Origin of the sequence: Pseudomonas sp. TH04, from assembly GCF_016651355.1 — a bacterium.
In the GTDB taxonomy this organism is placed as follows: Bacteria; Pseudomonadota; Gammaproteobacteria; order Pseudomonadales; family Pseudomonadaceae; genus Aquipseudomonas; species Aquipseudomonas fluorescens.
Genome location: NZ_JAEKEA010000001.1, coordinates 3,271,690 through 3,328,879 on the forward strand (window position 1 = coordinate 3,271,690; position 57,190 = coordinate 3,328,879).

At 60.4% G+C, this 57,190-nt stretch carries 50 protein-coding genes and 1 tRNA gene (2 of these 51 running past the window's edge); 18 read left to right on the top strand and 33 right to left on the bottom strand.

The genetic code is table 11. From position 1 onward, the window contains the following. The 3 genes in view from JFT85_RS14730 to JFT85_RS14740 are tightly spaced (at most 39 nt apart) and all read left to right on the top strand, a layout consistent with a single transcriptional unit that may run on beyond the window. On the top strand, window positions 1–916 hold the 3' portion of the coding sequence (locus JFT85_RS14730; RefSeq protein WP_201230057.1) for a methionine ABC transporter ATP-binding protein. 200 nt of this gene lie to the left of the window's left edge; the window shows 916 of its 1,116 coding nt (coding positions 201–1,116); its start codon lies off the left edge, out of view; it ends in the stop codon at window positions 914–916. Beyond that, window positions 906–1,550 carry a methionine ABC transporter permease gene (locus JFT85_RS14735; protein ID WP_016974994.1) on the top strand — a complete coding sequence of 215 codons (645 nt, stop codon included), beginning with the start codon at window positions 906–908 and terminating at the stop codon, window positions 1,548–1,550. The genes JFT85_RS14730 and JFT85_RS14735 overlap by 11 nt, the downstream gene beginning before the upstream one ends. A 39-nt stretch (window positions 1,551–1,589) precedes the next feature. Next, window positions 1,590–2,216 (top strand): class I SAM-dependent methyltransferase, encoded by a 627-nt coding sequence (locus JFT85_RS14740; protein ID WP_053255722.1) that lies wholly within the window; start codon window positions 1,590–1,592, stop codon window positions 2,214–2,216. Between the two features lie 109 nt (window positions 2,217–2,325). Here JFT85_RS14740 and JFT85_RS14745 read toward each other — a convergent pair whose 3' ends face one another. The 4 genes from JFT85_RS14745 to JFT85_RS14760 form a co-directional block, all read right to left on the bottom strand. Continuing rightward, entirely contained in the window at window positions 2,326–4,521 is a 2,196-nt protein-coding gene (locus JFT85_RS14745) for a glycoside hydrolase (RefSeq protein WP_201230058.1), read from the bottom strand. 115 nt (window positions 4,522–4,636) lie between these two features. Continuing rightward, complete coding sequence (locus JFT85_RS14750; protein WP_201230059.1) at window positions 4,637–7,690, bottom strand: efflux RND transporter permease subunit; 3,054 nt, start codon at window positions 7,688–7,690, stop codon at window positions 4,637–4,639. Next, window positions 7,687–8,757 (bottom strand): efflux RND transporter periplasmic adaptor subunit, encoded by a 1,071-nt coding sequence (locus tag JFT85_RS14755; protein WP_073637932.1) that lies wholly within the window; start codon window positions 8,755–8,757, stop codon window positions 7,687–7,689. Before JFT85_RS14755 ends, JFT85_RS14750 begins: the two co-directional genes overlap by 4 nt. After that, a complete protein-coding gene (locus tag JFT85_RS14760; protein WP_053255718.1) occupies window positions 8,754–9,836 on the bottom strand; it encodes an efflux RND transporter periplasmic adaptor subunit in 1,083 nt (360 codons plus the stop codon). Before JFT85_RS14760 ends, JFT85_RS14755 begins: the two co-directional genes overlap by 4 nt. A 120-nt stretch (window positions 9,837–9,956) precedes the next feature. Between JFT85_RS14760 and JFT85_RS14765 the strand changes: the two genes are divergently transcribed. Beyond that, on the top strand, window positions 9,957–11,117 hold the full coding sequence (locus JFT85_RS14765; protein WP_053255768.1) for an AAA family ATPase: 1,161 nt from the start codon (window positions 9,957–9,959) through the stop codon (window positions 11,115–11,117). A gap of 1,354 nt (window positions 11,118–12,471) precedes the next feature. Here JFT85_RS14765 and JFT85_RS14770 read toward each other — a convergent pair. The 11 genes from JFT85_RS14770 to JFT85_RS14820 form a co-directional block, all read right to left on the bottom strand. After that, window positions 12,472–13,329: a transporter substrate-binding domain-containing protein gene (locus JFT85_RS14770; protein ID WP_053253793.1), complete on the bottom strand. Its 858-nt coding sequence runs from the start codon at window positions 13,327–13,329 to the stop codon at window positions 12,472–12,474. Beyond that, on the bottom strand, window positions 13,326–14,102 hold the full coding sequence (locus JFT85_RS14775; protein ID WP_053253792.1) for an amino acid ABC transporter ATP-binding protein: 777 nt from the start codon (window positions 14,100–14,102) through the stop codon (window positions 13,326–13,328). Before JFT85_RS14775 ends, JFT85_RS14770 begins: the two co-directional genes overlap by 4 nt. Then, the gene (locus JFT85_RS14780) at window positions 14,099–14,758 is read right to left on the bottom strand and encodes an amino acid ABC transporter permease (protein ID WP_053253791.1); all 660 of its coding nucleotides are present in this window, start codon (window positions 14,756–14,758) and stop codon (window positions 14,099–14,101) included. Before JFT85_RS14780 ends, JFT85_RS14775 begins: the two co-directional genes overlap by 4 nt. Continuing rightward, window positions 14,739–15,404 (bottom strand): amino acid ABC transporter permease, encoded by a 666-nt coding sequence (locus JFT85_RS14785; protein ID WP_053253790.1) that lies wholly within the window; start codon window positions 15,402–15,404, stop codon window positions 14,739–14,741. Before JFT85_RS14785 ends, JFT85_RS14780 begins: the two co-directional genes overlap by 20 nt. Before the next feature lie 501 nt (window positions 15,405–15,905). Beyond that, entirely contained in the window at window positions 15,906–16,688 is a 783-nt protein-coding gene (locus JFT85_RS14790; protein WP_053253789.1) for a MetQ/NlpA family ABC transporter substrate-binding protein, read from the bottom strand. Between the two features lie 126 nt (window positions 16,689–16,814). Continuing rightward, entirely contained in the window at window positions 16,815–17,738 is a 924-nt protein-coding gene (locus JFT85_RS14795) for a sigma 54-interacting transcriptional regulator (RefSeq protein WP_053253788.1), read from the bottom strand. A gap of 48 nt (window positions 17,739–17,786) precedes the next feature. After that, window positions 17,787–18,368: an alpha/beta hydrolase gene (locus tag JFT85_RS14800; protein WP_201230060.1), complete on the bottom strand. Its 582-nt coding sequence runs from the start codon at window positions 18,366–18,368 to the stop codon at window positions 17,787–17,789. A 248-nt stretch (window positions 18,369–18,616) separates the two neighbouring features. Continuing rightward, the gene (locus JFT85_RS14805) at window positions 18,617–19,018 is read right to left on the bottom strand and encodes an ExbD/TolR family protein (RefSeq protein ID WP_053253786.1); all 402 of its coding nucleotides are present in this window, start codon (window positions 19,016–19,018) and stop codon (window positions 18,617–18,619) included. 1 nt (window position 19,019) lies between these two features. Further along, complete coding sequence (locus JFT85_RS14810) at window positions 19,020–19,742, bottom strand: MotA/TolQ/ExbB proton channel family protein (RefSeq protein ID WP_201230904.1); 723 nt, start codon at window positions 19,740–19,742, stop codon at window positions 19,020–19,022. A gap of 51 nt (window positions 19,743–19,793) precedes the next feature. Further along, entirely contained in the window at window positions 19,794–20,600 is an 807-nt protein-coding gene (locus JFT85_RS14815) for an energy transducer TonB (protein ID WP_201230061.1), read from the bottom strand. 281 nt (window positions 20,601–20,881) lie between these two features. Further along, window positions 20,882–21,733, bottom strand: a complete 852-nt coding sequence (locus tag JFT85_RS14820; RefSeq protein WP_053253783.1) for a LysR family transcriptional regulator — start codon at window positions 21,731–21,733, stop codon at window positions 20,882–20,884. Between the two features lie 107 nt (window positions 21,734–21,840). Between JFT85_RS14820 and JFT85_RS14825 the strand changes: the two genes are divergently transcribed. The 3 genes from JFT85_RS14825 to JFT85_RS14835 all read left to right on the top strand — a co-directional run bounded on the left by JFT85_RS14825 (window position 21,841) and on the right by JFT85_RS14835 (window position 24,490). Continuing rightward, window positions 21,841–22,302, top strand: a complete 462-nt coding sequence (locus JFT85_RS14825; protein ID WP_053253782.1) for a nucleoside deaminase — start codon at window positions 21,841–21,843, stop codon at window positions 22,300–22,302. Beyond that, on the top strand, window positions 22,289–23,458 hold the full coding sequence (locus JFT85_RS14830; protein ID WP_053253781.1) for a CynX/NimT family MFS transporter: 1,170 nt from the start codon (window positions 22,289–22,291) through the stop codon (window positions 23,456–23,458). Before JFT85_RS14825 ends, JFT85_RS14830 begins: the two co-directional genes overlap by 14 nt. 96 nt (window positions 23,459–23,554) lie before the next feature. Further along, complete coding sequence (locus JFT85_RS14835; RefSeq protein ID WP_078827600.1) at window positions 23,555–24,490, top strand: LysR family transcriptional regulator; 936 nt, start codon at window positions 23,555–23,557, stop codon at window positions 24,488–24,490. Here the strand turns inward: JFT85_RS14835 and JFT85_RS14840 are convergent. Next, window positions 24,381–25,475: a fatty acid desaturase gene (locus JFT85_RS14840; RefSeq protein ID WP_201230062.1), complete on the bottom strand. Its 1,095-nt coding sequence runs from the start codon at window positions 25,473–25,475 to the stop codon at window positions 24,381–24,383. The genes JFT85_RS14835 and JFT85_RS14840 overlap by 110 nt on opposite strands. Window positions 25,476–25,576: 101 nt before the next feature. Here JFT85_RS14840 and JFT85_RS14845 point away from each other — a divergent pair, with 101 nt between their 5' ends. Further along, a complete protein-coding gene (locus tag JFT85_RS14845) occupies window positions 25,577–26,581 on the top strand; it encodes an AraC family transcriptional regulator (RefSeq protein ID WP_078827599.1) in 1,005 nt (334 codons plus the stop codon). A 660-nt stretch (window positions 26,582–27,241) separates the two neighbouring features. On the opposite strand, the gene JFT85_RS14850 is transcribed toward JFT85_RS14845, so the two are convergent. Both JFT85_RS14850 and JFT85_RS14855 read right to left on the bottom strand, forming a co-directional pair. Next, window positions 27,242–27,607, bottom strand: coding sequence for a response regulator (locus JFT85_RS14850; protein WP_053253777.1), 366 nt, complete (start codon window positions 27,605–27,607; stop codon window positions 27,242–27,244). 29 nt (window positions 27,608–27,636) lie between these two features. Continuing rightward, a complete protein-coding gene (locus JFT85_RS14855) occupies window positions 27,637–28,332 on the bottom strand; it encodes a Crp/Fnr family transcriptional regulator (RefSeq protein ID WP_073637941.1) in 696 nt (231 codons plus the stop codon). 83 nt (window positions 28,333–28,415) lie between these two features. On the opposite strand from JFT85_RS14855, the gene JFT85_RS14860 reads away from it, so the two are divergent. After that, on the top strand, window positions 28,416–28,943 hold the full coding sequence (locus JFT85_RS14860; RefSeq protein ID WP_169876176.1) for an Mpo1 family 2-hydroxy fatty acid dioxygenase: 528 nt from the start codon (window positions 28,416–28,418) through the stop codon (window positions 28,941–28,943). Window positions 28,944–29,051: 108 nt separating this feature from the next. On the opposite strand, the gene JFT85_RS14865 is transcribed toward JFT85_RS14860, so the two are convergent. From JFT85_RS14865 to dibA, 6 genes are all read right to left on the bottom strand, one after another. After that, window positions 29,052–30,032: a sulfate/molybdate ABC transporter ATP-binding protein gene (locus JFT85_RS14865; protein WP_053253774.1), complete on the bottom strand. Its 981-nt coding sequence runs from the start codon at window positions 30,030–30,032 to the stop codon at window positions 29,052–29,054. A gap of 3 nt (window positions 30,033–30,035) precedes the next feature. Continuing rightward, on the bottom strand, window positions 30,036–30,908 hold the full coding sequence (cysW, locus tag JFT85_RS14870) for a sulfate ABC transporter permease subunit CysW (protein ID WP_053253773.1): 873 nt from the start codon (window positions 30,906–30,908) through the stop codon (window positions 30,036–30,038). Between the two features lie 13 nt (window positions 30,909–30,921). Then, on the bottom strand, window positions 30,922–31,740 hold the full coding sequence (gene cysT, locus JFT85_RS14875; protein WP_053253772.1) for a sulfate ABC transporter permease subunit CysT: 819 nt from the start codon (window positions 31,738–31,740) through the stop codon (window positions 30,922–30,924). A gap of 198 nt (window positions 31,741–31,938) precedes the next feature. Next, window positions 31,939–32,949 carry a sulfate ABC transporter substrate-binding protein gene (locus JFT85_RS14880; RefSeq protein WP_053253771.1) on the bottom strand — a complete coding sequence of 337 codons (1,011 nt, stop codon included), beginning with the start codon at window positions 32,947–32,949 and terminating at the stop codon, window positions 31,939–31,941. A 65-nt stretch (window positions 32,950–33,014) separates the two neighbouring features. Then, complete coding sequence (gene oscA / locus JFT85_RS14885) at window positions 33,015–33,197, bottom strand: sulfur starvation response protein OscA (RefSeq protein WP_003170956.1); 183 nt, start codon at window positions 33,195–33,197, stop codon at window positions 33,015–33,017. 301 nt (window positions 33,198–33,498) lie between these two features. Then, window positions 33,499–35,412 (bottom strand): phosphodiesterase DibA, encoded by a 1,914-nt coding sequence (gene dibA, locus JFT85_RS14890; protein ID WP_201230063.1) that lies wholly within the window; start codon window positions 35,410–35,412, stop codon window positions 33,499–33,501. A gap of 166 nt (window positions 35,413–35,578) precedes the next feature. Between dibA and desA the strand changes: the two genes are divergently transcribed. Then, the gene (gene desA / locus JFT85_RS14895) at window positions 35,579–36,763 is read left to right on the top strand and encodes a delta-9 fatty acid desaturase DesA (protein ID WP_053253769.1); all 1,185 of its coding nucleotides are present in this window, start codon (window positions 35,579–35,581) and stop codon (window positions 36,761–36,763) included. Window positions 36,764–36,950: 187 nt separating this feature from the next. Then, window positions 36,951–37,952: a sensor domain-containing diguanylate cyclase gene (locus JFT85_RS14900; protein ID WP_169876182.1), complete on the top strand. Its 1,002-nt coding sequence runs from the start codon at window positions 36,951–36,953 to the stop codon at window positions 37,950–37,952. Between the two features lie 35 nt (window positions 37,953–37,987). Here JFT85_RS14900 and JFT85_RS14905 read toward each other — a convergent pair whose 3' ends face one another. From JFT85_RS14905 to gabD, 3 genes are all read right to left on the bottom strand, one after another. Further along, entirely contained in the window at window positions 37,988–39,196 is a 1,209-nt protein-coding gene (locus JFT85_RS14905; RefSeq protein ID WP_069552917.1) for an HDOD domain-containing protein, read from the bottom strand. Between the two features lie 139 nt (window positions 39,197–39,335). Beyond that, entirely contained in the window at window positions 39,336–40,613 is a 1,278-nt protein-coding gene (gene gabT / locus JFT85_RS14910; protein ID WP_069552916.1) for a 4-aminobutyrate--2-oxoglutarate transaminase, read from the bottom strand. A gap of 181 nt (window positions 40,614–40,794) precedes the next feature. Beyond that, complete coding sequence (gene gabD / locus JFT85_RS14915; RefSeq protein ID WP_017136690.1) at window positions 40,795–42,237, bottom strand: NADP-dependent succinate-semialdehyde dehydrogenase; 1,443 nt, start codon at window positions 42,235–42,237, stop codon at window positions 40,795–40,797. Between the two features lie 371 nt (window positions 42,238–42,608). Here gabD and JFT85_RS14920 point away from each other — a divergent pair. The 3 genes from JFT85_RS14920 to JFT85_RS14930 all read left to right on the top strand — a co-directional run bounded on the left by JFT85_RS14920 (window position 42,609) and on the right by JFT85_RS14930 (window position 43,748). Continuing rightward, a tRNA-Arg gene (locus JFT85_RS14920) sits at window positions 42,609–42,685 on the top strand. A gap of 422 nt (window positions 42,686–43,107) precedes the next feature. Next, entirely contained in the window at window positions 43,108–43,359 is a 252-nt protein-coding gene (locus JFT85_RS14925; RefSeq protein ID WP_053253765.1) for a hypothetical protein, read from the top strand. Window positions 43,360–43,394: 35 nt separating this feature from the next. Beyond that, on the top strand, window positions 43,395–43,748 hold the full coding sequence (locus JFT85_RS14930) for a hypothetical protein (protein ID WP_053253798.1): 354 nt from the start codon (window positions 43,395–43,397) through the stop codon (window positions 43,746–43,748). 331 nt (window positions 43,749–44,079) lie between these two features. On the opposite strand, the gene JFT85_RS14935 is transcribed toward JFT85_RS14930, so the two are convergent. The 3 genes from JFT85_RS14935 to JFT85_RS14945 all read right to left on the bottom strand — a co-directional run bounded on the left by JFT85_RS14935 (window position 44,080) and on the right by JFT85_RS14945 (window position 46,971). After that, window positions 44,080–44,679 carry a hypothetical protein gene (locus tag JFT85_RS14935; RefSeq protein ID WP_201230064.1) on the bottom strand — a complete coding sequence of 200 codons (600 nt, stop codon included), beginning with the start codon at window positions 44,677–44,679 and terminating at the stop codon, window positions 44,080–44,082. After that, window positions 44,676–45,248, bottom strand: coding sequence for an RNA polymerase sigma factor (locus JFT85_RS14940; protein WP_053253763.1), 573 nt, complete (start codon window positions 45,246–45,248; stop codon window positions 44,676–44,678). Before JFT85_RS14940 ends, JFT85_RS14935 begins: the two co-directional genes overlap by 4 nt. 88 nt (window positions 45,249–45,336) lie before the next feature. Next, a complete protein-coding gene (locus JFT85_RS14945) occupies window positions 45,337–46,971 on the bottom strand; it encodes a vWA domain-containing protein (RefSeq protein WP_201230066.1) in 1,635 nt (544 codons plus the stop codon). 538 nt (window positions 46,972–47,509) lie between these two features. On the opposite strand from JFT85_RS14945, the gene JFT85_RS14950 reads away from it, so the two are divergent. From JFT85_RS14950 to JFT85_RS14965, 4 genes are all read left to right on the top strand, one after another. Further along, window positions 47,510–49,453 carry a M10 family metallopeptidase C-terminal domain-containing protein gene (locus tag JFT85_RS14950; RefSeq protein WP_242486538.1) on the top strand — a complete coding sequence of 648 codons (1,944 nt, stop codon included), beginning with the start codon at window positions 47,510–47,512 and terminating at the stop codon, window positions 49,451–49,453. Window positions 49,454–49,633: 180 nt separating this feature from the next. Beyond that, window positions 49,634–50,920, top strand: coding sequence for a M10 family metallopeptidase C-terminal domain-containing protein (locus JFT85_RS14955; protein WP_201230068.1), 1,287 nt, complete (start codon window positions 49,634–49,636; stop codon window positions 50,918–50,920). Between the two features lie 92 nt (window positions 50,921–51,012). After that, the gene (locus tag JFT85_RS14960; RefSeq protein WP_201230070.1) at window positions 51,013–53,220 is read left to right on the top strand and encodes a M10 family metallopeptidase C-terminal domain-containing protein; all 2,208 of its coding nucleotides are present in this window, start codon (window positions 51,013–51,015) and stop codon (window positions 53,218–53,220) included. A 420-nt stretch (window positions 53,221–53,640) separates the two neighbouring features. Beyond that, window positions 53,641–55,506, top strand: a complete 1,866-nt coding sequence (locus JFT85_RS14965; protein ID WP_242486539.1) for a M10 family metallopeptidase C-terminal domain-containing protein — start codon at window positions 53,641–53,643, stop codon at window positions 55,504–55,506. An 81-nt stretch (window positions 55,507–55,587) separates the two neighbouring features. Here the strand turns inward: JFT85_RS14965 and JFT85_RS14970 are convergent, their stop codons facing one another. The 3 genes in view from JFT85_RS14970 to JFT85_RS14980 are tightly spaced (at most 29 nt apart) and all read right to left on the bottom strand, a layout consistent with a single transcriptional unit that may run on beyond the window. Continuing rightward, on the bottom strand, window positions 55,588–56,238 hold the full coding sequence (locus tag JFT85_RS14970) for a DUF799 domain-containing protein (protein WP_069552901.1): 651 nt from the start codon (window positions 56,236–56,238) through the stop codon (window positions 55,588–55,590). Further along, window positions 56,235–56,597: a DUF4810 domain-containing protein gene (locus JFT85_RS14975; protein ID WP_053253757.1), complete on the bottom strand. Its 363-nt coding sequence runs from the start codon at window positions 56,595–56,597 to the stop codon at window positions 56,235–56,237. Before JFT85_RS14975 ends, JFT85_RS14970 begins: the two co-directional genes overlap by 4 nt. Before the next feature lie 29 nt (window positions 56,598–56,626). Continuing rightward, a protein-coding gene (locus JFT85_RS14980; protein WP_053253756.1) for a CsgG/HfaB family protein crosses the window boundary here: on the bottom strand, window positions 56,627–57,190 show its 3' portion. Its footprint extends 117 nt past the window's final position; only the last 564 of its 681 coding nucleotides appear in the window; its start codon lies beyond the right edge, outside the window; the stop codon is at window positions 56,627–56,629.

Here is a 57,190-nt window from a genome sequence, read left to right on the forward strand (position 1 = left end):
CGGCGCCGGCAAGTCGTCGCTGATCCGCACCATCAATCGCCTGGAGCAACCCAGTAGCGGCAGGGTATTGATTGATCAGGTGGACATCGGCGAGTACGACGAAGACCGACTGGTGGCGTTGCGTCGGCGTATCGGCATGATCTTCCAGCACTTCAACCTGATGTCGGCCAAGACCGTGTGGCAGAACGTCGAGTTGCCGCTGAAAGTGGCCGGTGTGCCCAAGCCGCAACGCGAGCAAAAGGTCCGCGAGCTGCTCGAGCTGGTGGGCCTCAAGGACAAGCACAAGGCCTACCCGGCGCAGCTCTCCGGCGGGCAGAAACAGCGCGTGGGCATCGCCCGCTCGCTGGTGCACGACCCGCAGATTCTGCTGTGCGACGAAGCCACCTCGGCGCTCGACCCGGAAACTACGCAATCGATCCTCGGCCTGCTGCGCGAGATCAACCGGCGCCTGGGGCTGACCATTGTGTTGATCACCCATGAAATGGCGGTGATTCGCGAAATCTGCGACCGCGTGGTGGTGCTGGAACACGGCCGCATCGTGGAGCAAGGCCCGGTGTGGCAAGTGTTCGGCAACCCGCAGCACGAGGTCAGCAAAACCCTGTTGGCGCCGCTGCAACACGGGTTGCCGGCCGAACTGCAAAGCCGCTTGCAACTGACCCGGCCATCTGCCGACGCGGCACTGGTGCTGCGCTTGCAGTTCACCGGCAGCGCCAGCGACGAACCCGACCTGGCCGCGCTGTTCAACGCCCTCGGCGGGCGTGTGCGCTTGCTGCAAGGCGGTGTGGAACGCATTCAGGGTCATGCCCTCGGGCAGTTGCTGCTGGCGGTGAATGGCTCGCCCCACAACGCCGAAGAACTGCGCAATCGCGCCGGGCGTTGGGCGCAATACGTGGAGGTGCTCGGTTATGTGGTTTGATCGTTTAGTGCAGGGCGCCATCGATACCTTGTTGATGGTCGGCGTGTCGTCACTGATTGCATTGCTGGTGGGCATTCCGCTGGCGGTGTTTCTGGTCACCAGCGACAAGGGCGGGATCTACCAGGCACCCGCGTTGAACCGCGTGCTGGGGGCGTTCGTCAATCTGTTCCGCTCCATTCCGTTTTTGATCCTGATGGTGGCGCTGATCCCGTTTACCCGGCTGATCGTCGGCACCACCTATGGCGTATGGGCGGCCGTGGTGCCGCTGACCATCGCCGCCACGCCATTCTTTGCCCGGATCGCCGAGGTCAGTTTGCGTGAAGTCGACCACGGTTTGATCGAAGCCGCACAAGCCATGGGCTGCCGACGCTGGCATATCATCTGGCACGTGCTGTTGCCGGAAGCGCTGCCAGGAATCGTCGGCGGGTTTACGATTACGCTGGTGACGATGATCAACTCGTCGGCCATGGCTGGCGCGATCGGCGCGGGCGGCCTGGGTGATATTGCCTACCGCTATGGCTATCAGCGGTTTGATACACAGATCATGCTGACGGTGATCGTGCTGCTGGTGATTCTGGTGGCCGTGATTCAGCTGGGGGGCGATCGCCTGGCGCGAGTGCTCAACAAGCGGTGAGGTATAGTCGGGCTATCTCAGTACCCGGTATTCCCCGTCATGACCCTTAAGCCCGACGACCTCGACCAGATCACGTCCACCACGCTCGGCCACTACAACCAGGTGGCCGAGGACTTCCGTGAAGGCACCCGCGATCACGATGTGAGCCAGAACATCGACGCCTTGCTGCGGCATATCCACGGCACGCCACCGTTTACCCTGCTGGACTTCGGCTGCGGGCCGGGGCGCGATCTGCAGACGTTTACCCGCATGGGGCACATTGCAGTGGGGCTGGATGGCTCCGAGCGCTTTGCGCAGATGGCCCGCGATGACAGTGGTTGTGAGGTGTTGCAGCAGGATTTCCTGAAGCTGGATTTGCCTGCCGGGCGATTTGATGGCGTGTTTGCCAACGCGGTGTTGTTTCATATCCCCAAGCAGGAATTACCGCGCATCCTCAAGCAACTGCATGGCGCCTTGAAACAGGGCGGCGTGCTGTTCAGCTCCAACCCTCGCGGTGAAAACCAGGAAGGTTGGAATGGGCCTCGGTACGGGTCTTACCACGACCTGGCGGCGTGGCAGGGTTTACTCACGGCGGCCGGGTTTGTGGAGCTGGAGCATTATTACCGGCCCGCCGGGTTGCCACGGGAACAGCAGCCTTGGTTGGCGAGCGTGTGGCGCACGTTATAGATGTTTGTTGCCAGGGCTGACGCCTTCGCGAGCAAGCCCGCTCCCACTGGTTGAAATGCATTCGCCTGTGGGAGCTGGCGTGCCTGCGATAGCAGTTTGACCGGCAGCGCTACTGCACCTGATACACCAGCGGTTTTTCCCCCACTACCAACGCGGTCACACTGCGGGCGGCATAGCCCTGGTGCTCCTCGGCAGCAAAATTCACCACTAACCGCGTGCCATCGGCAAACGTGGTCTGCTGCACCTGCTTGTCCGCCGTCAACCAACGGAAATCGGTCATCGCCTGAGTCGCCAAGCGCTGATGCAATGGCCGGAAAAACCGGTCCTGCCGCTGGATCACCGGCAGCCGCTGCTTAAGCGTCGCCGCGCTGAGGTGGTACAGCGGCGGCACGTTGTACAGCAGTTGAGTCAGCTCGTTTGCAGCCTGCACATTGCTCAGCTTGAGGCTATCGAACAGCCAGTGGTGGGTGGTGATGACCGACCCGTGGAACACCGCCTGGTACAACGGCAAACGCATCGTCGGCTCGAAGTACACCGTACGAAACGGCTCTTTCAACGGCACGGACTTGAAGAACACCGCGGGTTGCTCCGGCGGGTACCAGTTGCCCACGTAATAGGGCGACTGCTTGTCCTGAGTCATCGCGTGGTCACCCCAGCCGATCACGGGCGTCTGCATCCCGTGGGCGAACAGGATGCCCTGGGCCGTGATGGCGTTGCCGTCTTCGGAGCCGGCGGGCAGCTTGAGCGCGGTGTTGATCCAGCGCGACGCGTCGATATTGCCCTCGGCGTTTTGCGCCTGGGTCATTGGGGCGCCGTTACGATAGCTGTCGAAGACCATGCTGGTGGCGTAGGCATCGAGGAACCAGGCGTTGAACCCTGCCTTGGCCTGCACGGCCTTCACCCGGGCTTCCAGCAATGGCCGAACGCAGCGTGGATCGGTGTAGTGGCCCGATTGCTGGAAGCCGGTCTTGAGCGTGCCGTCCTTCAACACGATGGCACACTCGCGGTAAGCCTTGCTGCCCAGGTGGGCGGTGGTCCAGTCCGGGTTTTCGGTGGTGGATAACGCCGTTTCATAGGAATCGTAGGGGGCCATGAGGTAACCGGCGTTGACGCCCGCCTGAATCGCTTCGGGGTGCCACAAGCCACCTTCCCAACCGTCGCCCAGAGCCAGCAGCAGGCGCGCAAGCCCAGCGTCTTGCAGCGACTTCAGGGTCTTGGTCGAAAGGCTGCTGCCCCAGGTTTCAGGGCCGTCACGCAGCGCGCCGCTGAACGCCGTCGCCAGCTCACGGCGCAGTGCGCCGTAGCCATCCGCGAGCTTGAGCATGTCCGGCTCTTCGCTAGCCTGCCAGGTTTGCCGGGCCTTTGTATTGATTGCCGCATTGAGGCCACGCAACAGCACGGTCTTTTGATAGCGGTCCAACGCAGCGGACTGCGCCAGCACTTGCGTGGTCTCTTTATCCAGCAAGCCCTTGAGTTCGTGGGTACGCAGCACTTTCACCAGCAGCGGCCAGTCACGCACATCCTCCGCCCCCAACAGCTCATTCCCCCACAGGTAGACATGGCTGGCCCCCAACAACTTTTGCGCTTCAGGCGTTTGCCGCAGCTTGTCCGTCAACGGTTCATAACGGCCCTGCTCCACCAGCCACTGGCGATAGCGCTTGGCACCGGCCAACGGGTCGGCGTCGCCCAGGTGCAGGCGCAGGGTCATCGGCGCGCTGGGCTCCAGTGCGGTGAACGTATGGGATGCCAGCAGCGCCAGGCCTTTTCCGTCGGCTTGCCACACCAGGTGATTGTTATAGGGGTTGGTCAGCAACCAACTCAGCGTAAAGCGCCCGTGATCCACGCCCCATAACGGCAGGCTCAAGTCCTGCGTGGTGTTGAGCTCGCCCTGTTCGAGCAAAAACGCGTTCCATACGGGGTTACCTGCGGGCACGTAGTGCCCTTCGGCCAAGGGCCAGATCAACCCTTGGCCCATGGCCTCGGCGGGTTGGCGCAGCAGCGGCAATGTACCCGGCTCGCGGGCGCTGATGGTCACGGCAAGGTCGCGCTGCTCAAGGCGAGCCGTCAGACGATAGGCGCCGCTGTCCCATTGCCAGGCCGCCTGTTCAGTGCCCGCCTGCATATCGCTGACAACCTGCGCCGCCACGCCGCTGGAGGCTTGCACGGGCGCCTCGCCTGCCGGCGTGACGCGCAGCGCCAACGTGGCGGGGTCGAGTTCGACGCGCCACAAGGCGTTTTCCAGCACCGTCCCCGCGTACGTCAGCGGAGACAGCAACAGGCAACAAACCAACACAAAAGGGCGCATGGCACAGGTCTTCCAAACGGGATCAGGCCCGGAGGGTAAAACACTTGGCGCCCGGCAACTGTAGGGAAAGTGTTTCCAGGAGCCTTCCTACACCCTCGCAGGAAGGCCTCGCGGGTCAGGCCTGATGGTCTTCGGGCTCACGAATTTTGTACCAGGCCACATAAAGCGCCGGCAGGAACAGCAGCGTCAGCAACGTGGCGATAATGATGCCGCCAATCATTGCGTACGCCATCGGCCCCCAGAACACTTCCCGCGCAATCGGGATCATGCCCAGACTCGCCGCCGCCGCCGTCAGCAGGATCGGTCGGCGTCGGTGCTCGGTGGCTTCCACCACGGCATCCCACGGCGTGTAGCCGTCGCGCTCGTAGGCGTCGATCTGCGTCACCAGAATCACCGAGTTGCGGATGATGATGCCGATCAGCGCGAGAATGCCGAGGATCGCCACAAACCCCATGGGCGTGCCGGTGGGAATCAGTGCCAGCACCACACCAATCAGGCCGAGCGGCGCAACACTCGCCACCAGGAACATCTTCTGCACGCTGTGCAACTGGATCATCAGGAAGGTGGCCATCAAAAACAGCATCAACGGCACCACTTTGGCGATCGGGCCCTGGGCCTTGCCGCTTTCTTCCACGGTGCCGCCGGTGGCGACCGTGTAACCCACCGGCAATCCGGCGCTGAATTTTTCGATCGTCGGCGCCAACTGCTTGACCAGGTCGGTCGGCTGCATCTCATCGCGCACCGATGCCTTGATCGTGATCGTCGGCTTGCGGTCGCGGCGCCATACCAACGGTTGCTCAAGCTCATAGCGCACGGTGGCAAAAGCCAGCAATGGAATCGAGGTGCCGTTGGGCGTGACGATCTGCAGGTTCTGCAAGGTTTCCGGCGTGCCGCGTTCGGCATCCTCGGCGCGGCCGACCACGTTGATCAGGTAGATATCGTCGTGCACCTGGGTGACCGAGGCGCCGCTGACCACGCTGTTCATCAACTGCGCCACGTCTTCCGACGACAGCCCGAGTTGCCGCGCCTTGTCCTGGGCGATGTCCACGCGCAGCACTTTGCCGGGCTCGTTCCAGTCGTAGATGATCTCGCCCAAGTGGGTGTTCTGATCCAGCAAGGTTGCCAGTTCAATCGCGTGTTTACGCACCTGGTCAATGTCTTTACCGGAGACCCGATACTGAATAGGCCGGCCTACCGGTGGGCCCATTTCCAATGGCTGCACATAGCTGGAGATACCGACAAAGTCATCACGCAGGCGTTTTTGCAGGCGCGCAATCAAGGCGCCGCGTGCTTCCAGGCCTTTGCTGACGATGACCAACTGGGCGTAGTACGGGTTTTCCAATTGCTGGTCGAGGGGCAGGTAGAAACGAATCGCGCCCTGACCGATATAGGTGCTCCAGCGGGCAATGTCCGGGTCATCCTTGATGATGGCTTCCAGGCGGTCGACCGCTTTGCGCGTTTCGTTGATCGAGGCGTTTTGCGGCAGGTTGAGGTCGACGAGGATTTCCGGGCGGTCCGACGACGGGAAGAACTGGTTCTGCACAAACTGCATGGAGAACACCGACGCCACGAACAGGCCCACGGTGATGCCGATGGCCCACCAGCGGTTGCGCATCGCCCACAGCATGCCGCCATTGAACGCGCGGCCGATGCGCCCTGGCTCGGCGTTATGCGGTTTCACATTGGCACTGAGGATATGCACCCCAATCACCGGTGCAAACAGCACCGCCACCACCCACGACACCAGCATCGCCACGGCAATCACCGCGAACAGGGTAAAGGTGTATTCGCCCGCCGAACTGGCATTGAGGCCGATTGGCACGAAACCGGCCACCGTCACCAACGTGCCGGTGAGCATCGGGAAGGCGGTCGAGGTGTAGGCGTACGTCGCTGCCTGCTCCTTGGTTTCGCCTTTTTCCAGGCGCGTGATCATCATCTCCACGGTAATCATCGCATCGTCCACCAACAGGCCGAGGGCGATGATCAAGGCGCCCAGCGACACCCGCTGCATAGTGATGCCGCTGTACTCCATGAACACGAACACCAGCGCCAGCACCAACGGAATCGAACACGCCACCACCAACCCGGCACGCATACCGAGGCTGATAAAGCTCACCACCAGGACGATGATGACCGCTTCAAACAAGGCGCTGGTAAAGCCGCCAACCGCCTCCTCGACCACTTCCGCTTGGTCGGACACTTTGTGCACGCCGACGCCTACCGGCAGGTCGGCGGTCAGCTCATCCATGCGCGTGTGCAGGGCCTTGCCGAACGACTGGATATTGCCGCCCTTCTGCATGGCGATGGCCAAGCCGATCGCCGGCTGGCCGTTAAAACGGAACAGCGGCCGCGCCGGGTCGACATAGCCACGGCTGATGTCGGCGATATCCGCCAAACGGTAGAAACGGTCATTGAGCCGCAGGTTAACGTCCGCCAAGTCCTTCTCCGAGGCGAACTGGCCCGAGGTGCGCACCGAGATCCGCTCCGGCCCGGCCTCGATGACCCCGGCGGGGGTCACCGCGTTCTGTGATTGCAGGCTTTGCACGACCTGGCGCTGATCAATCCCCAGTGCCGCGAGTTTGCGCGTGGAGAAATTCAGGTAAATCACTTCGTCCTGCTGGCCGATCATCTCGACCTTGCCCAACCCCGGCACCGAACGGATCTCGGCACGTACCTGTTCCACGTAGTCGCGCAACTGGCGCATCGACAGGCCATCGCCAGTAAAGGCGTACACCGAACCGAACACGTCACCGAACTCATCGTTGAACGACGGCCCCTGCAAACCCTGGGGGAATGTGCCGCGAATATCGTCGATCTTCTTGCGCACCTGGTACCAGATCTCCGGGATGGCCTTGGCGCTGGTGGTGTCCTTGAGAAACACGAATACCGTGGATTCGCCCGGCCGCGTGTAGCTTTTCACGTAGTCGAGGGCATCGAGTTCTTCGAGTTTTTTCTCGATGCGATCGGTGACCTGCTTGAGGGTTTCTTCCTGGGTCGCACCGGGCCAGCGGGTCTGGATCACCATGGTCTTGATGGTGAACGAGGGGTCTTCCTCACGGCCAAGGTTCATGTAGGAGAACACGCCCATCAGCAGCGCGACGAACATCAGGTACCAGACGAAGGACTGATGCTTGAGGGCCCAGTCGGATAAGTTGAAGCTCCCTTTCATCGCGGGCTGTCCTCGTCGATTTTGACTTTTTGCCCGGCTTTCAGGCTGTTCACACCGGCGGTGACGATGCGTTCGCCGGGTTTGACGCCGCCATTGAGCAAGGCGCTGTCGGCGTCCCGGCTGATCACGGTGACGTCACGCGGTTGCACGGTCTGGCTTTGGGTGTCGAGCAGCCAGATGCGGGTTTTGCCGCCAACGTCCTGCAACGCGCTGACAGGCAGTTCGATACGTGGCGCAATCGCGCTGCTCAAGGTCACGCTGATCGCGGTTCCCAGGCGAAACGCCGGCGGCGTCTCGGCCAGGGTCAGCCGTGCGCGACGGGTGCGCGTGGCACTTTGGGCCTGAGGCTCAATTTCGCGCACGATGGCGGTGGTGTTGACGCTTGGGTCGAGTTGCCCGGCGACCAGAAACACCACATCGGCGGGCAAGCGCTCGGCGAGGCCGGCGGGCAGGTCGATCACCGCTTCCTTGATATCCGGGCGGGCCAGGGTCACCACCTGCTGGCCGGCGCTGACCACTTGACCGGCCTCGGCATTCCACGCGGTGACAACACCGGCGTGGTCAGTGCGCAGTTCGGCGTAAGTGAGCTGGTCTTTGGCCTGGTTGACCGAGGCCTTGGCCTGGTCGAGCGTGGCCTGGGTGGTTTTAAGGTCGGTCTGGGCCACGTCCAACTGGGCCTGGGCGCCGACGCCACGGTCGAACAACGCTTGTTGGCGGCGGGCGTTGGCCTGGGCATTGATAAATTGCGCCTGCACACGGGCGAGGTCGCCTTGGGCGGCGCGCAACTGGTTCTGCTGGTCGGTGGGGTCGAGAACGGCAAGCAAGGCGCCCTTCTCCACCTCGGCACCGACGTCCACGGCGCGACGGGCAATACGGCCGGGCACGCGGAAACCCAGATTGCTTTCATAACGCGCCTGGATCGTACCGGCGAAGCGCCCGAGGTTTTCCTGGTCTTCGGCTTTGACTTCCATCGATAACACCGGGCGCACCGGTTCGGGCGGCGGTTCTTGCTTGGAGCAGGCGACCAGCAACAGGCTGGTGGCGAGTAGAGCCGTCAGGTGCTTCATGGCTGGGCTCCTGGCTGGGCGATCTCGACGAGCATGCCGGGGTGCAACAATTGCCCGCCGGCCACCACGACTTTTTCGCCGCCTTTAAGGCCCTCGCCGATGATCACTTTGCCGGTCAGGTAACGCGCCACCGTGACCTTGTGCAGTTGCGCCTTGCCGTCGCCATCGACCAGCCACACAGCGGGCTCATTGAGGTCTTTGGTCAACGCAGACCAGGGCAGCTCGATACTGGCCTTGGCCGGGCCATTCGCAGTGGCGCTCACCACCGAACCCAGCTGCATGCCTTTGGGCAGCGCCTGCAACGCAATCTTGACTTGCACGGTGCCGGTATTGGCCGCGACGGCTGGGGTGACTTCACGGACCTTGCCTTGGACCTTGATGCTCGGGTTATCCAACAGGCTGACCGTGATCGGTGCGTCAGGCGGCGGCTCCACTAACAGCGATTCGTACACGTTGAACACCGCATCGCGCTCACCGTCACGGGCCAGGCTGAAAATCGGCACAGTGGCCTGCACCACCTGGCCGACCTCGGCCTGGCGAGCGGTAATCACGCCGGGCGCATCGGCGATCAACGCGCTATAGCCGAGTTGCTCACGGGCGTTGGCCAGTTGGGCTTGCGCCGCCGCCAGGGCACTTTGACTGCTGCGCAGCGCGGCCTGGGCAGCGTCGTATTCGCTGCGGCTGGTGTAGCCCTTGGGCAGGAGCTTTTCCTGGCGCACGAAGGCGGCGGCGGTCTGCTTGACCCGCGCCTGTTCGGCCACGACCTGGGCCTGGGCGGAATCGACGTTGGTCTGCAAATCCTTGGGGTCGAGCTTGGCCAACACTTGCTTGGCGGTCACGCGGTCGCCCACGTCGACCATGCGCTGGATGATCTTGCCGCCCACCCGAAAGGACAAATCGGTTTGTACGCGGGCCTGGATGTCACCGGTCAGCGTGACCGCTGCGGCAAAATCCGCCGACTGTACGGTCTGCACAAATACCCGTGAATGCGCCTTGGGTTCGGTGTTTTCCTGACCACAGCCACTCAGCAGCGCCAACAGGCCAAGGCTGAGTACAACTCTTGAAGTGCGACCGCCCATGCAGGCTCCTTTTGCGTGACGCGATGTGCCAGTTTGTATGCGACTGTGAGCTTAGATCAGGGTTCCTTATCTGCCGGCAGGAACCCATACTCCAAGGGTTCCCCTGCAGACTGAATGCACATGCTGAAAACCCTCGCAGTAGCCAATTATCGCTCGATCAATAAGTTGGTGGTGCCCCTGGACCGGCTGAACCTGGTCACCGGCCCCAATGGCAGCGGTAAGTCCAACCTGTATCGCGCCCTGCGGCTGCTGGCGGAAACCGCCCAAGGCGGGGTGATCAATGCGCTGGCCCGTGAGGGCGGGTTGGACTCGACCTTCTGGGCCGGGCCGGAAACCATCAGCCGGCGCATGCGCAATGGCGAGGTGCCGGTGGAGCCCATGGTACGCCAAGGCGTCAAACGCCTGCGCCTGGGGTTTGCCGGGGAGGACTTCAGCTATGCGATCTCCCTGGGCCTGCCGGAAAAAACCCAGTCGTATTTTTCCCTGGACCCGGAAGTGAAGAAGGAATGCATCTGGGCTGGCCACCTCTACCGCCCGGCCAGCCTGCTGGTGCAGCGTTCCGGGCCGATGGTGCGAGCACGTGAAGGACGTGCCTGGGACGTGTTGGCTCAGCACACACCGAATTACCACAGCCTGTTCGACCAGGTCGGCAACCTGCGCGGCTCGCCGGAGGTGTTGCTGCTGCGCGAAAGCATCCGGGGCTGGCGGTTTTATGATCACTTTCGCAGCGACGTCGATGCGCCCGTGCGCCAGCCACAACTGGGCACGCGCACGCCGGTGTTGCATCACGACGGGCGCGACCTGGCAGCCGCGTTGCAGACCATTCGAGAGATTGGCGACCCCGAGGCCTTGCAGCGCGCGGTGAGCGATGCGTTCCCCGGAGCGCGCTTGAATATCCAACCGCTGCAAGGCGGGCGTTTCGCGCTTGAATTTTATCAGGAAGGTTTGCTGCGGCCGCTGTCGGCCGCGGAGTTGTCGGACGGCACCTTGCGTTATCTGCTGCTGGTTGCCGCGCTGCTGACGCCCCGGCCGCCCACGATGATGGTGCTGAACGAACCGGAGACCAGCCTGCACCCGGATTTGCTGCCGGCGCTGGCGCGCTTGATTATCCAGGCGTCACAGCAGTGCCAGGTGTGGGTGGTATCCCATGCCAGTCGGTTGATTGCCGCGCTGCAGCAGGATGAAGGGTGTCATTCGATTGTGCTGGAGAAGGTGCTGGGCGAGACGCGGATTGTGGGGCAAGGGGTTTTGGATGCGCCGGCGTGGCATTGGCCGGAATAGAGGGTGACTGTGGGGGGCGCTGAGTACATATCCGTTGTTTGGATCACGGCCGCAATGGGTTCCGCCCTTACGGCGGGTCACTTTGGAAAAGCCCCAAAGTAACCAAAGGGCTCTTGCCCCACCACTCGGCACCTAAGATCAAAGTCAAAAGCAAAGCACGGCGGCCTGACAGCCGACCTGAGTGGTTAGATCAAAAGCACAAGCGAAGTGGTGTGTCAGTTGATGGAGTGGGTGACTGACCCACCGCATTCGCGAGCAAGCCCGCTCCCACATTTGGAACTGGGTACATCAGGCAGAGGGTGGGCTGCTCTTCAGACTGTATTGGGTCAATCTGGGAGCTGGCATGGGGTCTGCGACTGGGTTTGCCTGATGTACCGAGGTGTCTGCATCGCAGGCAAGCCAGCTCCCACAGAAAAGCAGAGCACTGCGGTGCAGGCAACTGAACTCGGTCAACATTGTGGGAGCGGGCTTGCTCGCGAAGGCGGTGGGTCAGTTACAAATAAGCCGACTGGCACACCGCTTTCGCGAGCAAGCCCGCTCCCACATTTGGAACTGGGTACATCAGGCAGAGGGTGGGCTGCTTTTCAGACTGTATTGGGTCAATCTGGGAGCTGGTATGGGGTCTGCGACTGGGTTTGCCTGATGTACCGAGGTGTCTGCATCGCAGGCAAGCCAGCTCCCACAGAAAAGCAGAGCACTGCGGTGCTGGCAGAAACTCGGTCAACATTGTGGGAGCGGGCTTGCTCGCGAAGGCGGCGCATCAGTGACAGATGAGCTAACTGACCCACCGCATTCGCGAGCAAGCCCGCTCCCACATTTGGAACTCATTTCATCCGGTAAAAGTGGTGTTGCTGTGCTTTTGCTTCAACCACTCAGGCCGGCTGTCAGGCCGCCGTGCTCTGCTTTTGACTTTGATCTGCTGTTGATCTTGATCTGACAGGCCCCGTTAACCACGCTGGCCGAACGCAGGCTTGAATCCGTGGGTAACCCGGCAGGACGCCGGGTTAGCCGCACTGGGCCAGGGATGGCCCATTGCGGCGGCCCACGGATTCAAGCCTGCGTGAGGGCATGCCGAGCCTAAGCGAGGCACCGAGTGGTGGGGCAAAGACCTTTTGGTTACTTTTGGGGCGTTTGCCAAAAGTGACCCGCTGTAAGAGCGGAACCCATAGCCGCCGTTACCGCAGCAACGGATATGTACCCAATCCACCGAAACGCCCCCCAACCCCAAAGCAACCCAAAGCTTTGCGCAAAGACCGATGCTCACCGCGACCAAGCCCGCGCCCCCAAGCGATGTAAAGCGGCCAACTGTGAGCGCGAGCTTGCCCGCAACAGCGGCTGAACAGTCAGCGCAGAATCAACCCTGCCACTTCCCGCCTTCAACAATCACACTCTCAGGCCGGGTGTCATCGCTCAGCTCTTTACGCACATATTGGTCATACAACTTGAGCAAAAACTTCTCCTCACCCAACTTCGCCAACTCGCTATTCACCCAGTCACGCAATTCGACGTTGCCCTTCTTCACCGCTGGCGCAATCGGCGCTTCATCACCGAGTTTCTGCTCCAGCACACGGTAGCCCGGGTTCTGCTTGGCCCAGCTGAACAACACCAGGTTGTCCTGTGCATACGCGTCACCACGACCGGCCGACAACGCTTGCAGTGACTCGGAGTTTTTCTCGAACTTGAGCAGTTTCCAGTCCGGGTGGTGCTTGGTCAGCCAGATATCGGCAGTGGTACCCGTGGTGACGATGGTGGTGCGGGAGGCCAAGTCATCCAGGCTTTTTACCGCGCTGCCCTGAGGCACCAACGCCTGTACCGCGACTTTCAGGTTGGGGTTGGTAAAGTCCACCGCTTCCTTGCGCTCCGGGGTCACGGTCATGTTGGCGAGGATCAGGTCGACTTTGTCACTTTGCAGAAACGGTATACGGCTGGCCGGCTCGACGGCGACGAATTCGACTTTGTTTTCATCGCCCAGCAGGTCCTTGGCGAATTGGCGGCCGATGTCGGTATCGAAGCCGACGTAGCGACCGGCTTCGTTCACAAAGCCGAACGGCGGCTTGTCGGTGAATACGCCGACGATCAACTTGTCGCGCGCCTTGATCTTGTCGATGTAGCTCACCGCGGCGGCAGGTTTCGCGGGCGCTTCAGCCTTCTTATCGCAGCCGGCCAACAATGCGACGGCGAGCAGTGGCAGTAATAACTTGGCAGTTTTCATATCAGCTCCAGTTCCTTGGTCTTTTTGGGCAGTGTTGAAACAAAGGAGAACTTCTCCAGAAACTGCTGCGCGCGTGCGGTTTGCGGGTTCGTAAAGAATTCTTCAGGGGTGTGTTGTTCGAGGATGCGACCGGCCTCCATAAACACCACGCGGTCGGCGACGGCGCGGGCGAAGGCCATTTCGTGGGTCACGATCAGCAGGGTCATGCCATCGCGGGCCAGGCCCTGGATCACCTCCAGCACTTCCTTGACCATCTCCGGGTCGAGGGCGGCGGTGACTTCGTCAAACAGCATGACCTGGGGGTTCATGCACAACGAGCGGACGATGGCGATGCGTTGCTGCTGGCCACCGGAAAGCTGACGCGGGTAGGCATCGCGCTTGTCGGCCAGGCCCACGCGTGCCAGCAGTTTTTCTGCCTGCTCGCGGGCTTCGCGCGGCGCGCGTTTTTGCACTTTCAACGGGCCGAGCAGGATGTTGTCGAGCACGCTCATGTGCGGAAACAAATGGTAGCTTTGGAACACCATGCCCACGTCCTGGCGCACCTGGCGCCAGTCGGTGTGTGGGTCCAACAGCTCCTTGCCGGCAAAGCGCAGGCTGCCGCTGTGCGCCACTTCAAGGCCGTTAAGGCAGCGCAACAACGTGCTTTTGCCGCAGCCGCTGGGGCCGAGGATCACCACCACTTCGCCGCTTTGGACCCGCAAGTCGATGCCCTTGAGCACCTGCTGTTCGCCGAAGAATTTGTTGAAACCCTGGAACTCGATCAATGCGCTCATGCTTGGGCCCAGCGCCGTTCCAGCCGCTTGGAGGCAGCCGACAACGGGTAGCAGATAAAGAAGAAAAACAGGAACAGCACGCCGTAGATCAGTACCGACTCATAGGTGCGCTCGATGATTTGCTGACCGACCTTGATCACATCGACCACACCGATCAGCACGGCCAGGGAGCTGGTCTTGATGATCCGCGTGTAGACGTTGATGGTCGGCGGCGTCATACGCTTGAGGGCTTGGGGCAGCAACACGTAGCCGTAGAGCTGCGGGTCGGACAACCCAATCGACAAGCCGGCTTCACGCTGGCCACGCGGCAGCGAATGCAACGCGCCGCGGACCACTTCGCCCACCTCGCTGGCGCCCCATAGCGACAGCACCAGCACCGCGCACCAAAAGCTCGGGATGCTCAGGCCAAAGAAAATCGGCAGGCCGAAAAACAACAGGTACAACCACACCAGCACCGGAATCGCCCGGAACAGCTCCAGATAAACACGCAGCACAAGGTTGATCAGCCGGTTGTTCAGCGTGCGCAACACGCCATACAGCACGCCGCCGACGGTGCTGAAGGCAATGCTCAAAAACGAAATCGACAGGGTTTGCGCAGCGCCCTTGCCCAGTTGCGGCAACGACACCCACAGCAACTCAAGACCCGAACTGGCCATGCTGGAGCCTCCTTTCCAGGCGGCTGAGCAGCAGCGACAGCGGCAAGAACAACAGAACGCAAATCAGCGTCAGCACGGCGAGCATCTCGTAGGTTTTGTAGTAGAGCGCGATGTAACTCTTGGTGGTGTAGAGAATTTCCGGCACGGCCACAGCCGAGACCACGGTGGTCTCCTTGAGCAGGAAGATGAAATTGGCGAACAGCGCCGGCAGGCTGAGAATGCCGGCCTGGGGCAGGATCACATGGCGCAGCAACTGCCAGTCGGACAGGCCGATGGATTTGCCCGACTCGATCTGCGCCAGCGGCACCGCTTCGACACCGGCGCGCAGCACTTCGGTGAGGTACGCGCCGCCCAGGAACGTCATGGTGATGATGGCCGCCCAGAACCCGGAAATATTGAAACCCAGGGCCGGCAAGGCGAAGTACACGAAGAACAGTTGGATCAGCAGCGGCGTGTTACGCGCCAACTCCACATACAGCGCCACCAGGCGCGACAGGTAGGGCGTGCGAAACACCAGCAGCGCCGCATTGATCAGCGCCACCAGCAAGGAGCTGGCAATGGCAATCAATCCCACTTGCAGCGTCACCCCCACGGCACTGAGAAACGCCGGCAGGGTGCTGAGGATAAAAGCGAAATCGAAGGTCATCGTGAGTCCATGACGCCGCAAGGGTAATGCAGCGAGCGCAGTCCGTTCCGGCGTGGGTAACGTCGGGTAGCGCGAACTTTAAAGGTATAAAAAGCAAAATTTAAATACCTAAATAGCATATTGATATCACCCAAAAAGATAACCGCCGGATTCGCGGGTTTGGCCGGTGACGGCTATGGTCTTGGGGTCGCAGGACAGCTGTTTTTTTCGAGGGAATGAGCAATGAACCAAGCGAAACCGCTGGATCCGCAGGAACTGGTGAAGTGGTTGGTGGCGCTGCGCAGGGCGATCAATAGCCAACCTGGCTGACACACCATCACTCAATGTGGGCGCGGGCTTGCTCGCGAATGCGGTGTATCAGACAGCGCATCTGTAACTGACAGACCGCTATCGCAGGCAAGCCCGCTCCCACCGTGTTTGATCGTATTTCCAGGTCAATAAAAAAACGCCGACGCTGTAGAAGCCGTCGGCGTTCAAACCTTGAAGGAGGTTTTGTTTACATCAGAACGCAGGCACTACCGCGCCGTTGTACTTCTTCTCGATGAAGGCTTTGACTTCCGGGCTGGTCAGCGCCTTGGCCAGTTTCTGCACAGCGTCGCTGTCCTTGTTGTCCGGGCGAGCGACCAGGAAGTTCACATAAGGCGACTTGGCATCTTCGATGATCAGCGCGTCTTTCGCCGGGTTCAAGCCCGCTTCCAGGGCGTAGTTGGTGTTGATCACGTCCAGGTCAACCTGGTCCAGCACGCGAGGCAGCAAGGCCGATTCCAGCTCTTTGAACTTCAGGTGTTTTGGGTTGGAAGCGATGTCTTTCGGCGTGGACAGCGCATTGCTCGGGTCTTTCAGCGTAATCAAACCGTTCTTTTGCAGCAGCAGCAGGGCGCGGCCACTGTTGGAGCCTTCGTTCGGGATGGCCACGGTAGCGCCGTCTTTAAGCTCGGAAATATTCTTGATCTTCTTCGAGTAGCCGCCGATCGGTTCAACGTGCACACCGATCACAGTGACCAGGTTGGTGCCCTTGCCCTTGTTGAAGTTTTCCAGGTACGGCAGGGTCTGGAAGTAGTTGGCGTCCAGGCGCTTCTCGGCAACCTGTGTGTTGGGCTGCACATAGTCGGTGAACACCTTGATTTCCAGGTCCACGCCTTCTTTGGCCAGGGTCGGCTTGACCAGCTCAAGGATCTCGGCGTGCGGGATCGGGGTGGCCGCAACGACCAGTTTCTCGTTGGCCTGGGCGAAGCTTGCAGTCAGGGCAGCCGCCAGTGCGGTAAACAACAGAACCTTTTTCATGCAGTGTCCTTATCGAAATTCCGGGGCGTCTCTGACGACCGTTTTTTTGTGGTGTGCCAGCGAAGTGCTATCGCGGCGTGGGGTGGACAATACCTAGATTTTTTATTCCCGAACAATATCTTTTATTCACGTTGATATTCCATTTTGTTCATGTAGGAATTTGAGCAAGGTTTGCTGCTCGGCGGGGCTGGCGTTGGCGAAAATCCGTTGCAGTTGCTCAAGGGGTGAGCCCGCCGCCGGCAGGTTTAAATGCTCGGGCAAAATTTCATCACCACTGCTCACCAATAGCGCGAAGTGAATGACGTTTTCCAGCTCGCGGGTATTGCCCGGCCAACTGTGGTGTTCCAGCACGCGCTGGGCGGCGTCACTGATCAGCGGCACCGGCAGGTCCAGGCGCTGGCTGTAGATGCCGAGGAAGTATTCGGCCAGGGACAGGATGTCGCCGACCCGTTCACGCAAAGCCGGCAGGTCCAACTGGCCTTCGCTCAAGTAATGGAACAGGCGTTCATGAAACTTGCCCGCCGCCACAGCTTGGGCCAGGTCGATGCTGGTGGCTGCGACCAGCCGCACATCCACCGGGCTGGGCTGATGCGCGCCAACGCGAGTGACTTCGTGATTTTCCAAGGCCGCGAGCAATTTCACCTGGATCGGCAGCGGCAAGTCACCAATTTCGTCCAGGTACAAGGTGCCGCCGTTGGCCGAGCCGAACCACCCGGCCCGACTGCTGGCCGCGCCGCTGTGGCTGCCTGCGGCGTAGCCAAACAATTCGGCGTCGGCGTAGGTGGGGCTGATCGCGCCGCAGTTGACCGACACAAACAGCCCGGCGCGGTCGCTGCCACGGTGGATATGCCGCGCCAGCAGCTCTTTACCGCTACCGGTCTCGCCGCGAATCAACACGGGCAAGGCACGCGGCGCGAGGCTTTCGAGCGCTTCACGCAGTTGCCGTGAACGCGGGTCGACAAACACCAGCGCCTTGGCGCGAATGCTCAGCGGGCTCTTTTCGGCGTCGGGGAAGGTCAGCAGTGGCTGGCCGAAGGTTTCATGACTCATGGCAGGCTCCCGCCCCAAATCCACTCAGGGACGGGGCGTTGAAAATGTTCAGGCAGTGCGCCGGGCGTGATGCTCGAGGCGGCTCTGGAGACGATATAGATAGGCGAACCCCTGCTCCCAACGCTGGTGGCCGGACTTCACATTGATATGCCCGGCACCCGACAAAATGCCGGCTTCGGCGCCCCAGTGACGGGCCAGCTCCAACGCCCTTGGGGCACTGACGGCGCTGTCGTTATCGGAACTGACCACCTGGCTGGGAAATGGCAGCAGGTCGGTCGGGATCGGCGCGAAGTTGCGTAGCGCCGGCGAACAGGCCGGACGTTCGACATCGGCCGGGGCCACCAGCAAGGCACCGCGTACCTGCCGCAGGAAATGCACCGGCGCAGTGGCCGCCCAGTGGGCGACGGTGATGCAACCCAAGCTGTGGGCGATGAGAATCACCGGCGTGCTGTCGGCAGCGATCGCTTCAGCCAGCGCGGCCACCCAGTCTTCGCGACGCGGCGTCAACCAATCGGCCTGCTCCACGCGCGCACTGTTGGGCAGGCTGTTTTGCCAATGGCTTTGCCAATGTTCTTCTGGCGATCCTTGCCAGCCCGGCACGATCAGATAACGAATCGACTCGCTCTGCATGGGTGTGCCCTCCTGCAGCGTTTAACGTTGCTGGTCAGTATAGGGACGCGGGTTATATTCGTTAAGGAATAAGAAGCTATTTATTAATAACCAAAATATCAATCACACGGATACTTAAAAATGTGGGTGCAGGCAAGCCAGCTCCCACATGGATCGGGTTGCACAGGGGAAATCAGGTAAATACCAGGCAAAAAAAAGGCCGCACCCTGCCAAGGAAACGGCCCAAAAAATTGTCGAGGCTTTTAACACTAACGAGCGGTAATCACCGACAGCTTGGTAATGCCCGCGCGTTCGATAGACGCCATGGCTCGCGCCACTTCGCCGTAGTTCACGCCATCGTCCGCCTGCAGTTGCACCCGCACATCGGGGTCCTTGGCCTTGGCCGCCTGCAGGTTGAATTCGAGCAGGTCCGGCTGGATTGCGTCCTTGTTGATAAACAGTTTGCCGGCGCCGTCGATGCTCACCACCAGCGGGTCTTTCTGCTCCACCGGGGCCACGGCCTGGGTCTTGGGCAGGTTGATCGGAATCGCATTGGTCAGCAGCGGCGCGGTGACGATAAACACCACCAGCAGCACGAGCATCACGTCCACCAGCGGCGTGACGTTGATCTCGCTCAGCACCTCATCACTGTCTTGGGTTGAGAAGGCCATCTCAGGACGCCTCCTTCACTTTTTGCGGGTTACCCGCCGCGCTTTTCGTCAGCGCAGGGTGCAACAGCACGCGGAAAGAATGCTTCTGCGCCAGGCTGTAAAAATCGTGGGCAAAGTCATCGAGGTCGGCCGCTGTCAGCTTCAAGCGGCGCAGGAAGTAGTTGTAGACCAACACGGCCGGCACGGCGACGGCGATACCGACACCGGTGGCAACCAACGCCGCACCAATCGGGCCGGCCACGGTTTCCAGGCTGGCGGAACCGGCGGCGCTGATCCCCTTCAGCGCCTCCATGATCCCCCACACGGTGCCGAACAGGCCGATAAACGGCGAGGTGCTGCCGATACTGGCGACCACGGCCAGGCCGGTTTCGAGCGAGCGACGCTCACGCACGATCTGCTGGCGCAGCGCTCGTTCGAGACGGTCCTGATGGTTGATGGCCTGGCTCAAGTCAGCCGCGTGCGGCGCATCGCCGACCTGGATCGCGGCATAACCGGCCTGGGCCACACGGGCCGCAGCGCCGGGTTGGGTTTCGGCCAGCTCGGCAGCCGAGTCGAGGCTCGACGCCGCCCAGAACTGATTGTGGAATTTTCGATCTTGGGCCTTGAGGCGCCCGAACTGCACGCCCTTCAATAACGCCAGGCCCCAGGTGGCAACCGAAAAGGCCACCAGCAGCCAGATCACCGCGCTTTCAATGGATTCAAGTGGAGATGCTAATGCCATGATGTTTTCCCTCTGTGCAGGTCGCGGCGTGTCCAACACACCGCTGCCGAATAGTTAGTGAATCTTGAAATCGATCGGCACACTGACCCAGCCGTCCTGGGCCACATCGCCCTGCTTGGCCGGCACGAAACTCCAACGTTTCACGGCGGCCAGTGCAGCGTCGTCAAGTTGCTGGCGACCGCTGCTTTTCTGGACCTGGACCTCACCCGGCTTGCCGCTGGCCAACACATGCACGCGCAGCAGCACGGTGCCTTCCCAACCACGGCGCTGGGCCAGCGACGGGTACTCCGGCGCCGGGTTCTTCAAGTACGCGGCGTTGGCCGAAGCAGGTGTCACCGGCGCAGGTGAAGGTGCCGGTGGCGCTGCTGGCGCTGGAGGCGCAGGCGGTTGCTCGACCGCTTTTGGCACAGGTTTGGGTTCAGGTTTCGGCACCGGCTTCGGCTTCGGCTTGGGTTTTGGAACAGGTTTCGGCGGCGCTGGTTTGGCGGCCAACTCATCGACTACCGGCGGCGGAGGCTCGACTACAGGCGGCGGCGGTGGCGGCACAGGCGGTGGCGGTTCAACCAGCGGCGGCGCCTGCTGGGAAAATTCGATGGTCATCGGTGGGATTTCCGGCGGCACGATTGGCAGCACCGGAGTGGGCTTCTGGCTCAGCCAATAGATCAGCGCACCGTGCAGGGCCACCACCAGCAACCCGAGCAGAACCCCTTCGCGACGACTCGCAAAACGCTTCGGGGTTTTCTGCAAACGCAGCTGCCCCAAGGGCGCGCGGTGCGGCCGGCCAAGGTCGACCAACTCACCACCCGGTGCCTGGCGCCACTGCGCCTCGGGGACACTGGCGGCGGTCTGGACATTGCCCATTGATTCACTCCCTACGGTTTTCACACCCAAAAACCGACAGGCCTGCCAAAGCGGCCGTCGAGGGCTGAATCATCGGGGGCAGACGCTTATCTCTTAAAGTAATCTTTAAAGTTATAGATAGATCTAAATTGAATAAATGAACCGTCCTGAAACACCCAAGCCACGGCCCGCCTGGCCTGTGGCGAAGGCGCCATTTTTGAATGCCTTAAGGGCATAAAAAATATTCCTGAAAGGCATCGCGTGTGGCGCGCGGGCTTGCCAATAAAAAGCCGTCGACCGTTTTACGCTGGGCTGTTTGCGCATAAGTCGAGCAATTGGCTTTGCAACGTTTGCCCGGCCGCGCCCAACCCACTGCGGCCATATAACGCCAGCCGCACGCCCTGCACCCTGGGCAAACCACTGTGCTCGCCGAGTACCACATGCCCGGCCTGCACCACCCTTCGCGGCAACAAGCTGATCCCCAACCCCGCCGCCACTGCCGAACACACGCTGGCCAGGCTGGCGCTGGAATAACCGATGCGCCAACGCCAGCCGCCGACTTCCAGGTGGTGGAGCATTTCATTGCGGTACAAACCGCCCACCGGAAACGCCACCAGCGGCAGCGGGTCGCGCCCCAGGGACGGCGTGCTGCGGCTGTCGACCCAGCACAACGGTTCCGGCCATGAGGCCAGGCAGTCATCGCTGTCACCCATCTGCTTGACCAGCAACACGTCGAATTCGCCCGCGCGGTACTGCCGTTGCAACTCCGGGCCCAGGCCACTGGTCACCTCCAGACGCACGCGCGGGTAGGCCACCACGAACGCTGACAGCAACGGCATCAGGCGTTCGGCGGCAAAGTCCTCCGGCACCCCGAGGCGCAACACGCCGTCGCTTTGCTGGCTGATCAACACGTCAGCGGCTTCTTCATGCAGTGCCAGAATGCGCCGCGCATAGGCCAGCAAGCGCTCGCCCTCAGCAGTGGCCACCACGCGGCGCTGGTCGCGGTCCAGCAACTGGCACGCCACGCCATCTTCCAGGCGGCGGATCTGCTGGCTCACGGTGGATTGGGTCAAGTGCAGGCGCTCGGCAGCGCGGGTGAAGTTGCCGCAGTCCACCACGGCAACAAAACTGCGTAACAACACGGGGTCGAACATGGCGCGTCACCATTCCATTTGCCACTGGTTGGCATGGTTATATTTAATTTCAGAATACCCCGGCCGCTGACCATACTTCACCTTCCATTCTGCCCAGAGGGACCGCAATGACCGACGATCATCAGCACCTGCAACGCGCCGTAGCCCTGGCCAGCGCCAATGTGGCCCAAGGTGGTCGACCGTTCGGCGCCGTGCTGACGCTCAATGGCGAGGTGCTGGTCGAAGCCGTCAATGAGATCCACCTGACCCAGGACCCCACCGCCCACGCCGAGCTGCTGGCGATTCGCGCGGCCAGCCAACGCGTAGGCGCGCGCCTGGAAGGCTGCGTGATATACGCCAGTGGCCAACCCTGCCCGATGTGCTTGAGCGCCATGTACCTGTGCGGCGTAGCGCGCGTGGTGTTTGCCGCCAGCAACGCAATGGCCGAACCGTTCGGCCTGTCGACGGCGGTGATTGGGCAGCAGGTCGGCCTGCCACTGAGCGAACAGCGCCTGCCGATCCAACACCTGCCCGACGCCGCCATGACCGCGCTGTATCACCGATGGAAAACCCTGCATGACCCTGAATAAATCCTTCGCCGGCTGGGGCCTGCTGGTGGTGCTCGGCCTCAACCTGCGGCCGATCCTCAGTTCCATCAGCCCGTTGCTCGGCGAGATCCGCCAGGCCACTGGCCTGAGTTTCCAGAGCAGTGCGCTGCTCACCAGCCTGCCGGTGGTGTGCATGGGCCTGGTGGCGCTGGTCGGCGTGCGCGTGGAGGCACGGCTCGGCGAACGGCGTGGCATTGCCCTGGGCTTGATGATGATTCTGCTCGCGTGCCTGGCGCGTTGGCTGCTGGGCCAGGCGTCGGCGCTGCTGGTCACGGCATTGCTCGGTGGCGCCGGTGTGGCGCTGATCCAGGCGTTGGTGCCGGCGATGATCAAGCGCGAATTTCATCACCGCGTGCCAGTGGCGATGGGCGTGTACTCCGCTTCGCTGATGGCCGGTGGCGGGTTGGCGGCGCTGCTGAGCCCGGTAGTGGCCACGCATTTCGAGCAATGGCAGGCCGGGTTGGGTGTGTGGCTGTTGCCGGCGCTCGGGGCGTTATTGCTATGGGCCTGGTTGCCGTTGGGCGCGGCGAGAAACCCGCAGCCAGTGCCCGCGTTCACGGGCCTGCGCAACCGGCGGGCCTGGCTGTTGGCGCTGTACTTCGGCTTGGTCAATTGCGGCTATATGAGCATGGTGGCGTGGCTGCCGGCGTACTATCAGCAATTGGGCTGGGGCGTATTGCCAAGTGGTTCGTTGCTGGCCTTCATGACCATCTTCCAGGTGATCGCCGCGCTGCTGATGCCGGTGTTGGCACAACGCGGTATCGACCGTCGACCGTTGCTGGGCATCAGCCTGCTGGCGCAAACCCTCGGCTACCTCGGCCTGATCATCGCGCCGCAGGAATATCCCCACCTGTGGGTGGCCTTGTGCGGCTTCGGCCTGGGCGCATGTTTTGCCCTGAGCCTGCTGCTGACCCTCGACCACCACCGCGACCCGCGCCAAGCCGGGCAACTGGCGGCTTTCGTGCAAGGCGTAGGCTTTTTGATCAACGCGATTTCGCCGTGGCTGACCGGCTGGCTGCGCGAACTGACCGGCAACTTTGTCAGCGCCTGGGTGGTGCTGACAGTCACCGTAGTGGCGATGCTGCTGGTGACGCGGGTGTTCAGTCCCGCGACCTATCGCACGGTGCCTGCTCTATAGATATGCATTTAAGGTCTAGATAAAACAAAATCGCTTCGTTGACGGAATAAGCAAGCGCCTTAAAATCGCGGTTCTTCTTTCGCACGTCGGGCCGCCATGGATCTCCGCCAACTGCGCTACTTCATTGCGCTCAACAAGTACCGCAGTTTCGTGCGCGCCGCCGACGCCATGGGGATTACCCAGCCGGCCTTCAGCCGCAGCATCCAGGGCCTGGAGCAGGAGTTCGGCTGTGTATTGGTGGATCGCGCCAACAAAGACCTGCGCCCGACGCCCGAAGGCCAGGTGGTGCTGCAGCACGCTTTGGGCCTGGTGCAAGGTGCGGCGCTGCTGAGCCATGAAGTCACGCGCATGACCAAGCTCGACGCGGGCGAGGTTCGGTTTGGCAGCGATGCAGTGGCGGCGGTCAACCTGGTGCCCGTGACCATCGCCCGTTTTATCACGACCTACCCCAAGGTACGCGCCGCCCTGCAGGTGGATAACTGGGAAAAACTGGGGCGCAGCCTGAGCCGGGAAGAGATCGAATTCTTTATCGCCGATGTGCGTCACTTTGAAGCCGATCCGAACTTTCAGACCCAGGCCCTGACCCCGCGGCGCATGGCGTTTTTCTGCCGCACCGGGCACCCGCTGCTGGCCAAGGACAGCCTCTCCACCAATGACCTGTTCGATTACCCGTTGGCCGCGCCCTTGATGGCGCCCGGCATTCGCAAGGTACTGGCCAACCTCAGCGGGCGCATCGACTTTGCGCCCGCTGTCGAGCTGGAGCAGTTTTCCTCTCTGGCCACCCTCGTGCAGCAGTCAGACGCCATCGGCCTGGGGCCAGAAGAGGCCTTCGCCGACGCGTTCACCCACGGTGAGCTGACGCTGCTGCACTGGCGCAACCTGCCTCACACCCTGGAGAGCTTGAACCACCGCTGCGGCGTGATCAGCCGCGCTGGGGTGCGTTTATCGCCTGCGGCGAAGGTGCTGATCGAAGCCCTGCTGGCGGTGGAAAGCCGAGCCGATTGGCCCGCGAAAACGTGCCAAAATCATTGAAGCGCACGCCCATGTCGGCCATGACTTTGTGCGCCACTTTGGCCGTCATCTGGCGGATGTAAAACGGTTCCTTCACGACAAAATGATGGATGCCGTGGGTGCTGCCGAAGTTGAAGCAAAACGCCTGCAGCGGCCACATCCACCAGGGGTTGAGCACTTGGGTCTGCTGGATCACATTGCCCAGCTCCACATCGCCGTAGTAATGCATGTTGGAGCTGACAAAGTGCAGGCAAAAGGTGCGCAGCACGTTGGGGCCGATGATGACCACGGCGGCGATGTCGATAACCTGCATGACCTGCAAGGTGTTGGCTGACCAGGCAATCGGCACGCCCAGCAGGCTGGCAATGCCATTGGCGGCATGGAAACCGAGGAACACATACCACGCGCCCCAATGCAGCAGAGCCAATGGCGCGTACACCAGCAGCGAGCGCTTGAGGATCTTGAGTTTGTGGCCCCAGGTTTTCGCCCGCAGCATGCGGATAAACGCCGACATCACGTTATCCCCCACCATCAGCAGCCGCGCAACGCCCCACGGTTCACCATTGGTGATGGCGCGCTCCTCCATATCGGTTTCGGTCCCGGATACCTTGTGGTGGTTAAGGTGCAGGTGGCGGCGTATCCACGGGTTGATGGTGCTCGGGCGCGCCAGCCAGACCAGGCCCATCATCAGGTTGTGGGGCAGGCGTTGCTTGCGAAAGTACATGCTGTGGATCAGGTCGTGCTCCAGCTCGTGGGTCAGCGAGGCGAGGAAGGCATTGAGCAGCAGGCACACCCACCAGGCCATATGACCGCTGATGTAGAGCGCTGCCGAGCCGAGCATGCCGAGCAAGGCGAAGGCCAGGATACCGGCGCCCAGCGCGTCCTGGTGCCGCAGCCAGGGGTGCTGCTGGCGCAGTCTGGCGCCTTCGGCGAGCACCACTTCGCGGATATGCGCAGAACGCTGTTGTGCGTTCATCTGTTGGGGACTTGCAGAAGTACCGTCCATGCTCCCATCCTCTGGTTTATTGATAGATGCATCCTGGCCCAAGCGGTCCGCCAGGGCATCAGCCCCACACGCCAACCTGTTGACCGCAAGCGCCAATCGCCATGACCGAACCCACTTCCCTCGCCAGCTGGACCCGCGCCCTGCGCAAACAGCTCGATGCCCTGGACCTCGACAGCGCCGCGCTGTGCGCCCAGGCCGGGCTCGACCCACAGCAGATGGACGACCCCAACGCGCGTTATCCGCTGTCGGCAACCACGCGCTTATGGGAGCTGGCGGTGCAGGCCAGCGGCGATCCGGCAATCGGGTTACGGGTGTCGCGGTTTGTCAGCCCCACGACCTTTCATGCGCTGGGTTATGCGTTGGTGGCCAGCGGCAGCTTGCGCGAGGTGTTCGAGCGCATCGTGCGTTATCACCAGGTGGTCAGTGATGCGCTGACGCTGGAGCTTAGCCGAGAGGGCGAGCGCTACCACTTTCGCCTGCTGCAACCACCGGGCAGCCCGGCGCCGGCACTGGAAGCGATTGATGCGTTTGCGGCGATTTATGTGCGCACCTGCCGTAATCGACTGGGCCGCGAATACGCGCCGCTGGCGGTGCACCTGCGACGGCCGGAGCCAGCGGATTCCAAGCCGTGGCACACGGTATTCCGCGCGCCGGTGTTTTTTGGCGCGCAGGAGGACCGCCTGGAATTTGCCGCGCGAGACTTCGACAGCCATCTGGATGACGCCAACCCCGAACTGGCCGAACACAATGAAACCGTGCTCAAACGCACCCTCGCCCAGTTACAACCGCTGACCTGGGAGCGCAAAGTCCGCGCAGCCATCGAGGCGCAATTGCCGGAGGGCGAGCCGAGTGCCGAGCGGATTGCCCAGGCCCTGCACCTGAGCCTGCGCAGTTTGCAGCGGCATCTGGCGGATGAGGGCTGTCGGTTTGATGCGTTGCTCAATGAGTGCCGCGAGAACCTGGCGCTGCTGCACCTGCGGGACTTGCAGTGCTCGTTGGCCGAGATCAGCCATTTGCTGGGGTTCGCCGACACCAGCAGTTTCAATCGGGCGTTCAAGCGCTGGACGGGAATGACGCCGGGGCAGTTTCGCGATGGGTTGCGGTAGCGGAATGTGTAGCGGTTGTGAGGGCCTCATCGCGGGCAAGCCCGGCTCCCACAGTTTGACTGTGTTCACGCTGGCTTGCCTGCGATGGCGGCAGGGCGATTTTGGGTGACTGTGAGGGCCCCTTCGGGAGCAAGCCCCCTCCCACATTTTGATGGGTGAACCCAGTCAACTGTGGGAGCGGGCTTGCCTGCGATGGCGGCAGGGCGATTTTGGGTGACTGTGAGGGCCTCTTCGGGAGCAAGCCCCCTCCCACATTTTGATGGGTGAACCCAGTCAACTGTGGGAGCTGGCTTGCCTGCGATGGCGGCGGGGAGATTTTGGGTGACTGTGAGGGCCTCTTCGGGAGCAAGCCCCCTCCCACATTTTGATGGGTGACCCCAGTCAAATGTCGGAGCTGGCTTGCCTGCGATGGCGGCAGGGCGATTTTGGGTGACTGTGAGGGCCTCTTCGGGAGCAAGCCCCCTCCTACATTTTGATGGGTGAACCCAGTCAACTGTGGGAGCTGGCTTGCCTGCGATGGCGGTAGGGCGATTTTGGGTGACTGTGAGGGCCCCTTCGGGAGCAAGCCCCCTCCCACATTTTGATGGGTGAACCCAGTCAACTGTGGGAGCTGGCTTGCCTGCGATGGCGATAGCCCCGGCAAGCCATTAACTGGATCAGTCAGCGCCCACGATCACGGCGTAATAATTTCCTGACCCGCGCCACCAACGCCTTGGCATCGAACGGCTTGAGCAAATAATCATCCTCATGCAATTCCAGGCCACGCAGTCGATCTTCAATCCCGCCTGGTGTGGTCAAGAACAACATCGGCGTCTGCCCCTTCAACCGAATCGCCTGCTGCAACTTCCAGGCATTCAAGCCCGGCAGCATTACATCCAGGATAACCAGGTCGTACTCGGTGCTTTCCACGAAACGCAACGCCGCCATGCCATTGGCCGCGACTTCCACGGTGTAGCTCGCCTCGTTCAAGCCCTGGGCCATCCGCTGTGCTTCTTCGGATTCATGTTCCACTAACAGCACACGCATAACACACCTCGATTAATCAGGTTGGCAGGCTAACACCCTGGCGCGTGCGCCGCCTCACGCAGTCGCTGGGCATCGAGGATTTCGATCTCGCCATAGCCCAGGCGCACGATGCCCTGGGTTTGCAGGTCCTTGAGCAACGCATTGGTGGTCTGGCGTGACAGACTCAACATCGCCGCCAGGTCTTCCTGGGGCAGTTGCACACTGCTTCTGGAGGGTTGGATATCCCCGTAACCCTCAACAATCATCAATAAACGGTGGGCCAGTCGAACCGAGGCCGGCATCAGGCTGAGGTGTTCGAGGCCGATGAAACTCAGGCGCAGTTTCTGGCTCATCAGCAACGCCAGGTCGCGCCAGTATTGCGGGGTTTCATCCAGGATGTTCAACAACGCGCGTTGCGGCACCTGCAACAGCGTGCACGGCCCGACCGCGCAGGCATCGTGGGTACGCGGCAGGCCGTCGAACAGGCAGATTTCGCCGAACCAGTAAGGCAGTTCGACCTGGCTCAATACTGCCTCCTTGCCGTGCTCATTCACGGCGCTGATGCGCAGCGTGCCGTCGAGCACTGCGTACAGGCCACACGGCGGGTCGCCGCGTTTGAACAGGTATTGCCCCGCCGCCAGCTGCCGCTGCCGGGCGTGGGCCAGCAGGCTATGCTGAAAAGAACCCGGCAGGTGGCTGAACCAATGGCCCGTGGCCAACTGCGCGTGCCATTTCTCTGTGTGCATGACAACTCCGAAGATTGTCGCCCAGCTGACAGTCAGTCGCAGGCTGACAGGGCATGATCAACCATCCTACAGGAGGAACAACAATGAAAAGCCTCGTCGACCATCTCAGTCAATATGCCGCCTACCATCGCGACCCGCGCAATATCGCCAGCCATTTTATCGGCATCCCGCTGATTGTGGTGGCGGTGGCCGTGCTGCTGTCACGCCCGGAATGGGCAGTGGGCGCACTCTGGCTGTCGCCTGCGGTGATGCTGGCGTTGTTTTCAGCGTGGTTTTACCTGCGCCTGGAATGGCCCCTGGGCGTGCTGATGACGGTGCTGATGGGCTTGTCGGTGTGGGCCGGGCACGTGCTGGCGGCGCAGAGCACGATGGTGTGGCTCAGCAGCGGCATCGGCATGTTTGTGGTGGGCTGGGTGATTCAGTTTGTCGGCCACTATTACGAAGGCAAGAAACCGGCGTTTGTGGATGACGTGTCGGGGCTGATCGTCGGACCGTTGTTTGTGGTGGCAGAGGTGGCATTCATGCTGGGGTTGCGCGATGACCTGAAGCAGCAGATTGAGCAGCGGTCTGGGCCGGTGGAACGCCGTGATCTAAAGCCGAGCAAGGTCTAAATGTGGGAGCGGGCTTGCTCGCGAAAGCGGTGTATCAGTCGGTATATCTGTTGACTGACACCCTGCATTCGCGAGCAAGCCCGCTCCCACAGGGGTTTTGCAGTGGGCTCAGGCTTTCTGCCAGACCTTGGGCTTGAAGAACAGCGTCTCGCCACGGGCCAGGCCGGTGAGGCTGTCGTGGTCTTTCACCACCTCAGCTTCAATCAGCTCGCTCTGGCCTTCCACCTTCAAGGTCACCCGTGTAGTTGCACCCAACGGGCGAATATCGCGCACTTCGGCCGCATGGTGGTCTTCCAGCTCATGGCGCGACAGCGACACTTCGTGCGGGCGGAACAGCACGTGCTTGTCCTCGCCCAGGTGCAGGCGGTTGGAGTCGCCGAGGAAGTGGTACACAAAGTCGCTGGCCGGGTTTTCGTAAACGTCGCCCGGTGAGCCGATCTGCTCGATCACGCCCTTGTTCATCACCACGATACGGTCGGCGACTTCCATGGCCTCTTCCTGGTCGTGGGTCACAAACACCGACGTCAGGTTGATGTCTTCGTGCAGGCGCGCCAGCCAGCGGCGCAGCTCTTTACGGACCTTGGCGTCGAGGGCGCCGAACGGTTCGTCCAGCAGCAAGACTTTGGGCTCCACCGCCAGCGCACGGGCCAGGGCAATACGCTGGCGCTGGCCGCCGGACAGTTGCTCCGGGTAGCGATCAGACAACCAATCGAGCTGCACCATGTTCAGCAGTTCGTGAACCTTGGCCGCAATCTGGGTTTCGCTCGGGCGCTGGTTTTTCGGCTTCATGCGCAGGCCGAAGGCGACGTTGTCGAACACCGTCATGTGGCGGAACAACGCGTAGTGCTGGAACACAAACCCGACGTTGCGATCCCGCACGTCGTGGCCGGACACGTCTTCACCGTGGAACACAATGCTGCCGTCATCCGGGGTTTCCAGCCCGGCGATGATGCGCAGCAAGGTGGTCTTGCCGCAGCCGGACGGGCCCAGCAACGCCACCAGCTCGCCACTCTGGATGTCCAGATTGATGCTGTTCAGGGCCTTGAAGGCGTTGAAATTCTTGCTGACATTACGGACTTCAATCGACATGACTTATTCCTCACCGGCGCTTTTGCGCAGGCGGTTGATACGGTTCTCGCTCCACTGCTTGAGCAGCAGGATGAAGAGCGCCAGGATCAGCAACAGGCTCGCGACGGCAAACGCGGCGACATGGTTGTATTCGTTGTAGAGGATCTCGACGTGCAGCGGCAGGGTGTTGGTGACGCCGCGAATGTGGCCGGACACCACCGACACCGCGCCGAACTCACCCATCGCCCGTGCGGTACACAGCACCACGCCGTAGATCAGGCCCCATTTGATGTTCGGCACGGTCACGTGCCAGAACATCTGCCAGCCATTGGCACCGAGCAGGCGCGCGGCCTCTTCTTCCTGGGTGCCCTGCTCCTGCATCAGCGGGATCAGCTCACGGGCCACAAACGGCACCGTCACGAAAATGGTCGCCAGCACAATGCCCGGCAAGGCGAACACGATCTGGATGTCATGCGCCTGCAGCCACGGGCCGAAGAAGCCCTGGGCGCCGAACATCAGCACATAGACCAGGCCGGCGATCACCGGCGACACCGAAAACGGCAGGTCGATCAGCGTGACCAGGATGCTCTTGCCACGGAACGAGTACTTGCTCACGCACCACGCAGCGCTGACGCCGAACACCACGTTGAGCGGCACCGAGATCACCACGGCGATCACCGTGAGCTTCAGCGCCGACAGTGCGTCGGGTTCAAGGATCGCGGTGAAGAATGCGCCGAGGCCATTCTTCAAGCCCTGGGACACCACGATAAACAACGGCAGCAGCAGGAACAGCGCAAACACCAGCCAACCCAGGCTGATCAGAATACGTCGCGACACCGCGCTGCCACGACGGGCAGCGTTGGCCGAAGACGCGGCGGAAATAGACGATTGGGACATGTTCCGCGCCTCCTTATGGACGTTCGATGCGCCGCTGCAACAAGTTGATCAGCAGCAGCAGGACAAAGGAAACCACCAGCATCAGCACGCCAATGGAGGTGGCGCCGCGGTAGTCGTATTGGTCGAGCTTGACCATGATCAGCAGCGGCAGGATCTCGGTTTTCATCGGCATGTTACCGGCGATGAAGATCACCGAACCGTACTCACCCACGCCACGCGCAAAGGCCAAAGCGAAGCCGGTCAGCCAGGCGGGCAGCAATGCAGGCACGAGGATGTAGCGGAACACCTGCAATGGCTTGGCGCCCAGGCAGGCGGCGGCTTCTTCGACTTCCCGGGGGATATCGGCCAGCACCGGCTGCACCGTGCGCACCACGAAGGGCAGTGTGACGAAGGTCAGTGCCAGGGTGATGCCCAAGGGGCTGTAGGCGATCTTGAAGCCGAGGTCGGCGGCGAACTGGCCCACCAGGCCGGTCGGCGTGTACAGCGCGGTCAGCGCGATACCGGCCACGGCAGTGGGCAGGGCAAACGGCAGGTCGATCATCGCATCGATGATCTTGCGGCCGGGGAAGGTGTAGCGCACCAGCACCCAGGCCAGCAGCGTGCCGATTACGCCGTTGATCAGCGCGGCGTACAACGCGGTGCTGAAGCTCAGTTGCAACGCCGCCAGCACACGGGGTGCGGAAATGATGGCCCAGAACTGATCCCAAGTGAGTTGAGCGGCGTGGACAAACATCGCCGCCAGGGGGATGAGTACGATCAGGCTGAGGTACACCACGGTGTAGCCCAGCGTCAGCCCGAAGCCGGGTATGACGGGGGAAATACGACGCGACATAAGAGTCCTTGGTTAAAGGTAGAAACCACTGCAGGAGCGCGTTCCTCTGTGGGAGCTGGTTCATGTGGGAGCCGGGCTTGCCCGCGATGCAGCCACCTCGGTGTGTCAGCCACACTGCGGTGATGCTATCGCGGGCAAGCCCGGCTCCCACACAAGCCAGCTCACAGAGAGAAGCGGGACTCCTACAGGTACTTTGGCTTACTGCGCCGTGTAAATCTGGTCGAACACGCCACCGTCATTGAAGAATTTCGGTTGGGCAGTTTTCCAGCCGCCGAAGTCTTTGTCGATAGTCACCAGGTCCAGTTTCGGGAACTGCTGGGCGTATTTGGCAGCGACTTTCTCATCGCGTGGGCGGTAGAAGTTCTTCGCCGCAATCTCCTGGCCAGCCGGGCTGTACAGGTGTTTGAGGTATTCAGTGGCAATCTCGGTATTGCCCTTCTTCTCGGCGTTCTTGTCGACCACTGCCACCGGCGGCTCAGCGAGGATCGACAGGGACGGCACGACGATGTCGAACTTGTCGGCGCCGCCGTCTTCTTTCAACGCCAGGAACGCCTCATTTTCCCAGGCCAGCAACACGTCACCCTGACCGTTGTTGACGAAGGTGATGGTCGAGCCGCGAGCGCCGGTGTCGAGGATCGGCACATGCTTGAACAGCGCTTGAACGTATTCCTGCGCCTTGGCTTCGCTGCCGCCGGCTTTGAGGCCATAGGCCCAGGCGGCGAGGAAGTTCCAGCGGGCGCCGCCGGAGGTTTTCGGGTTCGGGGTAATCACCGAAACGTCTTGCTTGATCAGGTCGCCCCAGTCCTTGATGCCTTTAGGGTTGCCCTTGCGCACCAGGAACACGATGGTCGAGGTGTACGGCGTGCTGGCGTCCGGCAGGCGGGTTTGCCAGTTCTCCGGCAGGGTCTTGCCCAGCTTGGCGATTTCGTCGATGTCGCCGGCCAGCGCCAGGGTGACGACGTCGGCGCGCAGGCCGTCGATCACTGCACGGCCTTGCTTGCCGGAGCCACCGTGGGATTGCTGGATCTTGACGTTGTCACCGGGGTGCTCTTTCTTCCAGAAGCTGGTGAATTCAGCGTTGTAATCCTGGTACAGCTCACGGGTAGGGTCATACGAGACGTTAAGCAACTCGTAGTCCTTGGCAACTGCGGAACCGGCAAACACGGCACTGGCCAGTGCGGCGAGGGCGTAACGGCGAATCGACGACATAGAAGGCTCCTGAAATTCTAGGTGTTGGCTTTTTCTTATAATTGCGGGTCTATCGCCGTTATTGCTTAGCTCGGTTTGTTACCCGGGTTCTGCAAACGGAATTTTTCTTTGCGTTCGATCTGCACCACTTGGGCGTTATGCACAGTGATTTCCACCGCGCCGAACCGCAGGTCGCGCAAGGCGCTCTGGATCTCACGCAAAATGGCTGCTTCGTCCTGGCCGTCGACGCTACGTAGAGATGCGCTCATGGTCTCGCTCCTGAAATGAATAGTGCCTGGCAGTGGCGGCACTGCTTGCGGCGTGAGGGCGATAGTAGATAAGCGCGGATATTCTTAAAAATACTATTTAAGAATGTTTATATAACCAGAAAGAATTTTCTGCCAAGACGTGGGGTTGCGAGGTTTTTTACGCGTGCGACACTGAAAATAAGCCATGCCGAAATCCAAAGGTGGGAGCGGGCTTGCTCGCGAATGCGGTGAATCAGTCAATACACCTGTTTCTGACAGACCGCTTTCGCGAGCAAGCCCGCTCCCACATTTTGACTGTATTTCAAGTCCTGATAGCTGGCGCACGCTCCCAATCAATTTCAGTTGCCGGCATCGGCCGCCCGAACCAATAACCTTGCCCCATATCGCACGCCTGCTCCGACAGAAACCGCGCCTGCTCAACCTGCTCAATGCCTTCGGCCTGCACCTGCATGCCCATGCTTTTGGCCAGGGCGATCACCACGCGCACGATGGCGGCGTCGTCTTCGTCCCACGGCAGCCCGGCGACAAAACCCTGGTCGATCTTGAGCTTCTGCACCGGCAAGCGCTTGAGGCGCAGCAACGATGAATAGCCAGTGCCGAAGTCATCAATGGCCAGGCGCAAGCCCAGCTCACGCAAGCGATGCAATTGCTCAAGGGCCACTTCGGGGTCATCCATCACCGCGCTTTCGGTGACCTCCAGCTCCAGAAACGCCGGATCAAGGCCTGTTTCATGCAGCACTTGGGCGACTTGTTCGTACAGCTCGCGCCGGGCGAACAGACGGCTGGAGACATTCACCGCAACAAAGCTCAACGGTGCGCCCTCGGCCAACCACTGGCACATCTGGCGACAGGCCTGGTCCATCACCCAGGCGTCGATATCGGCAATCAGCCCGGTGCGCTCGGCGATGGGGATAAATTCCCCCGGCGGCACCAGGCCGCGCTCCGGGTGTTGCCAGCGCACCAGCGCTTCGACGCCGAGCAGGCGGCTGTCTTGCAGGTTATGCACAGGCTGGTAATACACACGCAGCTCTTGCTGTTCGAGGGCGCGGCGCAGTTCGCTGGCGATTTCCACGCGATTCTGCGCGTGGGCGGTCAGCTCTTCGGTGTACAACGCATACCCTTCCCGACCGACGCTCTTGGCCTTAAACAGCGCGGAATCCGCATTGCGCAGCAACTGTTGGGCGCTCAGGGCGTCACTGGGGAACAGGCTGATGCCGACGCTGGCGCTGATAAACAACTGGTTGCCGTCGAACACGAAGGGGTCTTTCATCGCATCGAGCATGCGCTGTGCGATCGCGGCAGCCTGAATCACCTGTGGACAACTTTCGGCCAGCACGGCGAACTCGTCCCCACCCAGGCGCGCCAGCGTCACGCCGGGGCCAAACAGGCCTTTGAGGCGCTCGCCCACCGCCTTGAGCAACTGATCACCGACGTTATGGCCGAGGCTGTCGTTGATGATCTTGAAGTGGTCCAGGTCCATCAACAACAACGCACAGCCACGCTTGTGCACTTGCGCCGAGGCCAGCGCCTGTTCGGCACGGTCGGTAAACAGCAGGCGGTTGGGCAGGTCGGTCAGCGGGTCGTGATGGGCGAGGTGCGCCAGTTCGTGCTCGGAGTCCTTGATGGCGCTGATATCGGAAAACACCGCAACGTGATGGCTGACCTGGCCTTGGTCGTCGTGGATCACACGGATGGTTTGCCACTGGGGATAAATCTCACCGCTTTTACGCCGGTTCCAGATTTCACCGCTCCACTCACCCTTGTCCTCCAGGGTCTGGAACATTTGCTGATAAAAATTCGACGAATGGCGCCCGGACTTGAACAGGCTGGGGCGCTCGCCCATGACGTCTTCTTGTTGGTAGCCGGTGATTTCCATGAACGCCCGGTTGACGTGCACGATCAGCCCTTGGGCGTCGGTGACCAGCACCCCTTCGCGCGTGCAATCGAACACGGCGGCCGCCTGGCGCAAGCGCTCGCGGTTTTCCTGCTGGGGTAGCTGAACTTGATGAGCGCGGACAAAACGGACGCAAATCAGGTAAATAACCAACGCGCTGAGGGCCACCCACACGTACCCGCGCACCTGCAGCCAGCGCACTAACGCGTGCGGCTCATCAAGAAAGTTGATCAATAGCTGCTGGCTGAGCTGGAGCCAAACAATGGAAACCAGCAGATATACCAGCCCCACACGCAGGGCACCTCGGTATGAAAACAGCATAGGTTCAGTAATCCTTACCAAAAAAACAAAATCGCCCTACAAAGGCTGCGGATTATAGAATAAGAAACATCCAGTCACTCCTATCTGAAAGGGCGGCTGGTTTTCTCTGTAGGCTTAGTGATAATGCGTGAGCTGTTTTTTTCTTTATCTGAGGGCCATACAGCCTATGTGGTACAACGGTTTTCTTGACCTGTCAGCCTGGCAACTGGTGGCGGTCACTCTGTTGATGACCCATGTGACCATCGTTGGGGTCACGGTCTATCTGCACCGCTATTCAGCCCATCGCTCCCTGGAGCTCAATGCCGGCCTGAAACACTTCTTCCGCTTCTGGCTGTGGCTGACCACGGCACAGAACACCCGCGAGTGGACCGCTATCCACCGTAAACACCACGCCAAATGTGAAACCGTCGACGACCCGCACAGCCCGGTCATCAAGGGTTTGTCCACCGTGCTGCGCAAAGGCGCCGAGCTGTACCGCGCCGAAGCCGAGAACCCCGAGACCCTGCGCATCTACGGCAAGAACTGCCCGGACGACTGGATCGAGCGCAAACTTTACACGCCCTACCCGCTGCTGGGCGTGGCGATCATGGGCGTGATCGACCTGCTGCTGTTCGGCACCATCGGCATCACCATCTGGGCGATCCAGATGATGTGGATTCCGTTCTGGGCAGCCGGTGTCATCAACGGCCTGGGGCATGCCATCGGCTATCGCAACTTCGAATGCCGCGACGCAGCGACCAACCTGGTGCCATGGGGCATCATCGTCGGTGGCGAAGAACTGCACAACAACCACCACACCTACCCGAACTCGGCCAAGCTGTCGGTCAAGAAGTGGGAATTCGACCTCGGCTGGGCGTGGATCAAAGTGTTCAGCTTCCTGCGCCTGGCCAAGGTGCAACGCGTCGCGCCTATCGCGCACCGCGTGGAGGGTAAAGGCAACCTGGACATGGACACCGCCATGGCGATCCTCAACAACCGTTTCCAGATCATGGCCCAATACCGCAAGCTGGTGATCGGCCCGCTGGTCAAGCAGGAGCTGGAGAAGGTCGATCATTCGGTCCGCCACCAGTTCCACCGTGCCAAGCGTCTGCTGTCACGTGAAACCAGCCTGCTGGATGACCGCCACCACGTGCGTATCCAGAGCATGCTGGAACACAGCCATGCATTGACGGTGATCTACGAAAAACGCCTGGCGTTGCAGCAGATCTGGCTGAAGACCAGTTCCAATGGCCACGATATGCTGGCGGCGATCAAGGAATGGGTGCACGAGGCCGAAGCCAGTGGCATCCAGTCCCTGCGTGATTTTGCCCACCAACTGAAGACCTATTCGCTGCGCCCTGCAGCGGTCTGACGGCACTGTGGGAGGGCCAGCCCTCCCACACACCCTCTTTCTGGCGCCATTTTCCGGGCACCGCCAATCCGTGACGATCACGGAACTTCACTGCAATTCCCCTCTCTCAAAGAACACTTCGCCATCATGGTGACCCTTGTAGTGACCGCTGTTCCATCCTGCGGCGCGCCCAGAGAGAGTTGTACCGATGGTCCACGAAAAGCCCTACCTACCCGACGCCCCCACTGCTGAGCCTCCTCGCCCAGCCGCGGCGGCCACCCTGTTGGCGCTGATGCACGCCCAGGGTGAAGTCGAACGGTTGAGCGAGCGCGAGCAATTGCTGAGCTCACTGCTGGTCAGTGTGAATGCCGTGCTGTGGGCCATTGATTGGCAAACGCGTCGCGTGCTGTATGTGAGCCCTGCCTACGAGCGGGTGTTCGGTCGGTCGGCCGGTTTGCTGTTGGCCGATTACCGCGAATGGCGCAACAGCATCCACCCTGAAGACCTCGACTATGCCGAACACAGCCTCGCTCGCGTGCTGGAGCACGGTGCCGTGGAGGACCGCGAGTACCGCATCATCACGGCTGACGGGCACATTCGTTGGCTGAGCGACAAATGCTATATCAACCAGCAGGTCGAGCCCGGTGCGCCAACGATCGTGGTCGGCATGGCCGAGGACATCACCGAAAAGAAACAGATGGCCCTGGAGCTGCACCGCCTGGCCACCACCGACGTGCTGACCCAGAGCAGCAACCGCAGGCATTTTTTCGAGTGCGCCAATCAAGCCTTCGACAATGCCTGCGCCCAAGGCGCGCCGCTGGCATTCCTGTTGCTGGACATTGATGACTTCAAAGACGTCAACGACAGCTACGGCCATCTGGAGGGCGATCAGGTGTTGCGGCGTATCGCCGAGAGCGGTCGGGGCGTATTGCGCCGTGGCGACCTGTTCGGGCGTATTGGCGGCGAAGAGTTCGCCGCCGTGCTGCCGGGGTGTGCGCCGGAGATGGCGATGCAGGTGGCTGAACGCCTGGGCAAGGAAATCCAGGCATTGAGTTTCAGCTGTGAAGGCAGGGCGTTTACCGTGACCGTCAGCCAGGGCTTGGCCAACCTGCGTGAAGACGACTCAACCCTGGACAACCTGTTCGCGCGGGCCGATACCGCCATGTACGAGGCAAAGCGCCAGGGCAAAAACCGCGTGGTAGCCGGCTAGCACTGATCAGAAGCGGGGATCGGTGTCTTTTTTTCTCAGGTTTTACGCACCCGCATCAGCTCCGACAGGCCCACTTTCAGCAACCGCGCAGTCTTGCCTTTGGCGAGTTCTTCGAGCCCTTCATGCTCGGTCAGGCGCGCCATTTGCGCCGCCAGGTTCACCACCAGCGCTTCCCGCGAATACACCCCGCCTTCGAGTGAATAGGTTGCTGCGATCAACTGACGCAGCTCCAACGGCAAGCGCCAACGCGTGCGCAACGCCGACCCATAGGCCGCGCCAAAGGTGAACAGCGACTCGCCAATCACTTCATCATCCAACGCACCACCGCCCAGGCGCCAATCTTCCAGGCAGCGCAACAGCGCCAAGTCCCCCAGCCGGTGCAGGATACCGGCGCTGTAACAGCGCTCGTGGTCCAGATCCAGCATACGCGCGAGGCGGCGGGCATAGTCGGCAGTGGCCTGGGACAACTGCCAGTGGCGCTCGGCGTAGGCCACCAGTGCCGGATCGCCCAATACCACGTTGTGCTTGAGGGTCAGGCCCAGGATCAGGTTCATGCTCTGCCCGGGCACCAGCGAGTGCAGCGCGGCCGGCAGGTGTTGTACCGGTGAGCCATGCTGCCCGGCGCTGTTGGCCGCGGCGATGAGCACGGCGGTGATTTGCGGGTCCATGCGTACCCGATCTTCCAGGCACTGGAGGTCCAGGCCATCCGGCCCCAGGCTCTGTTGCACCGCCGCCTTCACGTCGACCCACAACGGTGCGCCGTCGCAGGCGTCGCGTCGGCGCTCCAGGAACACCGGCAAGGTCATGCCCGGCGCCAACGGAGGAATTTCGCAATACACGCTTTCGCCTTCATTGAGCAGCAGGTCTTGCAGCCGCTGGGTCAGGCCGTCCATGTCCAGGGGTTTGGTCAGGTACGCCGTGGGCGCCAGGGGCAAGGCTTCGCGTACGCTGGCACTGTCATTGCGACTGCTCAGCAAAATGAACGGCAGCGCGGGCGAGCGGCGCTTCTGGCGCACGTTGCGCAGCAGGCTCAGGCCATCGATGCCCGGCAGCTCCCAATCCGCCAGGATCAGGTCATAGGCTTTTTCTTGCAGCAGCGTGGCGGCTTGCTGCCCATCGGCACACACGTCCAGCCGTGCGTCGCAGCGCACATTCAACAACACTTGCTTGAGCAGATCCCGCGACCAAGGGTCCGCCTCGGCAATCAACACTCGGGGTACAGCCGGTAAATCAACAGCAGTCATCCAGCACGCTCCATCGGCAATGCCTGCACCTTAGACAATCAAGCTGCCTACGTACAATGAACAAGGCCTGAATGTGCTGCACTCGGCACAAAAAAACCCGCCGAAGCGGGTTTTTTCTGTCGATCAGGTCAGTGTCCGCTTACAGCTCGGAGAAGCACTCTTCGATGATCGCCAAGCCTTTGTCCAATTGCTCGTCCGGCGAGGTCAGCGGGACCAGCACGCGCAACACGTTGCCGTAGGTGCCGCAGGACAGCAGGATCAGGCCCTTGTCGCGCGCTTTGGCGACCACGGCGGCAACAGCAGCGGCGTTCGGCTTGTGGCTGTCGCCATCTTCGAACAGCTCGACCGCAATCATCGCGCCCAGGGCACGCACTTCACCGATCACCGGGTACTTGGCTTGAATGGCTTTGAGGCCCGTCACCAAGCGCTCGCCGACCGCCTTGCAACGGTCCAGCAGGTGCTCTTCTTCGAACACTTCCATCACCGCCAAAGCAGCAGCGCAAGCGATCGGGCTACCGGCATAGGTGCCGCCCAGGCCACCTGGGGCGATGGCGTCCATGTATTCCGCCTTGCCGCACACACCGGCCAGCGGGAAGCCACCGGCGATGGATTTGGCGAAGGTGGTCAGGTCGGCAGCCACGCCCATCTGTTCCATGGCGAAGAACGTACCGGTACGGCCGGCACCGGTTTGCACTTCGTCGGCGATCAGCAGGATGCCGTGCTTGTCACACAGTTCACGCAGACGCTTCATGAACGATTTCGGCGCGACGTAGAAACCGCCCTCGCCCTGGACCGGCTCGATGATGATGGCCGCGATATCACGCGGCTCGGCATCGTTTTTGAAGATGCGTTCGATGCTCGCAATGGAGTCGTCATCACTGACGCCGTGCAGTTCGTTAGGGAACAGCGCACGGAACACACCGCCTGGCATCAGGCCCATGCCGGCCGAGTAAGGCACGACTTTGCCGGTCAGGCCCAGGGTCATCATGGTGCGGCCGTGGTAGGCGCCGGTGAAGGCGATCACGCCGGCACGGCCGGTCGCGGCACGCGCGATTTTCACGGCGTTTTCAACGGCTTCAGAACCGGTGGTGACCAGCAGGGTTTTCTTGGCGAAGTCGCCTGGCACCTTGGCGTTGATTTTTTCGCACAGCTCCACGTACGGCTCGTAGGCCAATACCTGGAAGCACGTGTGGGTCAGCTTGTTCAGTTGCTCGGTCACGGCGGCGATGATTTTCGGGTGCACGTGGCCGGTGTTCAGCACGGCGATACCGCCGGCGAAATCGATGAACTCGCGACCTTCAACGTCGGTCACGGTGGCGTTCTTTGCCGACTCGGCGAAGATCGGGTGAATCTGGCCAACACCGCGTGGTACAGCGGCTTCGCGGCGTTTCATCAGGGATGCGTTGGTCTTGCTCATAAAGTCCTCATTCGCCACTCATCGGGTGGCGGGGTCCAAGGAATACGTGGCGGGGAGGCAACTACGGCAGCATGCGATGATCGACTGCCACAGCTTTCCCGGCCACTACGAATAACGTCTTGAAACACGCAAAGGGTCAGCGCTCTCGTGCCCTTTGCGTTTACTGCAATCCCTTCCCGGCTTAGATGCCCAGGCAGAGGTATTTGATTTCCAGGTAATCCTCGATCCCGTACTTGGAGCCTTCACGGCCCAGGCCCGAGGCCTTGATGCCGCCGAACGGCGCCACTTCGTTGGAGATCAACCCGGTATTGACGCCGACCATGCCGTATTCCAGGGCTTCGGCCACACGGAACACACGGCCCAGGTCGCGGGCATAGAAGTAGGAGGCCAGGCCGAACTCGGTGTCGTTGGACATCGCAATCACTTCAGCTTCGTCTTTGAAGCGGAACAGCGGCGCCAGCGGGCCGAAGGTCTCTTCCTTGGCGACAGCCGCGTCTTTGGGCACATTCACCAGAATAGTCGGTTCGAAGAAGTTGCCTTCCATGACCTTGCCACCGGCCAGCAGCTTGGCGCCTTTGCTCAGAGCATCAGCAATGTGCTCCTGAACCTTGGCCACGGCTTTTTCGTCGATCAGCGGGCCAGTGGTGGTGCCTTCTTCCAGACCGTTGCCGATCTTGAGTTTGGCCACGGCCACTTTGAGTTTTTCTGCGAACGCGTCGTACACCGAATCCTGGATGTACAGGCGGTTGGCGCAGACGCAGGTCTGGCCGTTGTTGCGGTACTTGGAAATGATCGCGCCTTCGACGGCCTTATCCAGGTCCGCGTCGTCGAACACGATGAACGGCGCGTTGCCGCCCAGCTCCAGGGAGACTTTCTTGATGTCCTTGGCGCATTCGGCCATCAACTGGCGACCGATTTCGGTCGAGCCGGTGAAGGACAATTTACGCACGATCGGGTTGCTGGTCAGCTCGCTGCCGATATCGCCGGCGCTGCCGGAAACCACGCTGAACACCCCTTTTGGAATGCCCGCACGCTGGGCCAGTTCAGCCAGGGCAAACGCCGAAAACGGGGTTTGCGAAGCCGGCTTGAGCACCATGGTGCAACCGGCGGCCAGGGCCGGGCCGGCTTTGCGGGTGATCATCGCGGCCGGGAAGTTCCACGGCGTGATGGCGGCGGTAACCCCGATCGGCTGCTTGATCACGATCAGGCGCTTGTCCGGCTGGTGGCCGGGAATCACATCACCGTAGACGCGCTTGGCTTCTTCGGCAAACCACTCGATAAACGAGGCCGCGTAGACAATTTCGCCTTTGGCTTCGGCCAACGGCTTACCTTGTTCCAGGGTCATAAGGCGAGCCAGGTCATCCTGGTTCTCGATGATCAGCTCGAACCAGCGACGCAGCTTATTGGCGCGGTCTTTGGCGGTCAGTGCACGCCAGGCCGGCAGGGCCTTATCAGCCGCTTCGATGGCGCGGCGGGTTTCAGCAGCGCCCATCTTCGGCACGGTGCCGAGAATTTCGCCCGTGGCCGGGTTATTGACCTTGATGGTTTGACCATTGTCCGCATCGACCCAAGCGCCATCGATAAAGGCTTGTTGGCGGAACAACTGGGTATCTTTGAGCTGCATGTCGGCTTTCCTAAACAGCACCGCGCGCACGCGGAGCGAATTAGAGTTGTTGAAAGGCGCCTTGTGGGCTGCCGTCAGGGAAATCAGCCCCAGCGCGCAAGCATGGGTGAATAGCACGCGGGAGACAGAGCGTTTGAAATCTCAAACGAATCCTAGGATCAATGGGGGTACAGGGCAATAGTCTGTTCGAAAAAAAGAACGAAAACCGCGCATTTGCCGAATCTTTCTGATCAGCGTGATTCAACCAGGTTCCAACGTATTGACCACCGGGCCCCGGCGCAGGGCCTCGGTTGAGCAAATTCCTACCTATAAACGGCCAAAGACCGGCATGGACGCCCAAGGGCGACATGGGTATGATGTCGCCCGCACAAGCATCCGTAGCTCAGCTGGATAGAGTACTGCCCTCCGAAGGCAGGGGTCGTGGGTTCGAATCCCGCCGGGTGCACCATATAGCAGTCTCGGGCTGTCTCAGACAGTCTACGAAACACCCCAAGAAGCCCGCCCTGTGCGGGCTTTCTTGTTTCTGGCTATTCGTCCCTGCCTACCCCTGTAACTTCCCGCCGTGTATGCCCACATTTATGCTTTGAGATTCCTATAACTGGAGGCATACAGGAAGTGAAGCGCACTGAAATCAAACGCCGCCCCTTAGCAGACACCACGCTTGCAGGCCTGGAGCAACAGATACAGCCACCTTTACCGAAGCTGTAACGATGGCCCTTTTTCTTCAAGATCCTTTCAATTTCAACGATTGAAATTTCAGTAACTTCCAACGCCTCCCGCTAACTCGATCCCGCGGGTTTCATGCCCCGTGTCCTCAAGATATCCTCAGGGTCCCCAGCGACTTTTTTCAAAACCTGCCCGAGACCACCGATGAGTAACCTTCAGAAGCTGATAGAAAATGCCAAGTCGGGCTTGTCTGTTCAGGAAAAAATCTCTGCTGACGATTGGCAAGCAATCGCTAAGCAATGCGGCCCCTCTGAAATTGAAGAGATCGAACAGCGTATTGCCAGGTTACGAGCCGAGTTGGAAACGGTTGAGGAGTGGGACGGAGATACCCAAGATGACATACATCTTGCGATTTCCAGGTTCACCCAATTACTAAGGTCCGCGAAAGCACGATAGCGATGCTAGTGGCGATGGAACCACAAGGATTCAACATGAATAAATTCCTAATAGGCTTCACTTACCACGAGCCCGAACGCTGGGAGTTGTTTCAAAAAGGCATCATTGAAGACTGCGAGTCATCCACCGGCGTTTACGTCACGGCCCCTACGTTGGGGGAGGCAATAGCGTGGACAGAACGCATTGCTGAGGAACTCCTGCGGGTATCCAACTCGGACCCTTCCCTTGACTGGAAGTCATTGGGTTATGACTGCTGGGTAGTGGATGAGCCCAGCAACTCTGATTGGAGTCATTGCCTCGCCTTTTTCCAAGCTGTCGAGACAGGCTTTTTTCCAGATTTTGAGAAGATGGGGACGAGCGCTTACGGGAAGTGGGTCGAGGGTCGTTGAGGTTCGCACACTTAATCCTGCGAGCCCCGGTGAAGCGATCTTCACAGCCCATTTCTTTTGTCACAAACAGCGTTGGATACGTAGTGCGGGAATTACCAAGGTGCGCCCGCAGTCGTTCGTCATGGTGGCTAAATCGAGCGCCCTAAACGAGTGTGAGAGGAAGCAGTACGCTGCACCGTGTATGCCCATGTGTATGCCTAACCGAAACACTACCAGCCAGCCCCTTATAAACCGGCACTAAAAGCCTCCAGTTCAAACGACGCCGGGTGCACCAGACACACACAAAAACGCCCCAGGCCGAAAGACCTGGGGCGTTTTTGTGGGCGGCGATTTAATGCTTCTGCAACGCCTCCAACCGTGCCGGCAGGTCTTCCTCGGGGAAGCGTTCATGCAGCGCCAGCAGCTTCTCATCCGCCGCTTTGGTTGCTCCGGCCAGGCGCAGGTTCACAATTTCCTGCAAGCCCTCCTCCAACGACGGCAACGCCACCGGTGCGCGTTTGCTCAGTTTCACTGCCGGTGCATCGGCCATCGAGCTGGCGACTTCAGCCTGAACCGGCGGGGCGGCGGCCATGCGGGCCATAGGTGCGGGTGCGGGTGCCGAGAAGGCTTGCGGCGCCAGGCGTGCAGCTTCTGGTTGGGGCGCGGATAACGTTGTTGTGGCCACTTCCTGGTGTGGCACGGGCGAGCGCATCACTACGCCGATCATCAGGGCCACACCGGCGACGGTGGCAAATGCCATTTGCCAGCGCGGGCGTTGGCAGGCGTGCAGCCAGCGTTGCCACAGGCTCGGCGGCGGCGGCGCCGGGGCTTCGCGGCGGGCGGCGGTGAGGATGAAGGCGTCGAGGGACGCAGGCGGTTCGCCGGTGGTGTGTTGACGAAAGTGTTGCAGCAACACGTCGTCGGCATCATCGGGGTGTCGGGAGTCGGTCATGCGGGTATCTCCTCGGCCAGCAGGCGGCGCAGTTTCTGCTGGGCGTAACGCAGGCGGCTTTTTACGGTTTCCAGCGGGGCGCCGGTGAGCGCGGCGATTTGCGGCACTTCGAGGTCGCCGTGCAGGCGCAGCAGGAAGACTTCGCGCTGGTCTTCGGGCAAGTCTTGCACTGCTGCGTCGAGGCGCGCCTGGTCGCGGCTCAGGCTCAATTGCTGCTCAGGGCCGGCGCTGTCGTCGGCCTGGGCGTGCAGTTGCTCGTCGTAGCTGTCATGCAAAGGGTTGTGGATGCCGTGCTTGCGCCAGTGATCGATCAGGCGGTTGCGGGCGATCTGAAACAGCCACGTGCGAAAACTCGCCCGCCCCTGTGGCTGGCTGCTGCTACGAATCAGGCTGAGCCAGGTTTCCTGGTAAACCTCTTCAGCCAGTTCGGCCTTGTTGCTCAGTGATACAAGAAACCGGTACAGGCCTTGGCGATGCCGCGCGTACAAGGCCTCGAACGCGGCAGTGTCACCGGCTCGGTAACGGGCCAGCAGCGATTCGTCGCTGGGTGAATCATCTGGAACGACCATGTTAAGTGGCGAACTCCTTTGGAGACGTTAAAACCTTTCAATGGTGGGAGCCGGTCAAGCCAGCTCCCACCTTGGTGCTTCGCGGGGCCTACGATCCGTGTTTGAGGCTCTGCGCCAATGTCACCAGTTGCACGAACTCGTTGCGCAGCCCGAACGGGTCATCCCCGCGCGCCGAGCGGGCCAGTGCGGCGGTGTCCTGCAAACGCATGCTGCCAGTGTAGCGGCCATCCCCCTTGAGCTGTTGGGCGAAGGCGGCCACGGCGGCGGCGAAGCGCAAATCGTCGCTGGCCTGGCGGGTTTGGTTGCCGATGGGCCGTTCAATCAATTGGCTGGCACCGCCCGATGCCGGTGTGTAGCGCACCCGCAACATCGCCAGCTCAGCGGAGGTGTTTTCGACCGCAGGGGCCGTGGCGTAACGCAAGGGCTCCAACCAACCCTTCTCGCCCTTCGGCACAATTTCGTACAACGCGGTCAGCGTATGCCCTGCGCCGATCTCACCGGCGTCGACCTTGTCGTTGTTAAAATCCTCACGCTTCAAGGCACGGTTTTCGTAGCCGAGCAGCCGGTACTCACTGACCTGCGACGGATTGAATTCCACCTGCAGTTTCACATCCCGCGCCACCACCGCCAGGGTCGAGCTGAGTTGGTCCACCAGCACCTTGCGCGCTTCACGCAGGTTGTCGATGTAGGCGTAGTTGCCATCGCCCGCGTCAGCCAATTGCTCCATCAGGTGCTCGTTGTAGTTATCCACACCGAAGCCCAAAGTGGTCAGGGATATACCACTTTTGCGTTGGTCGACGGCCATTTGCTTAAGGCTGTCGAAGTCGCTGACGCCCACATTGAAGTCACCATCGGTGGCCAGCAGGATGCGGTTGATGCCCTTGTCGATAAAACCTGCGCGGGCCATCTGGTAGGCCAGTTCGATGCCGGATGCGCCCGCCGTCGAGCCGCCTGCGGCAAGTTGGTCGATTGCGTTGCGGATCGTGGTTTTTTCGCGGCCGGAGGTCGGCTCGAGAACCACACGGGATTCACCGGCATAAACCACCAGCGACACACGGTCTTGATCACGCAACTGATCCACCAGCAGTTTCAGCGTGCTTTTCACCAGTGGCAACCCTTCGCGGCGGTCCATGGAGCCGGAGACATCCACCAGAAACACCAGGTTGGCCGGCGCCAGATCCGCCACCGCGCGATCAGACGCCTTGATGCCGATGCGCAACAATCGGGTGTGCGGGTTCCACGGCGTCGCGGCGACTTCGGTGGTTACGCCAAAAGGTGAGCCGTCGGTGGGCAGTGCATAGGTGTAGGGGAAGTAGTTGACCATTTCCTCCAGCCGCACAGCACCGTCAGGCGGCAGGCGGCCTTGGTTGAGGAAACGCCTCACGTTGGCGTAACTGCCGGTGTCGACGTCTGCACTGAAGGTCGACACCGGGTTGCTTGCCACGCTGTAGACCGGGTTGTCGGGCAGGTTCTGGTACTGCTCTCGAGGCGCGTCCCGATAGGCCAACGCCACCGACTCGTGCATGACCTTTTGCGAGGCCATCAATACAGGGGCCGCAGCGCGCTTGGCCAAGGCACCCTCAGGGCTTGGAGATGGAGGCGTTTCGGCGACAGGCTTGGCGGCCTCTCGAGACGATGACAGCCCGCAGCCGACGAGCGTCGCCAACACGGTAACGACAAGGCTGCAGCCGATGGGACGCAGCAATAAAGGAGCCTGTGACATGGCGCTGAACCTCAACAGTGAATAGTCCGTTCATAGCTTCAGACGTGAGGTACGCCAGGTTCGGGTTAATGATCGATATTTTCTCGCGGAACCCGCGTGTCGGCTCCGCGTATAAAAAGCGGTCAGGCATTTAACAATGTTGAGTCCACAACCCCTTACCTGCCGGTGGGAAATCCTGGCAACAACAACGCTTGAACACCCTGCCCCCCCGCGCATGCTTATAAAGGCTTTAACAAAAGCCTTCAGACTGTAAGTGTTCCTGTATGTCTAAAAGAAACAAAATAAACACGACTGAAAACTGTACTTTCAACTATTCGAATAGCACGTTAAAAATCGGCACACCACACGCAAGCCTTAAACTAAAAACAAACAACCCTGCTGTTGCAAATCATGTTGCAACGACCCACCGATACATTCGAGAAACAAATAACCCGTTGGCTATTTATTTATAGGATGCGAAGGTACTTACAGCACACGGACATGTACTCTCCAAACAGAAAAGGAATCCATCCCACAACAAAAACCATGGGTTACTCCTATGAGACTCGACTTCAGGCCTTCTTTATTCCAACAGCCGAACCCGACTGAACATTTCTTGCCGCCGATCCTAAAGCCCGTTGCTCAGCAGACGTTCAACTACTCGATCTTTCGTCCGTTTCTGCAACCGTTCTTACAGCATCCGTTCGTGCGTATTTTTATACATCCGATTATTCAGCCTCCCTTCGTACGTCCGGTTATTCAGCCACCTACACGCCCACCCATTAATCCAATCACTACCACCGCCCCCACGCCATCCGAGCCCCTCACCACGCGTAACTGGGACGGAAAAGACCCAACATTGCGGCCCGATGACCCCTATGTGGCCAGCCTGAATAAACGCTCTTTCGATGCGCGCCAGGCAAGCGACAACCTCACGCGGGAAGGCGCCAAGTGGGATGACCTGAATGGAGACGGCAGAACCTCTGTTGCCTACTCGTTCAACACAGGTTTCGGACAGTTCGATGAACGGCAAAAAGCACAGGCGCGGCTTGCCATGCAGGCGTGGAGCGACGTGTCCAATCTCGCCTTCGAAGAAAACGGGCCTCGCAGAGAGGGGAAAATGTCGTTTGGCATATCGAACACCGAGTCGGTTGCCAGCGGCTATTACCCCAGCAACCACCCCTATGGAGGCTCGACCTGGTACAACCCCAACCGGGTCACGCGTCAAACCTTGCTGCATGAAACAGGTCACGCCCTCGGCCTGTCACATGGCGGCAATTACAATGGCAGCCTGCACACAAGCCAGTGGAACCATGCACAGGATTCGAAAGCCCACACCGTCATGAGCTATTTCTGGGCGGATAAAAGTGGCAAAACCCACGGCGGCAACACCCCTGTGGCGCCGATGATGGATGACATTTCCGCTATTCAAAAACTGTATGGCGTCAATCGTCAAATCCGCCAGGAAAACACCACCTACGGGTTCAATTCCAACAGCCAGCGGGACTACTACACCCTCAACTCCAACCGCGATAATGCGGTGTTCTGCGTATGGGACGGCGGCGGTATCGACACTCTGGACGTCTCTGGCTACGGTTCCAACCAGACCATCAACCTCAAGGCCGGCTCGTTCTCGGATGTCGGCGGGCTCAAGGGCAACGTGTCCATCGCCCGGGGTGTCACCCTGGAAAATGCCATCGGCGGTTCAGGCAACGACGCTCTGATCGGTAACGAGGCTGACAATCGGCTCACCGGCGGCGCAGGCGGTGACCGGCTGCGGGGTGGCGGCGGCGCAGACACCTTCGTTTACAACAGGGCCAGTGACTCCACGCCGGATAACCCGGATGTGCTCATGGACTTCATCAGCGGCACCGACAAAATCGATGTATCCAGGGCCATGAAGCACGCCAATGTCGCCAGCCTGGCCTTTGTCAGCGAAATGACCGGCAAGGCGGGGGATGCGGTACTCATCCATGACGCCAGCGGCAACAAAGGTAGCGTGGCGATCGACCTGACGGGCGACGGCAAAGCCGACCTGTTGATCCGAACCCACGGGCAAGTCAAACCAGGGGATATTGTTCAGTCCGCAGGTGCCGTAACCCTTGATACTCAGGCGGACACGCCGAGTAGTCGCGCCACATTGACGCCCCCCAGGCACCATCGTTCGAGTACATACACTTACGAAAAGGCCAGCGACTCGACCTATCACAATGCGGATCTGCTCCAGGATTTTGTCAGTGGCCAAGACAAGATTGATCTCACCGGTTTGATAAACAACACCGGCGTTCACCTTCAACTGGTCGAGCGCTACACCGGCCGCATTGGTGACACCCTCGTGAAGTTTAACGCGTACAGCGGTCGCTACTTCGTGGGCGTGGACTTGACGGGTAATCGCCGAACAGACTTTCTGATCAAGAGCACTCAACGCATAAAACCTGAAGACGTCATCGGTTTACCTAAACGCCCCAACGCTCGGGCCAGCGCGCTTTCACGGGCCAGGTAAACCCCTGCGTTAAAGACATTAACGCCTGAAGAACCCCATTCACCCATGAGCCTTAACGTTCACGCTTCACGGTGCCTATAAAAAGGATTCAAGTAGATGTTGCCAGTTAGTCAATCGTCTTACCCGGTACGTCCAGTCATATACGCCAATCAACCCCCTGATGTCGTAAAGGCCCCCGCATTGGCGTCCTACACCACCGATCAAGCTGCCCGGCAACTGCTGCGTACCAGTCATGAACGAGGGTTTAAATGGCAAGACCGCAACCGCGACGGCGTAGTGGATATTGCCTATGAGTTTTTCACTCCCGACAACCCGCACGCGGTCAGCCATGTCCCCAAGGGCGCCAGTGAATTAAGTGAGCATCAAAAGAAACTGGCGCGTATGTCCATGCAAGCCTGGGCCGACGTCGCCCGTATCACCTTTTCGGAAAACAGCGCCAGTACCGAAGGCCGACTGACCCTGGGGCTTTACGCAGGTGACGGCGAGTCCTATGCGTCCCTGCCCTATCCCCGGGACGTCAAAAAAGGTGGTGAGGCATGGCTGGATAAAGGGCATGCGCAACCCAGCACGGACCGCTACGACCGGCAGGTCATGGCACATGAAATTGGTCATACGCTGGGCCTGGATCACCCAGGGGACTACAGCCAACAACCCGCCGCGCGCCATTATCTGCAGGACACTCAAGCCTACAGCCTGATGAGTTACAACCCCGAGATCCGCAGCGGTCAAAACTTCTCGAAAAACGGTGAATGGACCCACTACCCGACGGCGCCGATGCTGCATGGCATTGCGGCTGTGCAGGCGCTCTACGGCTCGAACCACAAGACCCGTAGCGGCAACACCGTTTACGGCTTCAACTCCAATACTGATCGCGACTATTACAGCCTCACGTCATCACGCGACGCGCCAGTCTTTTGCATATGGGACGGCGGCGGCATCGATACGCTCGACTGTTCCGGCTTTGACAAGCAGCAAACCCTCAACTTGAACGCCGAAGCGTTCTCTGATGTTGGCGGAATGAAAGGCAATGTCTCCATCGCCAAAGGCGTGACCCTGGAAAATGCCATTGGTGGCACCCATAACGACACGTTAATCGGCAACAACGCGAACAACCGGCTAACGGGCGGTGGCGGCGCTGACACCTTTAGAGGCGGCGGCGGCGCTGACGTTTTTGTCTACGACAAGGCGAGCGACTCGACTGTGGCCAGCGCCGACCTGATCACCGACTTTGTCAGTGGCAGAGACAAGATCGATCTCACGGGCTTGAGCAAAGCAACCCTTACTCAGCTGCGACTGGTGCGCGCCTACACAGGGCGCGCGGGCGACACCGTAGTGAGACTCAACCCGTACAGCCAGCGCTATTTTGTGGCCATTGACCTGACCGGAAATGGCCAGACGGACTTTTTGGTCAAGAGCACCCGGTTGATCAGGCCTCACGATATTACCGGCCTTAATACCCCCCGATAACCGTTCAAGTGAAGGCGCTGCTTGAGCGTTCGCGCCTGAAGCAGTGCCTGACTTCGTCGATAGCGTTAACGACTGACAGAAGGTAAAAATCCATGCTCAGAACCAACCCGTCCCCTATCACGCCTGCTTTTTCGAATGCCCAGGCCGCCGCGCCGAACAGCCAAGCGGCCAGCACGCCTACAAGCCTGAGCAACCCAAAAAAATCCTACAATACCGATCAGGCCGCAGAACAAATCACCCGATTGGGCTACCGCTGGAAGAACATAAACCGTGACGGCACTACGCACATTTCCTACCAGTTTTTCACCCCGTCCATCGCAACGTTCAATTCGCCCAAGGGCGCCAATGAATTTACCGCCGGCCAGAAAAGTGACGCAAGGCGCGCAATGCAGCTCTGGTCAGATGTGGCCAATGTCACCTTCAGGCAAAACGCCCCCTACGCCGAAGGGAAGATGTTATTAGGCAACGACCCCCACCTCCGGTTTGCCGGAGCAGGCTCCTACCCAGGCATCTACAGGGACGGCACGCAGGTCTGGATCGCTTCCGATGGCAAGGAAAGAGCACTGAGCCAAGACCATTTCGAGCAATGGCTCATGAACCATGAAATCGGGCATACCCTGGGCCTGCTGCATCCCGGTCATTACAATGGCGCCGGTGCCAGCTACGCCACCGATGCAGGGTATGCCGAAGACACCCGGGCCTACAGCATCATGAGCTACTGGTGGGAAGGCAATCTCGGCCATGACTTCGCCAAGCAACAGCGCACGTACTACCCCTGCACCCCAATGATGGACGACATCACCGCCGTGCAAAAACTGTATGGCGCCAATTACACCACCCGCAACACCGACACCACCTACGGCTTCAACGCCAACGCCGGGCGCCAAGCGTTCAGCCTGCGATCTTCAACGGATGCCCCCGTATTCTGCATATGGGACGGCGGCGGTCATGACACCCTGGACTTCTCCGGTTTCCACCAAAACCAGCGCATCAACCTCAAGGCCCAACACTTTTCTGATGTCGGCGGCATGCGAGGCAACGTCTCCATTGCCAATGGCGTAACCATCGAAAATGCGATCGGCGGCTCGGGGGATGACCTGCTCACGGGTAACGCTGCGAACAATCGCCTCAAAGGTAGCGCAGGCGCTGACGTGCTGACCGGCGGGGCCGGGGCCGATACGTTTATCTACGACAAGGCCAGCGACTCGACCCGGGATCGCTCCGACCTGCTCAGTGACTTCAGCAGTGGGCAGGACAAAATCGATGTATCCGGGGCATTGCATGAGGCGCGTGTAGAGAGTCTGCGCTTTGTGGCACGGTTTAGCGGCCGGGCGGGCGAAGCGGTATTGGGCTACAACCCCAGCACCCGGGAAAGCAGCCTGGCCATCGACTTGAACGGCAACGGCAACGCCGACCTGTTCATCAGGAGCAGCCGTGCAATCAAGGCCAGCGATGTGATCGTCAATGGCTCAACGGCCCACCGGCTGCTGCCACCCGCACCGCCAGCCACCTCATCATTGCCCACGGTCTCTTGGCCCGCAGTCAAAATCAACGCCCCGCAGCGCGCACCGTTTTCCCTGCAGAACTGGTCCAGTGAGTCGCTCAAGAACTCCCCCATGTATGCCTCTGCCAAGGCGGTGGGCAGCATCCGCGAGGTGACCGTGGTGCGCGACTCATGGGGCTACGAGCGGGTTCACTACACGACGTTGGGCACCGGCTCGCTGATCGACTCAGGCGCCAGCGTATTGACCAACAAACACGTGCATGACGCACTCGCCAAAGGCAGCAAGCTGGAACTGTGGCTGGGGTACACCGAAGATCCAGGCGGCCGCATGCGCGTTGAACGCAAGGTGCCGCTGGACAGCCGCGCGATCAGCAGCGACGCGCACCTGGATTACGCCGAATTGCGGGTCGACTTGCCCCAGGCGCAGATCAGCACGCTGGCCAAGCAGTTCCCGCCGCTCAAACTGGCCGATAACCCACAGGCCCAAGCCGGACAAAAAATCTTTATGCCCAACCACGGCCAACAAGGTCAGGGTATTTCTTTCCTGAACGCCGACGGCAAGCCCACCACCCTGTTGGGGCTCAGCACCGACAGCGGCCGCCAAAGCACCTTCTATCATGACGCCTACAAAATACCGGGCACGTCCGGCTCTCCGCTGATATCCGCCGACAGCGGCGAAATCATCGCGCTGCACTACGGTTCAATCATCGGCCAAGTGGGCAATAGCCACGCCTCAAGAGGCGCCGCGACACGCGCTGAGCTGATCCAGCAGCACCGCAAACAGCGGCGCCTGTGATGGCGGGTATTCGGGTGAGCCGCATCCGCCGCGAAGCGCGGCGGCAGCTTGCCCGGTGCCCGTTACAACGTCGCTGTTCAGTTCGGCAGCGGGGCCGCTTCGGCAGGCTTGTGCACATCAGGGTAGGAGGCCGGATAAAGTCTGAACCTCGTGAAGGAATAGTTCACGTACACGATCAGACACAGCATTTTAGAAGCAAGGATTCAGGCTCAACTTTCTTGGGTAAATCCGATACAGCCCACGCAAAAAAATACTGTTTGTTGTTCAGCCAGCAATCGCTGGCATAAAAACCCTAGTTAACATTTCGAAATGAAAACACACTGCACATAACATCTTTTCAAGATCAGCACAGACACTTACTTAGACACATATCTGAACATTGGAAATCCAAATCGCCGTTGATAACTTCATCCAACGCAAATGGAAACTGCGGGCGTCACCGAGAAGGGAAAACACAACTATCCGGCAAGAGTTATTACTTTGAAAATACACCCTGGAAAACTTTCCTATCCGCTCAATTCGCTTGCTGCCCAACCGGCCGAGCGTTCCTCTCGCCTTTCCGATTCCCGGCCGTTTGTCCAACCTTCAACCCAGCACCGTTTCGTGCGCCCGCACGCCCGACAAACTGTTCAGGCCGGTCGTCAATGGGATAGCTCGGCTGCGAGCGCAGGGAACACCAATGGCAGCCAGTACGACGCAACCCTGCGCGCGGACGACCCGCACCTAGGCAAAGCCAACAGGCTGTCCTTTGATAAGCAACAGGCCATTGAGCAGCTCACACGGAAGACAACCACATGGCAGGACTTGAACCAAAACAATAAAACCGAGATTAGCTATTACTTCAAATACGAGCAGGGTATTGGATTCAACGCACATCAAAAACAGGAAGCCCGGCGCTCCATCGAGTCCTGGGGCGACGTGGCCAATCTAACGTTCACTGAAAACGGCGGCTCGGCGGAAGGGCAGTTGACCTTCAAAATATCCGACGCCGTCAGCGTTGCCGACGGCGCCTTCCCTTACAGCCGCTTCATGGGCAGCCAAGGCGGGGATACCCGCTACAACCAAAATTATGTGGCACGGCCCCACATAACCCATGAAGTTGGACACGCCCTCGGCCTGAGGCACCCGGGTGACTACGACGGTAAGCCAGACGATACGAAACGAATCTATGCCCAAGACTCCAAGGCCCATACCATCATGAGCTATTACGACGCTCAAACCAGTGGCAAACGTGTCAGATATGACCTGATGGCCCCCATGATGGATGACATCAGTGCGATCCAACACAAGTACGGTGCCAATTATAAAACCCGCCGGGAAAACAACATTTACGGGTTTAACTCCAATACCGGGCGGGATTACTACTCACTGAACAGCAACCGCGATAGCGCTGCTTTTTGCATATGGGACGGTGCCGGTAACGACACGCTTGACGCCTCGGGTTACCACACCAACCAGGTTATCAACCTCAGGGCGGGGTCGTTCTCCGACGTGGGTAACGGGCAAGGTAACGTCTCGATCGCCCGGGGTTGCACTATCGAAAACGCCATTGGCGGTTCAGGTGCTGATGCGCTGATCGGTAACGATGAAGATAACCGGCTTACTGGCGGGGCCAGCGCTGATCGTTTACGCGGTGGCAGGGGCGCCGACAGTTTTGTGTACCACCACGCCAGTGACTCCACGCCGCAAAACCCGGATGAAATCATGGATTTCACCAGCGGCACCGACAAGATCGATGTAACGGGTGCGTTGAGGAGTGCCGGCCTGTCTTCCGTGTCGGTCGTCAATGCCTGGAGCGGCAAAGCCGGTGAGGCGCTGCTCACCTACGATGAAAGAAGCGGCATGGGTTCGGTGGCCATCGACCTGAACGGCAATGGCAGAGCGGACCTATTGATCAAGACCCATGGGCGGGTCAAGCCCACAGACATCACCCCGTTGTACAAACACGAGCTGCCTGCACGTGGTGCGCGGCCTGTGACACCCACTGCGATAAAACCGCGTGTTGTCTTCCACAGCGCCCGCGACTCAGGTGTTGCCAACGCCCGGTTACTGACGAACTTCAACAGTGGCGCCGACCTGATTGACCTGCGTGCAATCGAGAAAGAAGCGAATAAGCGCCTCACCTCCGTCAAACAATTTACCGGCAAGGTCGGGGAGACCATCGTGAGCTTTAACCCACACAGCAACCGCTACTTCGTCGCAATCGACTTAACCGGCAACCGTACAACGGACTTCCTGGTGAAAAGTACGCAAGTGATCAAGCCGAAAGACATTCTGGTGAACTGATAACAAAACGTGAGAAGCCCACCGCGAAAGCTGTGCTGACCCGAGGGCCAGCAGAGCCTTCTACCCGGTTGAACCGTTAACTCAGTCCGTACCGTATTTCGGGTTACGCGGACCGTACAAAATCCCCGTACGCTGCCCGGCCGACAGCAAACGCACACTGGCGATACCGGCAATCGGGTGCGCGGCATCGGTAGAGCTGTTGATCACCTGCTTGACCGCCGCCGAGATCAGCATGCCCACCAGGCCGCCGCTGTTGTTGTTGCCTTCCTCGCTGGAAGCACGTGCCGAACCGGTCCACAAGGTGGTGCCGGTGCGCAGGTCTACCAGCTTGGCCGAGGCGGTCACGGAGGTGTCGCTGGAGATCAGCATGTACTTGGTGCCGTACTCGCTGACGGTGATGTACAACGCCGCGTCCGCACCAAAGATGTCATGCAGCTTGGCCGGTGCCACGCCCTGGATATCGTTGGCGGTGGTCAGGCCGTTCTGGCGGAAGGTTTCGTCCACCAGGGCAATCGGCAGCACGTAGTAGCCCGCTTCGGCCAACGGGTAGGTGACCTGCGAAACCAGGCTATAGGACGCCTGCACTTCCGGCGATTCATTGATCGGCGGCAGTACCAGGATCGACTTCGGCCGGGCCTGTTTATACGCCGTGTAATCAATGGTCTTGGGCGCCGCGCAGCCGCCGAGCAACGCCAGGGCGAGCAAGGCGCCGGTGAGTTTTAACAGGCTCATTTGGCAGCGACTCCGGTTTTGGCGTTTTTCAGCAGAAAGTCCATGTACGAAGCCGACTCGGGGAACAGTGCCTTCTCGGTGCGAAATTCCTGCACCATCTGGTCATCCTTGCCCATGCTCAGGTACAGCATGCCCAGGTGCGCGTGGTAACCCGGCGGCGCCTTGCGGCCACTGGCGTTGATCTTTTGCAGATCGCGCTCCAGTGCTTCCACCTGTGCTTCCTTGGGCTCACCCTTGAAGTACTCGTAAACCTCTGCCTGGTAGCTTTCCCATTGATACAGGGGTTGGGGCGCCGTCTGGCACCCGGCGACCGTTGCGATTGCTGTCAGCATCAGCGCCAACTTAACTGCCTTGCTCATCCTTGTACTGCTCCTTGAGGTGCTGCTGATCAGTTGCGCGGGTTCCAGGCGCCGGCATTGATGCCGTCGACGAGGCGGTTGATTGCTTCGCGCATGGCCAGGTCGAGGACCTTGCCATTGAGGGTGGAGTCATAGCTGGCGGTGCCGCCGAAGCCCACGATTTCACGGTTGGACAGGGCGTACTCACCGGCGCCCTGAGTGGAATACACCACTTCGGACGTGCTGATGTTGACGATATTGAGCGCGACCTTGGCGTAAGCCACCTGGGTTTTGCCACGGCCGAGAATGCCGAACAGCTGGCGGTCGCCGGTCTCTTTGCGGCCGAACTCGGTCACGTCGCCGGTCACTACATAGTCAGCGCCCTTCAGCTTCTGCACGGTGCCTTTGATCGCGGCTTCCTGGGAGATTTCGCCCATGTTGTCGCGGTCCAGCACGCTGAAGCGGTTGGTCTGCTGCAAGTGGGTGATCAGGATGGTCTTGGCCTGGCCACCGAGGCGATCAACGCCATCGGAGAAGATGCCGCGCATGTAACTGGAACGGTTATCGAACTTGCCTACGGCAATCGGTACACGTACGCCGGAATAGGCCACGCT

Excerpts from the sequence above, each read along its gene's own strand:
- gabT (WP_069552916.1), bottom strand. The coding sequence starts at position 40,613 with ATGAGCAAGACCAACGCATCCCTGATGAAACGCCGCGAAGCCGCTGTA.
- JFT85_RS14905 (WP_069552917.1), bottom strand. The coding sequence starts at position 39,196 with ATGACTGCTGTTGATTTACCGGCTGTACCCCGAGTGTTGATTGCCGAG.
- JFT85_RS14925 (WP_053253765.1), top strand. The coding sequence starts at position 43,108 with ATGAGTAACCTTCAGAAGCTGATAGAAAATGCCAAGTCGGGCTTGTCT.
- JFT85_RS14735 (WP_016974994.1), top strand. The coding sequence starts at position 906 with ATGTGGTTTGATCGTTTAGTGCAGGGCGCCATCGATACCTTGTTGATG.
- JFT85_RS14845 (WP_078827599.1), top strand. The coding sequence starts at position 25,577 with ATGACCGAACCCACTTCCCTCGCCAGCTGGACCCGCGCCCTGCGCAAA.
- desA (WP_053253769.1), top strand. The coding sequence starts at position 35,579 with ATGTGGTACAACGGTTTTCTTGACCTGTCAGCCTGGCAACTGGTGGCG.
- JFT85_RS14865 (WP_053253774.1), bottom strand. The coding sequence starts at position 30,032 with ATGTCGATTGAAGTCCGTAATGTCAGCAAGAATTTCAACGCCTTCAAG.
- JFT85_RS14860 (WP_169876176.1), top strand. The coding sequence starts at position 28,416 with ATGAAAAGCCTCGTCGACCATCTCAGTCAATATGCCGCCTACCATCGC.
- JFT85_RS14760 (WP_053255718.1), bottom strand. The coding sequence starts at position 9,836 with ATGGGCGGTCGCACTTCAAGAGTTGTACTCAGCCTTGGCCTGTTGGCG.
- JFT85_RS14795 (WP_053253788.1), bottom strand. The coding sequence starts at position 17,738 with ATGAGTCATGAAACCTTCGGCCAGCCACTGCTGACCTTCCCCGACGCC.
- JFT85_RS14750 (WP_201230059.1), bottom strand. The coding sequence starts at position 7,690 with ATGAAAGGGAGCTTCAACTTATCCGACTGGGCCCTCAAGCATCAGTCC.
- JFT85_RS14740 (WP_053255722.1), top strand. The coding sequence starts at position 1,590 with ATGACCCTTAAGCCCGACGACCTCGACCAGATCACGTCCACCACGCTC.
- JFT85_RS14880 (WP_053253771.1), bottom strand. The coding sequence starts at position 32,949 with ATGTCGTCGATTCGCCGTTACGCCCTCGCCGCACTGGCCAGTGCCGTG.
- JFT85_RS14940 (WP_053253763.1), bottom strand. The coding sequence starts at position 45,248 with ATGGTCGTTCCAGATGATTCACCCAGCGACGAATCGCTGCTGGCCCGT.
- gabD (WP_017136690.1), bottom strand. The coding sequence starts at position 42,237 with ATGCAGCTCAAAGATACCCAGTTGTTCCGCCAACAAGCCTTTATCGAT.
- JFT85_RS14840 (WP_201230062.1), bottom strand. The coding sequence starts at position 25,475 with ATGGACGGTACTTCTGCAAGTCCCCAACAGATGAACGCACAACAGCGT.
- JFT85_RS14785 (WP_053253790.1), bottom strand. The coding sequence starts at position 15,404 with ATGACCTTCGATTTCGCTTTTATCCTCAGCACCCTGCCGGCGTTTCTC.
- JFT85_RS14825 (WP_053253782.1), top strand. The coding sequence starts at position 21,841 with ATGACCGACGATCATCAGCACCTGCAACGCGCCGTAGCCCTGGCCAGC.
- JFT85_RS14965 (WP_242486539.1), top strand. The coding sequence starts at position 53,641 with ATGGAAACTGCGGGCGTCACCGAGAAGGGAAAACACAACTATCCGGCA.
- JFT85_RS14950 (WP_242486538.1), top strand. The coding sequence starts at position 47,510 with ATGAGACTCGACTTCAGGCCTTCTTTATTCCAACAGCCGAACCCGACT.
- JFT85_RS14855 (WP_073637941.1), bottom strand. The coding sequence starts at position 28,332 with ATGCACACAGAGAAATGGCACGCGCAGTTGGCCACGGGCCATTGGTTC.
- JFT85_RS14780 (WP_053253791.1), bottom strand. The coding sequence starts at position 14,758 with ATGGCCAGTTCGGGTCTTGAGTTGCTGTGGGTGTCGTTGCCGCAACTG.
- JFT85_RS14755 (WP_073637932.1), bottom strand. The coding sequence starts at position 8,757 with ATGAAGCACCTGACGGCTCTACTCGCCACCAGCCTGTTGCTGGTCGCC.
- cysT (WP_053253772.1), bottom strand. The coding sequence starts at position 31,740 with ATGTCGCGTCGTATTTCCCCCGTCATACCCGGCTTCGGGCTGACGCTG.
- JFT85_RS14945 (WP_201230066.1), bottom strand. The coding sequence starts at position 46,971 with ATGTCACAGGCTCCTTTATTGCTGCGTCCCATCGGCTGCAGCCTTGTC.
- JFT85_RS14970 (WP_069552901.1), bottom strand. The coding sequence starts at position 56,238 with ATGAGCCTGTTAAAACTCACCGGCGCCTTGCTCGCCCTGGCGTTGCTC.
- JFT85_RS14805 (WP_053253786.1), bottom strand. The coding sequence starts at position 19,018 with ATGGCCTTCTCAACCCAAGACAGTGATGAGGTGCTGAGCGAGATCAAC.
- JFT85_RS14835 (WP_078827600.1), top strand. The coding sequence starts at position 23,555 with ATGGATCTCCGCCAACTGCGCTACTTCATTGCGCTCAACAAGTACCGC.
- oscA (WP_003170956.1), bottom strand. The coding sequence starts at position 33,197 with ATGAGCGCATCTCTACGTAGCGTCGACGGCCAGGACGAAGCAGCCATT.
- cysW (WP_053253773.1), bottom strand. The coding sequence starts at position 30,908 with ATGTCCCAATCGTCTATTTCCGCCGCGTCTTCGGCCAACGCTGCCCGT.
- JFT85_RS14800 (WP_201230060.1), bottom strand. The coding sequence starts at position 18,368 with ATGCAGAGCGAGTCGATTCGTTATCTGATCGTGCCGGGCTGGCAAGGA.
- JFT85_RS14900 (WP_169876182.1), top strand. The coding sequence starts at position 36,951 with ATGGTCCACGAAAAGCCCTACCTACCCGACGCCCCCACTGCTGAGCCT.
- JFT85_RS14790 (WP_053253789.1), bottom strand. The coding sequence starts at position 16,688 with ATGAAAAAGGTTCTGTTGTTTACCGCACTGGCGGCTGCCCTGACTGCA.
- dibA (WP_201230063.1), bottom strand. The coding sequence starts at position 35,412 with ATGCTGTTTTCATACCGAGGTGCCCTGCGTGTGGGGCTGGTATATCTG.
- JFT85_RS14815 (WP_201230061.1), bottom strand. The coding sequence starts at position 20,600 with ATGGGCAATGTCCAGACCGCCGCCAGTGTCCCCGAGGCGCAGTGGCGC.
- JFT85_RS14830 (WP_053253781.1), top strand. The coding sequence starts at position 22,289 with ATGACCCTGAATAAATCCTTCGCCGGCTGGGGCCTGCTGGTGGTGCTC.
- JFT85_RS14745 (WP_201230058.1), bottom strand. The coding sequence starts at position 4,521 with ATGCGCCCTTTTGTGTTGGTTTGTTGCCTGTTGCTGTCTCCGCTGACG.
- JFT85_RS14935 (WP_201230064.1), bottom strand. The coding sequence starts at position 44,679 with ATGACCGACTCCCGACACCCCGATGATGCCGACGACGTGTTGCTGCAA.
- JFT85_RS14960 (WP_201230070.1), top strand. The coding sequence starts at position 51,013 with ATGCTCAGAACCAACCCGTCCCCTATCACGCCTGCTTTTTCGAATGCC.
- JFT85_RS14850 (WP_053253777.1), bottom strand. The coding sequence starts at position 27,607 with ATGCGTGTGCTGTTAGTGGAACATGAATCCGAAGAAGCACAGCGGATG.
- JFT85_RS14775 (WP_053253792.1), bottom strand. The coding sequence starts at position 14,102 with ATGAGCGCATTGATCGAGTTCCAGGGTTTCAACAAATTCTTCGGCGAA.
- JFT85_RS14765 (WP_053255768.1), top strand. The coding sequence starts at position 9,957 with ATGCTGAAAACCCTCGCAGTAGCCAATTATCGCTCGATCAATAAGTTG.
- JFT85_RS14820 (WP_053253783.1), bottom strand. The coding sequence starts at position 21,733 with ATGTTCGACCCCGTGTTGTTACGCAGTTTTGTTGCCGTGGTGGACTGC.
- JFT85_RS14930 (WP_053253798.1), top strand. The coding sequence starts at position 43,395 with ATGAATAAATTCCTAATAGGCTTCACTTACCACGAGCCCGAACGCTGG.
- JFT85_RS14975 (WP_053253757.1), bottom strand. The coding sequence starts at position 56,597 with ATGAGCAAGGCAGTTAAGTTGGCGCTGATGCTGACAGCAATCGCAACG.
- JFT85_RS14770 (WP_053253793.1), bottom strand. The coding sequence starts at position 13,329 with ATGAAAACTGCCAAGTTATTACTGCCACTGCTCGCCGTCGCATTGTTG.